This is a genomic window from Lutispora sp. QWL-02 (genome assembly GCF_058315355.1).
Genome location: NZ_CM177762.1, coordinates 4,036,554 through 4,094,224, shown reverse-complemented (window position 1 = coordinate 4,094,224; position 57,671 = coordinate 4,036,554). Strand labels below are relative to the sequence as shown.

The 57,671-nt window shown below is 41.2% G+C and carries 53 protein-coding genes, 3 tRNA genes and 1 riboswitch (2 of these 57 cut by a window edge); of the genes, 50 read left to right on the top strand and 6 right to left on the bottom strand.

All coding sequences use genetic code 11. The features are described from left to right. Positions 1–871, top strand: the 3' portion of a protein-coding gene (gene wecB, locus AC4HCY_RS19525) for a non-hydrolyzing UDP-N-acetylglucosamine 2-epimerase (RefSeq protein ID WP_491094952.1). 281 nt of this gene lie to the left of the window's left edge; only the last 871 of its 1,152 coding nucleotides appear in the window; its start codon lies off the left edge, out of view; the stop codon is at positions 869–871. A gap of 76 nt (positions 872–947) precedes the next feature. Here wecB and AC4HCY_RS19520 read toward each other — a convergent pair whose 3' ends face one another. Together AC4HCY_RS19520 and AC4HCY_RS19515 are read right to left on the bottom strand one after the other, a co-directional pair. Then, positions 948–1,109, bottom strand: a complete 162-nt coding sequence (locus AC4HCY_RS19520) for an aspartyl-phosphate phosphatase Spo0E family protein (protein ID WP_323432807.1) — start codon at positions 1,107–1,109, stop codon at positions 948–950. After that, complete coding sequence (locus AC4HCY_RS19515; protein ID WP_491094951.1) at positions 1,081–1,689, bottom strand: GGDEF domain-containing protein; 609 nt, start codon at positions 1,687–1,689, stop codon at positions 1,081–1,083. The genes AC4HCY_RS19520 and AC4HCY_RS19515 overlap by 29 nt, the downstream gene beginning before the upstream one ends. Positions 1,690–1,833: 144 nt before the next feature. Between AC4HCY_RS19515 and AC4HCY_RS19510 the strand changes: the two genes are divergently transcribed. Both AC4HCY_RS19510 and AC4HCY_RS19505 read left to right on the top strand, forming a co-directional pair. Then, a complete protein-coding gene (locus AC4HCY_RS19510) occupies positions 1,834–2,169 on the top strand; it encodes a helix-turn-helix domain-containing protein (RefSeq protein ID WP_323432809.1) in 336 nt (111 codons plus the stop codon). 326 nt (positions 2,170–2,495) lie between these two features. Then, complete coding sequence (locus tag AC4HCY_RS19505; protein ID WP_491094950.1) at positions 2,496–3,251, top strand: YwmB family TATA-box binding protein; 756 nt, start codon at positions 2,496–2,498, stop codon at positions 3,249–3,251. Between the two features lie 20 nt (positions 3,252–3,271). On the opposite strand, the gene AC4HCY_RS19500 is transcribed toward AC4HCY_RS19505, so the two are convergent. Next, the gene (locus AC4HCY_RS19500) at positions 3,272–3,427 is read right to left on the bottom strand and encodes an aspartyl-phosphate phosphatase Spo0E family protein (protein ID WP_255226044.1); all 156 of its coding nucleotides are present in this window, start codon (positions 3,425–3,427) and stop codon (positions 3,272–3,274) included. 203 nt (positions 3,428–3,630) lie between these two features. Here AC4HCY_RS19500 and spoIID point away from each other — a divergent pair, with 203 nt between their 5' ends. The 8 genes from spoIID (at position 3,631) to fabZ (ending at position 9,991) form a co-directional block, all read left to right on the top strand. Next, positions 3,631–4,599 (top strand): stage II sporulation protein D, encoded by a 969-nt coding sequence (gene spoIID, locus AC4HCY_RS19495; protein ID WP_255226045.1) that lies wholly within the window; start codon positions 3,631–3,633, stop codon positions 4,597–4,599. 218 nt (positions 4,600–4,817) lie between these two features. Next, positions 4,818–5,591, top strand: coding sequence for a M23 family metallopeptidase (locus AC4HCY_RS19490; RefSeq protein ID WP_255226046.1), 774 nt, complete (start codon positions 4,818–4,820; stop codon positions 5,589–5,591). Positions 5,592–5,673: 82 nt separating this feature from the next. Further along, complete coding sequence (gene spoIIID / locus AC4HCY_RS19485; protein WP_255226047.1) at positions 5,674–5,928, top strand: sporulation transcriptional regulator SpoIIID; 255 nt, start codon at positions 5,674–5,676, stop codon at positions 5,926–5,928. A gap of 178 nt (positions 5,929–6,106) precedes the next feature. Continuing rightward, positions 6,107–7,135, top strand: coding sequence for a rod shape-determining protein (locus tag AC4HCY_RS19480; RefSeq protein ID WP_323432811.1), 1,029 nt, complete (start codon positions 6,107–6,109; stop codon positions 7,133–7,135). 454 nt (positions 7,136–7,589) lie between these two features. Then, complete coding sequence (gene flgF / locus AC4HCY_RS19475) at positions 7,590–8,372, top strand: flagellar basal-body rod protein FlgF (RefSeq protein WP_323432812.1); 783 nt, start codon at positions 7,590–7,592, stop codon at positions 8,370–8,372. Between the two features lie 12 nt (positions 8,373–8,384). Continuing rightward, positions 8,385–9,179 (top strand): flagellar basal-body rod protein FlgG, encoded by a 795-nt coding sequence (flgG, locus tag AC4HCY_RS19470; RefSeq protein WP_323432813.1) that lies wholly within the window; start codon positions 8,385–8,387, stop codon positions 9,177–9,179. A 19-nt stretch (positions 9,180–9,198) separates the two neighbouring features. Next, positions 9,199–9,561: a rod-binding protein gene (locus AC4HCY_RS19465; protein WP_491094949.1), complete on the top strand. Its 363-nt coding sequence runs from the start codon at positions 9,199–9,201 to the stop codon at positions 9,559–9,561. Between the two features lies 1 nt (position 9,562). Beyond that, the gene (fabZ, locus tag AC4HCY_RS19460) at positions 9,563–9,991 is read left to right on the top strand and encodes a 3-hydroxyacyl-ACP dehydratase FabZ (RefSeq protein ID WP_323432815.1); all 429 of its coding nucleotides are present in this window, start codon (positions 9,563–9,565) and stop codon (positions 9,989–9,991) included. 101 nt (positions 9,992–10,092) lie between these two features. Here fabZ and yyaC read toward each other — a convergent pair whose 3' ends face one another. Next, positions 10,093–10,611 (bottom strand): spore protease YyaC, encoded by a 519-nt coding sequence (gene yyaC, locus AC4HCY_RS19455; protein ID WP_491094948.1) that lies wholly within the window; start codon positions 10,609–10,611, stop codon positions 10,093–10,095. A 276-nt stretch (positions 10,612–10,887) separates the two neighbouring features. Here yyaC and AC4HCY_RS19450 point away from each other — a divergent pair. The 21 genes from AC4HCY_RS19450 to AC4HCY_RS19350 all read left to right on the top strand — a co-directional run bounded on the left by AC4HCY_RS19450 (position 10,888) and on the right by AC4HCY_RS19350 (position 33,167). Further along, positions 10,888–10,963 (top strand) — tRNA-Pro (locus AC4HCY_RS19450). Positions 10,964–10,972: 9 nt separating this feature from the next. Continuing rightward, positions 10,973–11,048: transfer RNA gene (locus AC4HCY_RS19445), tRNA-Val, on the top strand. A gap of 136 nt (positions 11,049–11,184) precedes the next feature. Further along, a complete protein-coding gene (locus tag AC4HCY_RS19440) occupies positions 11,185–11,910 on the top strand; it encodes an ABC transporter ATP-binding protein (protein WP_323432817.1) in 726 nt (241 codons plus the stop codon). Continuing rightward, positions 11,903–13,543: a putative ABC transporter permease subunit gene (locus AC4HCY_RS19435; protein ID WP_491094947.1), complete on the top strand. Its 1,641-nt coding sequence runs from the start codon at positions 11,903–11,905 to the stop codon at positions 13,541–13,543. Before AC4HCY_RS19440 ends, AC4HCY_RS19435 begins: the two co-directional genes overlap by 8 nt. 65 nt (positions 13,544–13,608) lie before the next feature. After that, positions 13,609–13,693, top strand: a tRNA-Tyr gene (locus AC4HCY_RS19430). Between the two features lie 85 nt (positions 13,694–13,778). Continuing rightward, positions 13,779–13,877: riboswitch (SAM riboswitch) on the top strand. Between the two features lie 267 nt (positions 13,878–14,144). Continuing rightward, on the top strand, positions 14,145–15,335 hold the full coding sequence (metK, locus tag AC4HCY_RS19425; RefSeq protein ID WP_491094946.1) for a methionine adenosyltransferase: 1,191 nt from the start codon (positions 14,145–14,147) through the stop codon (positions 15,333–15,335). Positions 15,336–15,579: 244 nt separating this feature from the next. Beyond that, positions 15,580–15,795: a helix-turn-helix domain-containing protein gene (locus AC4HCY_RS19420; RefSeq protein ID WP_491094945.1), complete on the top strand. Its 216-nt coding sequence runs from the start codon at positions 15,580–15,582 to the stop codon at positions 15,793–15,795. Continuing rightward, complete coding sequence (locus tag AC4HCY_RS19415; protein WP_255226059.1) at positions 15,795–16,808, top strand: virulence RhuM family protein; 1,014 nt, start codon at positions 15,795–15,797, stop codon at positions 16,806–16,808. Before AC4HCY_RS19420 ends, AC4HCY_RS19415 begins: the two co-directional genes overlap by 1 nt. Before the next feature lie 42 nt (positions 16,809–16,850). Continuing rightward, positions 16,851–21,854 (top strand): DUF4011 domain-containing protein, encoded by a 5,004-nt coding sequence (locus AC4HCY_RS19410; RefSeq protein WP_491094944.1) that lies wholly within the window; start codon positions 16,851–16,853, stop codon positions 21,852–21,854. A gap of 247 nt (positions 21,855–22,101) precedes the next feature. Next, positions 22,102–22,560, top strand: a complete 459-nt coding sequence (locus tag AC4HCY_RS19405) for a hypothetical protein (RefSeq protein WP_491094943.1) — start codon at positions 22,102–22,104, stop codon at positions 22,558–22,560. A 107-nt stretch (positions 22,561–22,667) separates the two neighbouring features. Next, on the top strand, positions 22,668–23,381 hold the full coding sequence (locus AC4HCY_RS19400) for a DUF5058 family protein (protein WP_323432820.1): 714 nt from the start codon (positions 22,668–22,670) through the stop codon (positions 23,379–23,381). Positions 23,382–23,393: 12 nt separating this feature from the next. Next, positions 23,394–24,080, top strand: coding sequence for a hypothetical protein (locus AC4HCY_RS19395; protein ID WP_323432821.1), 687 nt, complete (start codon positions 23,394–23,396; stop codon positions 24,078–24,080). A 24-nt stretch (positions 24,081–24,104) separates the two neighbouring features. Further along, the gene (locus AC4HCY_RS19390; RefSeq protein WP_491094942.1) at positions 24,105–25,445 is read left to right on the top strand and encodes a CapA family protein; all 1,341 of its coding nucleotides are present in this window, start codon (positions 24,105–24,107) and stop codon (positions 25,443–25,445) included. 16 nt (positions 25,446–25,461) lie between these two features. Further along, positions 25,462–26,769, top strand: a complete 1,308-nt coding sequence (locus AC4HCY_RS19385; protein ID WP_491094941.1) for a M20/M25/M40 family metallo-hydrolase — start codon at positions 25,462–25,464, stop codon at positions 26,767–26,769. Positions 26,770–26,831: 62 nt separating this feature from the next. After that, positions 26,832–27,389, top strand: coding sequence for a TetR/AcrR family transcriptional regulator (locus tag AC4HCY_RS19380; RefSeq protein ID WP_323432824.1), 558 nt, complete (start codon positions 26,832–26,834; stop codon positions 27,387–27,389). 86 nt (positions 27,390–27,475) lie between these two features. Then, a complete protein-coding gene (locus AC4HCY_RS19375; RefSeq protein ID WP_491094940.1) occupies positions 27,476–29,380 on the top strand; it encodes a hypothetical protein in 1,905 nt (634 codons plus the stop codon). After that, complete coding sequence (locus tag AC4HCY_RS19370) at positions 29,377–29,673, top strand: EscU/YscU/HrcU family type III secretion system export apparatus switch protein (protein WP_323432826.1); 297 nt, start codon at positions 29,377–29,379, stop codon at positions 29,671–29,673. The genes AC4HCY_RS19375 and AC4HCY_RS19370 overlap by 4 nt, the downstream gene beginning before the upstream one ends. Before the next feature lie 182 nt (positions 29,674–29,855). Continuing rightward, positions 29,856–30,293 carry a flagellar export chaperone FliS gene (gene fliS, locus AC4HCY_RS19365; RefSeq protein WP_323432827.1) on the top strand — a complete coding sequence of 146 codons (438 nt, stop codon included), beginning with the start codon at positions 29,856–29,858 and terminating at the stop codon, positions 30,291–30,293. Between the two features lie 27 nt (positions 30,294–30,320). Then, positions 30,321–32,030 carry a flagellin N-terminal helical domain-containing protein gene (locus AC4HCY_RS19360; protein WP_491094939.1) on the top strand — a complete coding sequence of 570 codons (1,710 nt, stop codon included), beginning with the start codon at positions 30,321–30,323 and terminating at the stop codon, positions 32,028–32,030. Between the two features lie 53 nt (positions 32,031–32,083). Next, entirely contained in the window at positions 32,084–32,521 is a 438-nt protein-coding gene (locus AC4HCY_RS19355; RefSeq protein ID WP_323432829.1) for a YaaR family protein, read from the top strand. 124 nt (positions 32,522–32,645) lie between these two features. Next, positions 32,646–33,167, top strand: a complete 522-nt coding sequence (locus tag AC4HCY_RS19350) for a sigma-70 family RNA polymerase sigma factor (RefSeq protein ID WP_491094938.1) — start codon at positions 32,646–32,648, stop codon at positions 33,165–33,167. Between the two features lie 21 nt (positions 33,168–33,188). Here AC4HCY_RS19350 and AC4HCY_RS19345 read toward each other — a convergent pair whose 3' ends face one another. After that, entirely contained in the window at positions 33,189–33,521 is a 333-nt protein-coding gene (locus tag AC4HCY_RS19345; protein WP_491094937.1) for a hypothetical protein, read from the bottom strand. A gap of 78 nt (positions 33,522–33,599) precedes the next feature. After that, on the bottom strand, positions 33,600–33,788 hold the full coding sequence (locus tag AC4HCY_RS19340) for a Spo0E family sporulation regulatory protein-aspartic acid phosphatase (RefSeq protein ID WP_491094936.1): 189 nt from the start codon (positions 33,786–33,788) through the stop codon (positions 33,600–33,602). Between the two features lie 164 nt (positions 33,789–33,952). Here AC4HCY_RS19340 and AC4HCY_RS19335 point away from each other — a divergent pair, with 164 nt between their 5' ends. The 18 genes from AC4HCY_RS19335 to AC4HCY_RS19250 form a co-directional block, all read left to right on the top strand. Then, positions 33,953–34,315, top strand: coding sequence for a helix-turn-helix domain-containing protein (locus tag AC4HCY_RS19335; protein ID WP_491094935.1), 363 nt, complete (start codon positions 33,953–33,955; stop codon positions 34,313–34,315). Positions 34,316–34,393: 78 nt separating this feature from the next. Then, the gene (locus AC4HCY_RS19330; protein ID WP_491094934.1) at positions 34,394–37,102 is read left to right on the top strand and encodes a sigma-54-dependent transcriptional regulator; all 2,709 of its coding nucleotides are present in this window, start codon (positions 34,394–34,396) and stop codon (positions 37,100–37,102) included. 186 nt (positions 37,103–37,288) lie between these two features. Then, positions 37,289–37,600, top strand: coding sequence for a PTS sugar transporter subunit IIB (locus tag AC4HCY_RS19325; RefSeq protein ID WP_255226418.1), 312 nt, complete (start codon positions 37,289–37,291; stop codon positions 37,598–37,600). 32 nt (positions 37,601–37,632) lie between these two features. Next, a complete protein-coding gene (locus AC4HCY_RS19320; RefSeq protein WP_491094933.1) occupies positions 37,633–38,946 on the top strand; it encodes a PTS sugar transporter subunit IIC in 1,314 nt (437 codons plus the stop codon). 250 nt (positions 38,947–39,196) lie between these two features. Further along, on the top strand, positions 39,197–39,529 hold the full coding sequence (locus tag AC4HCY_RS19315) for a PTS sugar transporter subunit IIA (protein ID WP_333783337.1): 333 nt from the start codon (positions 39,197–39,199) through the stop codon (positions 39,527–39,529). Further along, positions 39,522–40,625, top strand: coding sequence for a DUF871 domain-containing protein (locus AC4HCY_RS19310; RefSeq protein WP_323432836.1), 1,104 nt, complete (start codon positions 39,522–39,524; stop codon positions 40,623–40,625). Before AC4HCY_RS19315 ends, AC4HCY_RS19310 begins: the two co-directional genes overlap by 8 nt. Then, positions 40,618–40,881 carry an HPr family phosphocarrier protein gene (locus AC4HCY_RS19305; protein WP_491094932.1) on the top strand — a complete coding sequence of 88 codons (264 nt, stop codon included), beginning with the start codon at positions 40,618–40,620 and terminating at the stop codon, positions 40,879–40,881. Before AC4HCY_RS19310 ends, AC4HCY_RS19305 begins: the two co-directional genes overlap by 8 nt. Positions 40,882–40,892: 11 nt before the next feature. Continuing rightward, a complete protein-coding gene (ptsP, locus tag AC4HCY_RS19300; RefSeq protein ID WP_491094931.1) occupies positions 40,893–42,596 on the top strand; it encodes a phosphoenolpyruvate--protein phosphotransferase in 1,704 nt (567 codons plus the stop codon). Between the two features lie 137 nt (positions 42,597–42,733). Continuing rightward, the gene (locus tag AC4HCY_RS19295; protein ID WP_323432839.1) at positions 42,734–42,874 is read left to right on the top strand and encodes a hypothetical protein; all 141 of its coding nucleotides are present in this window, start codon (positions 42,734–42,736) and stop codon (positions 42,872–42,874) included. A gap of 1 nt (position 42,875) precedes the next feature. Continuing rightward, the gene (locus tag AC4HCY_RS19290) at positions 42,876–43,814 is read left to right on the top strand and encodes a hypothetical protein (RefSeq protein ID WP_491094930.1); all 939 of its coding nucleotides are present in this window, start codon (positions 42,876–42,878) and stop codon (positions 43,812–43,814) included. Positions 43,815–44,101: 287 nt separating this feature from the next. Further along, the gene (locus AC4HCY_RS19285; protein WP_491094929.1) at positions 44,102–45,919 is read left to right on the top strand and encodes a hypothetical protein; all 1,818 of its coding nucleotides are present in this window, start codon (positions 44,102–44,104) and stop codon (positions 45,917–45,919) included. 83 nt (positions 45,920–46,002) lie between these two features. After that, complete coding sequence (locus AC4HCY_RS19280; RefSeq protein ID WP_491094928.1) at positions 46,003–47,991, top strand: VWA domain-containing protein; 1,989 nt, start codon at positions 46,003–46,005, stop codon at positions 47,989–47,991. Positions 47,992–48,047: 56 nt separating this feature from the next. Beyond that, positions 48,048–51,431: a tubulin-like doman-containing protein gene (locus AC4HCY_RS19275; protein ID WP_323432843.1), complete on the top strand. Its 3,384-nt coding sequence runs from the start codon at positions 48,048–48,050 to the stop codon at positions 51,429–51,431. A 377-nt stretch (positions 51,432–51,808) separates the two neighbouring features. Next, positions 51,809–54,157: a hypothetical protein gene (locus AC4HCY_RS19270; protein ID WP_491094927.1), complete on the top strand. Its 2,349-nt coding sequence runs from the start codon at positions 51,809–51,811 to the stop codon at positions 54,155–54,157. 160 nt (positions 54,158–54,317) lie between these two features. Beyond that, entirely contained in the window at positions 54,318–55,595 is a 1,278-nt protein-coding gene (locus AC4HCY_RS19265) for a vWA domain-containing protein (RefSeq protein ID WP_491094926.1), read from the top strand. Between the two features lie 13 nt (positions 55,596–55,608). Next, positions 55,609–56,247, top strand: coding sequence for a beta-mannanase (locus AC4HCY_RS19260; RefSeq protein ID WP_491094925.1), 639 nt, complete (start codon positions 55,609–55,611; stop codon positions 56,245–56,247). Positions 56,248–56,257: 10 nt separating this feature from the next. Beyond that, positions 56,258–57,526 carry a TRAFAC clade GTPase domain-containing protein gene (locus AC4HCY_RS19255; protein WP_323432847.1) on the top strand — a complete coding sequence of 423 codons (1,269 nt, stop codon included), beginning with the start codon at positions 56,258–56,260 and terminating at the stop codon, positions 57,524–57,526. Beyond that, positions 57,527–57,671: the start of a GAP1-N2 domain-containing protein gene (locus AC4HCY_RS19250; RefSeq protein WP_491094924.1), read on the top strand. It continues 2,588 nt past the right edge of the window; 145 of the gene's 2,733 nt are visible here — the first part of the coding sequence; its start codon is at positions 57,527–57,529; its stop codon lies beyond the right edge, outside the window. It abuts the gene before it with no gap.

Below are 57,671 nucleotides of genomic sequence, written 5' to 3'. Positions count from 1 at the left end.
GGTGCACGGAGATACTTCAACCACCTTTTGCGGAGCCCTAGGCGCTTATTATAATAGGGTTCAGCTGGGTCATGTGGAAGCAGGCCTCAGGACCTTCAATAAATATTATCCCTATCCGGAGGAAATGAATAGGAAGCTTACAGGAGCGTTGGCGGACATACATTTCTCTCCTACCGGCAATTCAAAAAACAATCTGCTGGCCGAAGGCGTCTCAGAAGGCAGCATATACATAACGGGCAATACGGTAATAGATGCCCTAAAGACTACAGTCAGGAAAGATTATGTTTTTAATAATCCGGTGCTTAAAGCTCTGGATTTCGGGAAAAGAATAATAATGGTCACGGCTCACAGGAGGGAGAACCTGGGCAGACCCCTGGAGAACATATGCCTTGCATTGAAGGACATCATTGGGAATTATAAGGATACTGAGATAGTTTATCCTGTTCATATGAATCCGGCGGTGAGAGACACAGCATTTTCAATCCTTGGGAATCAGGACAGAATTCACTTGATAGACCCTATAGATGTGCTGGAAATGCACAACCTGATGGATAGATGCCATCTTGTTCTCACGGACTCGGGAGGACTTCAGGAAGAAGCCCCGTCCCTGGGCAAGCCGGTTTTGGTCTTGCGCGGCGAGACGGAAAGGCCTGAAGCGATCGAGTTCGGTACGCTGAAGCTGGCAGGAACGGAACGAAAAAATATATATGATATGGCAGCTTTATTGCTGGAGGATGAAAAAGAATATCAGAGAATGGCCAATGCGGTAAATCCTTATGGAGATGGTTTTGCTTCGGAGAGGATAGGAGAGAGCATCTTATATCATTTGGGAGAGGAAAAGGAGAGACCGAAGGATTTTATGCCTAGATAGCGGCAACTAAGGCAGAACTGATGATTGCGGATAATTTTAAAAAGCAATGTATATATAGAAGCGGTGCAAGCCGCTTCTATTTTTCCTTTGTCATCTGCACGTATTGTACAATCAGCTTGTCCAGCTCCATGCTGGCCTTCAATATTCTTTCCTCATCCTTGCTTTCTATAGCTTCATGAAGAAGCTTCCTGAATCTTTCAATCTCCCGCTTATAATGCTCCGATGGTATCATGCTCATTTTCACCGCCTATAGTAGATATGGAATTTTTTATTTTTTTTGCATTATATAATGCCTTGTCCGCCATACCTAATAAAATATCCGGCTTGGTGTGCTTATCAATACTCGCTATGCCCATGGATACGGTGACATTGATATCATTGAACGATGATGCTTCAATGAGAGCTCTTATCCTCTCGCATAGAATATAAGCTTCATTTTCGTCTGTATCAGGAAGGATCAAAGTGAATTCCTCTCCGCCCCATCTTATTGCAATATCACGAGTGCGGATATTGCTTCTTATCATATCTGCAATGCTTTTTAAAACCTTGTCACCTGCTAAATGGCCCCAGGTATCATTAATATTTTTGAAATCATCGATATCGATAATGACCAGGGATAAATGAGAACTTCTGCTTTTCAGCCTATTGATTGCATTTATAATTTCTTTATTATACTGCTGCCTGTTATATAACCCGGTCAGGCAGTCCGTGGAGCTTATAACCTTCAGTCTGTAAATTTTGATGCTGAAATATAAAAGCGTGAGGATTTGAAGGATGATGAGCAGCAGATTGATGATTTTTAGATGCACCATTTTCATGAGTTCAGAGCCCCCCTATGCAAATGTGTTAGCAATATTTTACACCATATATATGCTGATTGCAAACAATTAATAGAAGCAATGGGCATATTTAGATGAAGCCGGGTTTTCGATAGAGTTATAGTAACAAAGGAGTGAGAATAATTGGAGCATGAAGTTGATAATAAGGGCATTGGGGAAAGAATACGAAAAGAAAGAGAGAAGCTGGCGCTCACTCGGGAGAAGCTTGCAGAAATTATTGATCTCTCTCCTCTCTATATCGGTCAATTAGAGCGTGGAGAGAGACAGATGAGCTTGAACACACTCATGAAGATTTCCAATTGCTTTCACGTTTCTACCGATTATTTGCTGAAAGGAAAAGACGCAGTCAATATCAATTACGGCGAGCAAAAAAGTTCATTGATCGATAGATGCTCCGAAGAAGAGATGTCAATAATCGAAGATATGATAAGAGTAATTCTGCCTCACATAAAAAAATAAAGCCAGGCACATGGGCAAATAGGCACATGGGGAACGGAAACCACAGAATGCACTAAAAAGCACTAAATTTCACTGAAGAAAATCTAAATCTTTATAATCATTACTATTAACATCGTGCAAAAATCCGTGTCAATCCGTGTTCTCCGTCTCCTTCTGACGCCAGCGGCATACTCAAAGCTAGAGGCCAGAGGCTAGCAGCTAGTAACTGACCCATAAGGAATACCATGGCTTTCGAAATCTGAGTTCTGAGCCCTAAATCCTGAATCCTATATTGTATATCTCCCCCCATAACTGGCAATAATCCTATTAGAGGGGGATGAAGTGAAGTGAAAACAAGAAAAAATTCCATCATCGCTTTAAACATTATTTTAATATTGGTATGCGGCTTCATATGTAAGGATGCAAGCTATGCATCAAAGAACGAAGAGCTTATACTCTCATGCTTTGAGCTGTCAAAGGCCGATATAGAAGAAGGTTCTCTGTCAGGCTGGACTGTTATGGATGAAACCTTTATGAATGAGCAGGGACTGAATTCTAAGCTTGATGCGCTGATACCCGGATTAGGCTTCGGTGAAAGCGATATAAAAAAAGAGATCCAGACTGCCGCAGATATGAGCAAGGCAGTCTTATACGCAAAGAAGGGTTCGGGTACATATCATATAGTTGTTGAATCCATGAGAAACGATGATGGAGAAGAAAAAAGCTATTGCAGCTTCAGAGCAATATATAACGGGACCTATGCTGATATCATACAGGATAAATATTTTGTCGAAAAAGTATTTCTTGAAGCAGGTATGCCTATAAAGCTTGATATGCTGATAACAGGAAGCTATGAAGAAAAGATAGCCAAAGAACAAGTAGAGGTCCTTGTTAAAAAACTGTTGAACCATATCAAAGCTTATGAGGTTGAAAGCATGAAGGACGAAGAAACAATAAGCGTCGCAGCTTACAGCAGCCAAGTGGGCGGCTATATATACTCGAGAGGCAGGAAGGTCAATGTTCAAGTAGCAATGCGATATAGCGAATATAGGGATAAAACCTATCTTTTGATTGGATCTCCTGTTATTCCTTTTGAATATTAACACAACTTATTTTTTCTGTGCTAATCCTTTTTGACGTTTTCCAGATCGCATAAAATTTTGTCTAATTCCTGACTGAATCTCAGAACAATGTCGCTGTCAATTCCATATTGTTCAATCAAATCATGAAGCTTTGCTCTCATGATTTCTATTTTTTTATAAAGATCGATTTTTGTCATTATGTTTCCTCCCGGAATTTCATAAACATTTCAATTCTAATACATAAGACGATAATATTCAATAAAAAGCGCCCGATATACTTCGGCAAATAATCATACAATCATACACATTTCGACTGTCAAAAGAAAACAGTCATAATTATTTATTCCCACAAATAGTATAGACATATAACAGTCAAAAGCTGGTTTGGAGTGGTGTATGTATGAAGAGGTATTCATTTAGCATTGTTTTATTGCTTTTTTTGATTTTCGCATTGCCTGTAATAATAATAAGCTGTTTCAAAAAAACCCCTAAAGAGCTAAAAACGGAAAGCCAGTTGTATGTGAATGTCTATGACAGCAAGTCAAGCCAGCTGGTGGAGATAGAATTTGAGGAATATATTGAAGGCGTTGTGGCAGCAGAAATGCCTGCAAGCTTTCATATTGAAGCCTTGAAAGCCCAAGCTTTAGCAGCCAGAACTTATACCTTGCTGAGGATGGTGAGCTATGGGGGAAATGGCTGCACTAAGCATCCGGGGGCTGATATATGTACAGAACCCGCCCATTGCCAGGCTTATAGAGATCCAAAGGCTCTGGGAAAGGCCTATAAGAAGATTCACGAGGCAGTTGCTTCCACTAAAGGAGAGGTTATTGTATATGAAAACGGGCTTATAGATGCGGTTTTTCACTCCACCAGCGGAGGCATTACGGAGAATTCCGAGGATGTATGGGTAAACAAGGTACCGTATCTGAGGAGCGTGCTGAGCCAATATGAAGACCATTCTCCAAAGCTCATAAGCACGAAAAATATCAGTATTGATGAATTTGTATCAGGCATGATGTCTTTGGACAATACAATGAAATTGGATAAGAAAAAATTGGCGGGCCAAATTCAAATAATTGAGAGGAGCAGCGGAGGAAGGATATTGAAGATGAAGGTGGGCAACAGGTATTTTAAGGGGAGGGATCTGAGGGATCAATTTGCATTGAATTCTTCAAACTTTACTATAGATGTCAATAAGAATGATATAAGCTTCGCAGTTGTCGGAAACGGCCATGGCATAGGAATGAGCCAATATGGGGCCGATGGCATGGCACAGCACGGCTCGACCTATAGAGAAATAGTAAAGCACTACTATACAGGCGTGGAAATCGCGCCGATGGAAAGCTTCCGTAAGGACTTTGAAGATTAATATATCTAAGCGAGAATATTGTGGAGCATCTTAGATTTTGTTAATGAAACACAGCGACCGCAGTTTCAATTGTTTGAGCGTTAGCGAGCTTTGAAGCTGCAGCGTAGTGAATTTACAAAATATTAGGTGCGTAACTTTAATTGGAGTGTGATATTTAATCGCATTTTATTGTATTTTTTTTCAAACCTCTGGCAATAATACTGGTGGAGGTGTAACAAATGAAATTTGATGAGTTTTTCTCGAAGCGCAAAATTTATATCCCTGTTGTAATCATAATAATAGCAATGTTGGCGACGGTGGGCGCATGGCAGTATAGGAATTACTTGGACAACAAATATTCAGGCATGGATTTTGAAAAAGGGCTGGATGAGTTTGAGGATTTGGATGAAGAACTGGATTATTCAGACAGAGGCATCAGTATTGTAGAAGAGGATACGGCAGAAAAAGCGGAAAATAAGGGACAAGATATTAAAGAAGTAAATGGGAGTCAACCCTCCAAGCCCAGCATTTCAGAGGGCAAAAAAGTTGATAAGGCTGTTACGGCGATAAAGATGCAGGAACCCAAGGTTGAAACAATGCTGGCTCCTGTATTCGGAACCATATGCCTGGATTTTTCGGACAGCGATCTTCTTTACTCAAAAACTCTGGATATGTGGACTACTCATGAAGGTCTGGACATAAAAGCTGAAGAAGGCAGCCAGGTGAGGGCTGTGATGGATGGAATAATATCAGAAGTAACGAACGACCCTCAATGGGGCATGACTATTGCAATAGATCATGGAGGCGGCATAACAACGATATACAGCAACTTATCAACTCTGGATATGGTCACTATAGGCCAGGAAGTCAAAAAAGGCGATGTGATCAGCGGCATAGGCAGGACTGCAATAATTGAGATAGCGGAGGAGCCCCATCTCCATTTCGAGATAATGAAGGGTGATAAGAATTTGGATCCCAAGCTTTATTTGCCTAAACAATCTTTGAAACGATAGGGGTGTGAGCTTAATAAATGTTCTATATTGATGAAATTCAGCATATGAATGTAAAAAAGACACAGATAAGGGGGTATATTAATTGAAGGATTACATCGAAGAGAGAGCGCTTGAAATAGCAAAGTATATAATAAGCAGCAGGACGACTGTCAGAGATGCAGCCAAAATATTTGGTGTAAGCAAGAGTACAGTACATAAGGATGTTACCGAAAGACTGCCAAAAATCAATCCTGTGGTAGCTCTTCAGGTTAAGGAAATAATGGATAAGAATAAGGCAGAAAGGCATATAAGAGGCGGAAAAGCAACAAAGATGAAATATCAAACCTTAAATGTATAGCCCCCGCTTTGACTGTAAAGCTCCGGTAGTAAAATTGAGACCGGAGCTTAAATTTTGTCCGATAAAGAGGATTTTTGTATTTTATATAGAAATATATACGCTGGACTATTTGAAATTAAGGAATAGACTCGATAATTAATCTTCATAAATATATATTTTTTTAATGGAGGTATTTTGGATGTTTGGTGGACAAGATTTGGGTATAGATTTAGGTACGGCCAGCGTTTTGGTGTACATAAAGGGGAAAGGGATTGTACTGAATGAACCTTCCGTGGTAGCCATTGACAGGAATAACAATAAGATTCTTGCCGTTGGAGAAGAGGCAAGGCTTATGTTGGGCAGGACACCGGGGCATATAGTGGCAGTAAGGCCTTTGAGAGACGGCGTAATATCTGATTACAATGTTACTGAAAAAATGCTCAGATATTTTATTGATAAAGCTATAGGAAAGAGGAAAATATTTAAACCCAGAATGGTTGTGTGCGTTCCCAGCGGAGTTACCGAAGTTGAAAAAAGAGCTGTAATAGACGCTGCTAATCAAGCCGGGGCCAAAACCACGAAGCTCATTGAGGAGCCTATAGCCGCAGCGATAGGAGCAGGGCTCGACATCTCAAAGGCAAGCGGAAACATGATCATTGATATCGGCGGAGGCACCTCGGATATTGCTATTATTTCACTTGGCGGTATTGTGGTTTCTTCCTCCATCAAGGTTGCGGGGGATAAGTTTGACGAAGCTATAGTAAGATATATGAGGAAGAAGCATAATGTCATGGTGGGAGAGCGCACAGCAGAAGATTTAAAGATAAAAGTGGGCACTGCATACCCCAGAGATGAAGAAGTAAAGATGGAAGTCAGAGGCAGAAACCTCATATCAGGGCTTCCCAAAACAATAGAGGCTACGGCTGAAGAAATGCTTGAGGCATTGGCTGAACCCGTATCTGCCATTGCAGACGCTGTACACTCCGTATTGGAGAGAACCCCGCCGGAGCTTGCAGCAGATATCAGCGACAGAGGTATCGTTATGACAGGAGGAGGCTCCTTGCTTTATGGATTAGATAAGCTTATTTCCAAGAGGACAGGCATACCGGTATATATCGCAGAGGACCCCGTATCCAGCGTTGCGCTGGGCACAGGAAAAGCATTGGAATCCATAGATTTGCTTCAAACCTCAGATCTGAACTCCAACAGAAGGATAAGCAGTTATTAAGCCGGAGGCTAGAACTCAGGATTCAGAGCTCAGAACTCAGATTTCGAAAGCTATGGTATTCCTTATGGGTCAGCTTCTGGCTTCTAGCCTCTAGCTTTGAGTATGCCGCTGGGGTCATGGGGGGACAGGGAACCACTGAAAGACACGTATTTTTTCACGGATTAACACGGAAGGATTAATTTATAATGCATAGGAAAGTGTAAATTTCTTTAATCTGCACTTTCCGTTAAATGCGTTTCAAGAAAGGCTTGTCATTGCTATGAAAGTTCGGCCCATTGTCATCCTGAAGGCTTTCGTTTACCGTTTGCGGGTATCGCATATTAATTCTGAACATAGCGTAGTTTCCGTTTCCTAGGCTTCAAAGCCTATTTTTTGAATATCCTCTAAACTATCTCCATAAAAATACCGATAAAATATAGTGATACTTTAAAATATAATGAGAACAGGTGATAAAGTGATTCGAGGATTGTACATATCAGCTTCAAGCGCTGTTTCTGAAGGAAAGAGAATAGACACGATAAGCAATAACATTGCAAATGCCAATACGTCAGGCTTCAAAAAGGACATGTATATTACCCAGAGCTTTCCGGAGATACTCACCATGAAAGTGGGAGGAGAGTCGCTCAGTATAGGCGGCGTGAGGATGCCGGCTCCTTTCAACTATATAGGGACCATGAGCGCAGGTGTCCATACAAGTGTAGTGGCTACCGACTTTACCCAAGGCCATCATGATCCTACGGGGAATCCTTTGGATGTTGCCATATCCGGCAAAGGCTTTCTGGCGGTAGAAGCAAACGGCGGGGAAAGGTATACCCGTGACGGCAGCTTTGTCATAGATGCAGAAGGCTATCTGGTCAATAAAGACGGCTATAAGGTTTTAGGGGAAAAGGGCTACATAAAAATCAGCGGTGAAGATATAAAAATAAATGAAAAAGGTGAAATAACATCGGACGGCGTACTTATTGACAGGCTGAAGCTTGTAGATTTTCAGGATTATAGTGCTTTGATGAAGGAAGGAGATAATCTCTACACTATAATTTCTCAAGAATGGGCCGATAATGATAAGGCTTTCGAAGGCACTGTCCGACAGGCCTTTATCGAAGGCTCCAATGTAAATTCGGTGAGGGAGATGGTAGATATGATAGCCATGCTCCGTACTTATGAAGCAAATCAAAGGCTTATAAAAGCCCATGACGAGTTATTGGGCAAGGCAGTAAATGAAGTAGGAAGATTATAGGAGGTATGAATCATGATGAGAGCGCTTTGGACTGCAAGCACAGGCATGACAGCTCAACAGCTTAACGTAGATAATATATCCAACAATCTGGCCAATGTGAACACAGTGGGCTACAAGAAATCAAGGGCAGAGTTCAAGGACCTTCTATACGAAACCCTGGAGAGAGAAACCGTGAGGGATGGAGAAGGCAAGCCTGTAAGTGTACAGGTAGGCCACGGAGTCAGGACTGCCGCTATAAATAAGTTCTTTACCACAGGAAATCTTGAGCAGACCTCGAATCCCTATGATTTGGCCATAGACGGCCAGGGCTTTTTCAAGGTTATAGGGCCCAATGGTGAAGAATTATATACCAAGGATGGAAGCTTCAAGGTGTCCATAGAGGACGATTCGGCAAGGCTGGTCACCTCTGACGGATATTATATTCAGGGTGACGGCGGAGAAATAGATTTGGGCACTGATATGAAGCAGGTCATAATCGATGAAGCGGGCAATATTGTAGTTAAAAGAACGGATGATACCTTGGAGGAGCTGGGAAGCTTGGTCATAACAACCTTTGCTAATCCTGCAGGCCTGGAAAGTGTCGGCAGCAATTTCTATAAAGCTACCGGCGCCAGCGGACAGCCTGTAGATACAGCCAATGACGGTTCAGGCGGATCTATACTTCAGGGATTTTTGGAATACTCAAATGTCCAAATAGTTGAGGAAATGGTAAAACTGATCCAGGCGCAAAGAGCCTATGAAATAAATTCTAAATCCATACAGACTGCAGATGAGATGCTTGGTCTGGCTAATAATCTGAGAAGATAGGATTTAAGAGGTGGAAATATTGATAAATCCCATTAATTCGGACAATAATATACAAATGAAGGCAGCTTTGGACAATGCTAAAGCCACGCAGGACCAATCCTTCGAAGAAATGCTGCAGAAGGCATCAGCCGGCAAGGATGAAGCAAAGCTTAGGGAAGCATGTGCAAATTTGGAGTCCGTATTTTTGAATATGATGTTTAAAAGCATGAGGAACACCGTAGAAAAATCAGACCTCATGGGTGAAAGCTTTGCTACCGGAGTTTATGAAGATATGCTCTATGAAAAATTTGCAGAGGAGGCCTCCAAGGGCAAGGGCCTGGGCTTGGGAGAACTGCTGTACAAGCAGCTGTCGGCAAATATCAAGATAGATGAAGAGGAATAACATGCTGGACATAAAAGAAATACAGAAAATAATACCTCATAGATATCCTTTCCTTTTGGTGGATAAGATTGTTGAAATCGAATACGGCAAAAGAGCTGTAGGCATTAAAAATGTTACTATGAACGAACCTTTCTTTCAAGGTCATTTCCCCGGCAATCCCATTATGCCGGGTGTTTTGATAGTGGAGGCCATGGCACAGGTAGGGGCGGTTTCCATACTGGCTATGGAGGAGCACAAGGGCAAATTGGCTGTATTCACGGGAATAGATGGACTTAGGTTTAAAAGACAGGTCATACCTGGTGATATTCTGCGAATGGAAGTCACCATGATAGCGATGAAGCGCGGAATAGGCAAGGCTAAGGCTGAAGCTTACGTGGGAGAGCAGCTTGCTGCCTCAGGGGAGCTTATGTTTGCGATAATCAACGGATAAGACAGGGAGACGGCAACCACTGAAAGGCACGGGAATCTCACGAAAAATCCCCAGAGCTCGTTACCTCAGTTTCTGAGCTCTGAGTTCTGAATCCTGAGTTCTTACTTCACAAGAGCCGCATAGATCCCTCGGGTGATGACCTCGGACATCTTCATGATCAGGCTGAGCCTTATGTTGTGCATGGAGAGGAATTCGCCTGATTCTGAAGAATCTACGATGCCTACTATTGATATATCACCTACAGGGGGAAGACTCTTGCCCACACCCTTTCCGGGATGGATAGGGCCATTTTTTATCTGAATGCTGCCGATGCTGTCTTCGTTGCCAAGGCACGCATCGACAGCTATTATTTTATGATCCGGATATTTTTTCTTGATATCATATACATTTTTAGACAAGTTTACCGCATGTACCGGATCATCCAGGGTTCCTATCACGGGAATTCCCAAATTTAATTTGCTGAGAAAGGTGCCTGTGAGCGGGCCTAAGCAATCTCCTATATATCTGTCGGTACCTATGCAAAATACAAGGCAGCTGCCTTTGATATGACGGTTCAGATAACTTGCCAAGATTATATGGGAATCTCTTTGAAAATAATAGGCTTTTGAACACTCCTCCAATATTACCCCTCCTGCCATTGCAAAACGCCGTGATAACGAGGCGTCAGACTCGTTATAAAATGTATATAGGCAGAAAGCTTGATTTATACATCTGATTTATTTAAATGATTTTGTTTCAGTTATTTAAATGAATTTGACCCAATAGGAAAAATGAATCTTTTGTATGATAAGAGAGCATAATATACTATGAATGAGCATTTATAAGATATTTTTAAATAAAACGCAAATTCCCTATTGAAATTTTACGAATTTTTATATATAATCTAATAGTGTCGTCGGGGTGTAGCGCAGATGGTAGCGTACGTGGTTTGGGACCATGGGGCCGCAGGTTCAAGTCCTGTCACCCCGACCATTTTTATTTGGGCGCATAGCTCAGCTGGGAGAGCATCTGCCTTACAAGCAGAGGGTCATAGGTTCGAGCCCTATTGTGCCCACCATATATGAATTTTAACCGTAGGATTCCCTGCGGTTTTTTATTTTATATTTTATCTATAATATTGATAAAATAATAAAATAAGTGTAGAATACTATTAGATATTTAAATAATCATCTAAATAACTGGAGGTTATGATCTTGATAGAAATAAGCAATGTATCGAAGACTTTCGGGGGCAAAAATAAGGCAGTGGATAATATAAGCCTTGTGATTCCTGATGGTGAAATTATCGGTTTCCTGGGACCTAACGGAGCGGGAAAGACCACTACAATAAAAATGATAACAGGAATTCTAAATAGTGACAGCGGCAGCATCAAGATCAACGGCATAGATATCTCGGAGGAGCCCATCAAGGCAAAGAAGCAGTTTGGCTTTGTGCCTGACAGCCCGGATATGTTCCTGAGGCTCAAGGGAATAGAATACCTCAACTTCATGGCTGATGTTTATGAAGTGCCGTCTCAGGATAGAAAGCCCGAGATCGATAATCTTGCAGAAAGATTCAGTATGGCAGAAGCGCTCTTTGACCAGATTCAAAGCTATTCTCACGGCATGAGGCAGAAGATCGTATTGATGGGCGTATTGCTGCATGAGCCCAGCGTATGGATATTGGATGAGCCTATGACGGGCTTGGACCCCAAGTCATCCTTCATTCTCAAAGAAATGATGAGAGAACATGCTGCCAAAAGCAAGACGGTATTTTTTTCTACCCATGTGCTGGAGGTAGCAGAAAAGATATGCGATAAAGTAGCAATAATCAATAAAGGGAAAATATTGTTTTATGGCTCTATTGAGGAAATGAGGCAGCATTTCAAGGGCGATGAATCCTTGGAAAATATGTTCCTGGAGTTGGTAGAAAATGAATAAGATGTTGAAGCTGGTCAAGATCCTCTTGAAAACAAACTTTAAATTTAATAAAAAATCTATAGCCCTGGGAGCCCTGATAGCTATATCTATGCTTCCCATGGCAGCGCTTATATGGACTGCGGCCTGGGAAGGCTACGGCGTTATGGCGTCGGTAGGGCAGCAGGGTATTATAATGTGGACGGCTATTTCCCTGGTGAGTCTGGTTACATTCATATTGGGCATATTTTTCATCATGGGCGTTTTTTATTACTCCAACGATATCGAGCTGCTGCTCCCTTTGCCATTGAAGCCCTGGCAGATACTTGGAGCCAAGTTTGCATCGGTGCTGGTTTATGAGTATATGACCCAGCTGGTATTTTTTCTCCCGGTGCTGGTTTCCTACGGTATAAAGGATAAAGCAAATTTACTTTATTATATTTATGGGGCCATCGCATATCTGCTTTTGCCTATAGTGCCGCTGGTTTTTTCCTCTTTCTTAAGCATCTTTGTTATGCGAAGCTTTAAATTTGTAAAAAATAAGGATCGGATGAAGACGATTTCGGGTATCGTTGCAATGGCAATGGCCATAGGCTTTAACATGATCATACAGAAATTTTCCGGAAGGCTTGGAAATCCTGAGGATATGATGAAACTGCTTCAGCAGGGGAATAATTCTTTGCTTTCCAAATCCCAGGATATTTTTATAATCAACAGATTTATGACCATGGCCCTGACCGATTACCGTGAGCTGCTGCGCTCCATTGGAAGCATGGCATTGGCTATTGCCGGTGCAGCAGCATTTATAGGACTGTTCTTTTATATTGGCGAAAAGTTTTATTTCAAAGGTGTCATAGGCCTGACAGAGGCAGCTCCGGCCAGAAGACCTAAAAGCGGCGCCGCCAAAATGAGCTTGTACAGGAAGCTCAGCGCTTTAAGGGCTTTCAGAGCAAAGGAGTTAAAGCTGCTTTACAGAAGTCCCGTGTACTTCATGAACTGTATTTTGATGAATTTCCTCTGGCCTGTATTCATACTGATACCTTTCTTTGCCGGAAACGAAGACCTGGGGGATATAAGGGAGCTGGCCAGGTATTTGGAAGATCCCGGCGTATTGCCTTATATTTTTGCAGGGGCAGCCGCTGCGGCTCTCTTCATAGGTGCTTCAAATATGATTTCATCAACGGCTATATCCAGAGAAGGGAAGAGCCTATATGTATCAAAATATCTGCCGGTAGATTATAAGACACAGATAAATGCAAAGGCTCAAACAGGTATACTCATGGGCCTTTTGGGAATGATAATGGCTTTCATAGTGCTCTGGCTTGTGTTCTCCTTTCCCATATATTTGATTTTTGCGGCGCTTTTGATGAGCTTGCCCTGCATCTTCTTTATAAACTATGCAGGAATCATGATAGACCTGAAATTCCCCAAATTAAATTGGGACAATGAGCAAAAAGCCGTAAAGCAGAATATGAACGGATTGCTGAATATGTTGATCAGTGTAGCTTTCGGAGCTTTGAATTTCGGCTTGGTTGTCTGGTTAAGGCTTGACTATATTTACGCTTTTATTATGATTTTCGGCTTTTATATCATAGCGGATATGCTGCTGTATAAATTTGTAACCTCATACGGATCAAGGCTGTATAAGGAGTTGTAATAAATTTCAACAAAAATAATGTTGACAAAAGCTATGCATCTGTTGTATTATAGACTTTGTCACGTGGGGAAATTCCCGAGCGGCCAAAGGGGGCAGACTGTAAATCTGTTGTCTCAGACTTCGGTGGTTCGAATCCACCTTTCCCCACCATTTTAAGACAAAAACCCGAAAGGGCTTTTTTGTTGACTTTTTTGGACAAATGTGCTAATATACTTTTGCAAACTGAATAAAGGTTACCTTATCAAGAGAGGTGGAGGGAAGGGCCCTATGAAACCCGGCAACCGGCATTGAGCGCGGTGCCAATTCCTGCAGGATTGTTCCTGAAAGATGAGGATATATTTTCGTTATGAAAATGAGCTTCTCATCAGGGAAGCTTTTTTTAATGCCGATTATGGGCAGATAGGGGGAAACGGAGAACACGGATTTTTACACTGAAAGAGGAACGACTGAAGGATCTTTTCGTGTTGGGAAAGATTCCGTGTTAATCCGTGTTTTCCGTTCTCTTAAACCCGTAAGGAATACCCTAATGCTAGAGGCTAGCAGCCAGAAGCTAGAGGCTGACCTTAAAGTAATACCCTAGAGAAAAAAAGGAGGAGATAAAATGGTAAGAAAGCTGTTTACTTCTGAATCTGTAACTGAAGGACATCCGGATAAAGTCTGTGATCAAATATCAGATGCAGTATTGGATGCTATAATGGAACACGACCCGATGGGAAGGGTTGCCTGCGAGGTCACCGCAACTACAGGTCTTGTACATGTAATGGGAGAAATAACCACTAATTGTTATGTGGATATCCAGAAAATCGTGAGGGAGACCGTGGAGGAGATAGGATATACGAGGGCAAAGTTCGGCTTTGACGCGGATACCTGCGGCGTGATCACTTCGATTCACGAACAGTCTACAGATATTGCAATGGGGGTTGACAAGGCGCTGGAAGCCAAAAAAGGAGAAATGAGCGAAGCTGATGTCGCTGCCATCGGAGCCGGAGATCAGGGAATGATGTTCGGTTATGCCTGTGATGAAACTCCCGAACTGATGCCTATGCCTATATCCTTGGCCCATAAACTGGCCAGAAAGCTGGCCCAAGTAAGAAGAGACGGTGTTTTGGATTATTTGAGGCCTGACGGAAAAACCCAGGTCACTGTTGAATATATTGATGATAAGCCTGTAAGGGTTGATACCATAGTGGTTTCCACCCAACACAGCCCTGATGTGGATCAGGCCACCATAGAGAAGGATATGATAGAGCATGTCATAAAGCCTATCATACCCAAGAATATGCTTGATGATAAAACCAAGTACTATATCAACCCCACCGGCAGGTTTGTAATAGGCGGACCTCATGGAGATTCGGGCTTGACAGGGAGAAAGATAATCGTAGATACTTATGGCGGATATGCAAGGCACGGAGGCGGAGCTTTCTCCGGCAAAGATCCCACCAAGGTTGACCGTTCGGCTTCCTATGCAGCAAGATATGTGGCAAAGAATGTGGTGGCTGCAGGCCTGGCTTCCAAATGTGAGGTGCAGCTTGCCTATGCAATAGGAGTTGCGAAGCCTGTATCAGTCCTTATCGAAACCTTCGGCACCGGAAAGATTGCCGATGATAAAATATCTGAGATAGTTTCCCGGGTATTTGATTTAAGGCCTGCTGCAATAATAAGGGATTTGGATTTGAGAAAACCCATATATAGAAAGCTGGCAGCCTACGGTCATATGGGCAGAACAGATTTAGGAGTGTCCTGGGAGAAAACCGATAAAGCCGATATATTGAAAAAAGAAGCAGGCATATAGAACAAAAACCTCTGAGAGAATACGAGTAGTCATAAGGACAACTTGTGAACCGAGGGTCAAGGTAAACTGAATACGAGAAAAAGCCATATCAATTCTATAACAGTTTTGATATGGCTTTTCTTTGTGTACAAAACAAGATTCGAAATTTGCGAATTTGCAAATTCAAATTTGAGTTGTGAAAAATTAAAATCAGTTATATAATATTACCTATAAGAAAACTGTTGGAAACAGAAAGGTGAATACCATGAAATTTTCGTATAAAAAGCTTTGGAAAATGCTTATAGATAGAGATATGATGAAAAAAGATTTGCTAAAAGAAGCAAAGATAAGCACTGTATCAATGGCAAAGATGGGTAAAAATCAGAATGTCACCACCGATGTGCTGCTCAAGGTTTGCACTGCATTGCATTGTGATATTTCTGATATTATGGAAATTGTGGAAGATGATGAGGTGCAGTAATGGATAAAAAAGATTTGGTAATCAGAAACAGCACCGCTGAATTTTTGATTTTTGAAAAGCAATCCCATGCAGAGGGCATTGAGGTACGCTATGAAGATGGCACACTTTGGTTGACACAGAAAATGATTGGCGAGCTTTTTGATGTGGAGTCCAATACCATAACATATCATCTAAAAGAGATATATTCTTCCGGGGAATTGGAACAAGAAGCAACTGCTCGAAAATTTCGAGTAGTTCAAACCGAAGGAAAAAGACAGGTCGCCCGAAGTATTGTCCACTATAATCTCGATGCAGTTATTTCTGTCGGATATCGGGTAAACTCTGTTCGTGCCACCCAGTTTAGGCGTTGGGCGACTGCTGTTTTATCAAAATTTGCACAGCAAGGCTATGTGCTTGATAGAAAGCGCATGGAGAACGGTGCTTTTCTTGATGAAGATTACTTCGAGCATTTGTTGGAAGAAATCAGAGAAATTCGCCTATCGGAAAGACGATTTTACCAGAAAATTACCGATATTTATGCAACCGCTATTGACTACGATAAAAATGCTCCTACCACCAAAAAATTCTTTGCAAAGGTGCAGAACAAAATGCACTATGCTATTACCAAACACACCGCCGCAGAAATCATTTACAACAGAGCCGATAGTGAAAAGGGACATATGGGGTTGACTACTTGGGAAAAGGCACCTGATGGTAAAATTGTAAAATCCGATGTTTCCATTGCAAAAAACTATTTATCTAAAGATGAAATTGAGGATTTAGGCAGAATTGTATCTGCCTTTTTAGAGCTTGCAGAGTCGGCGGCAAAGCGGCATATTCCTCTTACTATGGAGGATTGGGCAAACCGAATTGACAAGTTTTTGCTTTCTGATGATAGAGATGTCTTGCAAAATGCAGGTAAAATCTCCATGGAAATTGCAAAGGATAAAGCGGAAACAGAATTTGAAAAGTATAGGATTACACAGGATAGATTGTTCGAAAGTGATTTTGATAAGCTACTTGCAGATAAATAGTCTAAACGCTAAACAATAATATTGCTCTTTGGAGGAAACGATATGGTAGTCAATATTGAGAATAAAATTGAAATTTGGAAAAACAAATTACTCGATTTAGGAAAAAGAAACAAGCTAATCAATTACAAGGAAACTAAACGCTCCACATTGCGCATTACAACACCCGAGGTCTACGATTTTTGGGATAGTTTTGTTAAAGATGAAAAGCCTTTGGAATTCCCCTTTTATGATGATATCGAAGATGAGGAGGAAATATCTTTATTTGATGGTGTAGAAACCAATCAAAGTATCAAGGATATGCAAAAGACACTTCGAAATCTTAGAGATAAAGCAAAAACAGCAACAGAAGAACAGGGCATCAATGTTTTATACCTATCTTTTGGTTTCTTAGAGTGGAGCGAATCAAAAGATAGTGAACAATTCTTTAGGTCGCCGCTGATTTTAGTGCCGGTCACTCTTACTGTCGAATCCATTTCCTCACCATATATTCTTTCATTACACGAAGATGAAATACTTTTAAATCCTACTTTGAAATATAAACTTGAAAATGATTTCGGAATATCTTTACCCGAATTTAATGAAGAAGATGATTTAAGGGAATATTTTGCACAGATAAGCACATTGGTTGCTTATAACAAATGGAAGGTAATAGAAGAAACCAGTCTTAGTTTGTTATCTTTCTTAAAAATCAATATGTATAATGACCTGTCTAAACATAAGGACAGTATTATAAACAACCCCATTGTGAGAACAATTAGTGGAGATGTCTCTGCTTCTAATCGAATTCCTGAGGAAATCAACGACTATGATTTTGACACCAAGACAAAACCGATTGATATTTTTCAAGTTGTAGATGCCGATTCCAGTCAGCAAGATGCAATTCTATGTGCCAAAAAAGGCATAAGCTTTGTGCTGCAAGGTCCTCCTGGCACAGGCAAAAGCCAAACCATTACCAACATTATTTCCGAGTGTTTAGCTGAAGGCAAGAAAGTATTATTTGTATCAGAAAAAATGGCTGCATTGGATGTAGTTCATAGAAGATTAACTTTGGCAGGGCTTAATGATTTCTGCCTTGTTTTGCACAGCCATAAAGCAAACAAAAAAGCTGTTCTAGAACAGCTTGAAACGGTGCTAAATTTAGCAAAGAACAAAGCAGAACTCAGCGATGAGGCATATTTAAAATTGGACGCCTTGGAAAGAGATAGAAAAAAATTAAATCAATATGCAAATGAGCTTTTTGAAAAAGTGGAGCCGTTAGGCAAATCTATTTATGAAGTAAATGGTATTCTTGCCAACTTAAATGAATACGAAGATATTATTTTCTCTATTGAAAGTGTTGAAAATGCAGATTTGAGCCGATATAGCCGATACATATATGTGCTGACAGAATTCGTAAATAGCATCGGAAAAATGTCCGAGGGCTACGATGCAAACCCTTGGCGCGGTGCAAATGTTCAAAGTGTGACCAATGAATTGCGACATGATATTGGTGCAACACTACCTAAGCTGATTACAAAATTAGAGAAGCATCAAAACGAATTTCAAAAGCTGCAAAGAGATTTGTCGCTTACTTTGCCCCTCGCTTACTTTGCTATGAAAAAAGCAGTGGAAATATTAAAAATTTCAAAAGACTCCCCCATCATACCCGTTCAGTGGGTTTTTGGCGGAGAAATCTCACCGTTATTTGATGAAGTTTCAGAATGTGAAAACCTAAAAAACAAGTTCTACATAACAAGAAACACGCTATCTGCGCAGTACGATGTCTTATTTAGTTTAGACAAAAACATTCATCTGCCAGAGATGGACACCTTGCAATCGCACACTGCTATTAAAAAAGAGAAGGCACAGCTTGACTCTTACTTAAAAGAAAACAAGCTTTTATGTAGTATTGATAGCGTTGAAAGCTACGGTAAACTGATAAGCGAAAAGTCGCAGACCAAAGAAAAAGTTACTTTCATCAATACTATGAAAGACCAACTGTTAAGTGCGTTTGAAAAGGAAATTTTCGATATAGACTATAATGCTATTTTAGGAAGATATCGAACAGAGTACACATCCTTTTTGAAACGTTTCAAAAGTAGCTACAAGGCAGATAAAAAACAAATGCAATCACTTTATAAAAATATGTCTGCGAAAATCAGCGATGAGATTATTCTATCTGCTATTAATTCGTTAAAGGAAATTGCAGATGCCAAAGAGTGGTTGCAAGAAAACTGCACTTGCTTCAAAAGTACGTTTTGTGATGATTTTTGCTTTGAGAATACAGATTTTCAGCAGATTGAATACAGTTTACTGTTGCACACAACATTAAAAGAAGGCATTGCAACCTTAAATCATTTGCATGATATTGCTTTACAGTCTTACAATATGGAATCCGATTTAATTGCTCATTATTCATTTTTATATAATGGACTTGATACTTCATGGGATAATATTCGAAATGCCCTATCTTGGGGGGCAACATTCCGAATATTAGTAGAAGAAAACAATCTCAATCAAGAATTTGTAGAAAAAATATGTGGAGATAAAGAGATTGTAGACCTTTGCAAAAACCACGAGCAAAGCCTAACGCAGATGATTCAAGATATTGATATAGAGCTAAATTGGTTTGCAAAATTATTTGATGATGCCGACAGTTTGAAAGCAACGGAATTTTCTATTTTGGTTGACAGAATAAACCAATGCAACAATGGTTTATTCTTATTAGAGGAATGGATTGATTTCAGAAATGCAAAAAAGAATTGTCAAGCAGAAGGCTTGACCGAATATATCGAGAAAATAGAAGAAGAAAAGCTTTCTCCGAGCTATATCATACCTGTGTTTCAAAAGAGACTTTTCAGATTATGGTTAGATGCAATTCTACCGAATTACCCTGCTATTTTAAATTTTAGAAGAATTAACCAAGAAAATATAATCGGTGAATTTTCCTCCTTAGACAAGATGCAATTTGAAATTGCCAAAGCAAGAATTAAAAGTAAACTCATCAATGATTTACCTTCCTTTGGTCATTTTACAAATGGAGTAGATGAAATAAGCATCTTAAAGCGAGAACTCTCAAAACGCAGAAAAATTATACCTATCAGAAAACTGTTTCAGCAAATTCCCAATTTGTTACCTACCTTAAAGCCTTGCTTAATGATGTCACCGCTTTCCGTAAGCTTGTTTTTAGAGGCAGAAACCTATCAATTTGATACGGTTATTTTCGATGAAGCATCACAAGTATGCACCGAAAATGCCATCGGAGCTATTTCAAGAGGTAAGCAAGTCATTATTGCAGGTGACAGCAAACAGCTTCCACCTACAAACTTTTTTGGAGCTTCGTTATCAGATGTGGATTACGATACCGATGATGATGAAGAAGATGACGGATATGCATATGAATCTATTTTGGATGAGGCTAATCTTCTGCCGGAAAGAATATTGCTTTGGCATTATCGCAGTAGAAACGAGCATTTAATCGCATTTTCCAATGCGAAAATCTATAAAAACAACTTAATCACCTTCCCATCGAATGTGGACAGAATTTCAGATAATGGTGTCGAATATGTATATGTAAAAGAAGGTTTTTATGATAGAGGTGGTAAAAAAGGAAATATTATAGAGGCAAAAAAAGTGGCTGAGATTGTTTTTGAGCATTTCAAAAAGCATCCTAATCGCTCTATTGGTGTTATCGCTTTTGGCGAGGTACAGCAGCAAGCTATTGACACTGCTATTCGAAAAATGCGTATGGAAAACCAAATGTTTGAATCATTTTTTAATGAAGATAAGGAAGAACCGTTTTTCGTTAAAAATCTCGAAAATGTACAGGGTGACGAGCGAGATACCATCATCTTTAGCATCGGCTACGCAAAAGATGTAAGTGGTGTATTTCGAATGAACTTTGGTCCACTTAGCAAATTCGGTGGCGAACGCAGACTGAATGTGGCGATCACTCGTGCAAAGTATAATGTCAAGCTTATAGGTTCAATTTTACCAACCGATATTGATACAGATAAAATCACATCCGATGGACCCAAACTACTGAGGGCATATATTGATTTTGCCATCAATGGAGTTACTTCACTTTCTCGTGAAATCACAGAAAGTGATATTGTGGAACACGATTCTCCGTTTGAAAAAGCGGTTTATAATTTCCTTGATAGAAAGGGCTACAAGCTTGGTACACAGGTGGGTTGCTCTGGTTATCGAATTGATATGGCTGTAAAGCACCCAACCTTAAGTGGTCAATACGTTTTGGGCATTGAGTGTGATGGCGCGGCCTATCACTCTGCAAGAACAGCGCGAGAGCGTGACCGTCTGCGTCAAGATGTCCTTGAACAAATGGGCTGGAAGATTTATCGTATTTGGTCAACAGACTGGATAAAAGACCCTGTTACCGAAGGCGAAAAGTTAATTGAGGCAGTTGAAGATGCCTTAAAAAACTATGCCATTCCTTATGAGAATATAGGTATTACAAGTACACCCAAAGCAGAAGATTTTGTTTCGATAGAAAAGAAAACAATTTCCGCCGAGGAACAACGAAATCCCTATGGATTCGGAGAAGAAAATGCTGTTTCTTTTTCAAATTTACCTCGCAATTACAGCGGATACCTATCCATAGAGGATTGCATTACGGAAGTTGTCGATAAAAAGTTTCCTATTCACTATGATTTGCTCTGCAAAGAACTCGCTCCACTGCTTGGAAATGAAAAGGCAACCGTAAAGGTAAAGCGAGAAGTGGATTACGGGCTAAACAAACTTGGTCCCAAGATTGTTAGAAAGGGAGATTTTTTCTTCCCGGAAAACTATGATAAAGTTTCTCCTCGACAGGACAATACGAGAAAAATCGACTATGTATCAAAAGAGGAATTAGCCGAAGCAGTGCTACTTGTTCTTGAAAAATGTATCGGTGCAACGAAAGAAACACTTTGTGCCGAAACAGCCAGAGCCTACCACTATAATCGTATGACACAAAGTATTTCTTTGGCAATGGATAAGGCTTTTGAACTGCTATTGCAAGAAAAGCGTGTTGAGGTGGTTGAGGGAAAAGTTGTGAGGATCAGCTAAAAAATATAGAGTTTTTTTATATGAATATAGATTTCAATAAAGTGAAAGAAGATTTCTTGTAGATGTGAAGTAAGGTTTGACCATAGAGTTTATTAATCAATTGAAAAAACAGGTTCGCTACTTATTTTTCCATTGCCATAAACATCAAATCATTGATTATTAGTAAATCAGATTCTATAATTCTTTTTACTTTATTTCTAGATACGTTTGAGATTCTTGTGTTTTAATAATATGAACCAAATCTGCCATGGATGAAAGCAAAAACAACTTTGCCTGTTCCACCTACAAGAGGTTTGGCAAAGAAACCTGCTCCTCTCGCTACATCCAAAAAAGTCAGCTTGCAGCGGTTATTTTGGATGACTTAAAGCGTGTAACCCATTTTGCAAGGCAGTATGATGTGCTTAGCTGCATACCTGATGAGCACTACAGAACCCTGTCCAGTGAATACGCTACCGAGCAAAAATCCTTGCGAGAAAGCATCCCAAAGGCAGAAGCGAGAATGGAAAAGCTTAAAAACCCCCTTACCAATGTGGACAGATTTATTGAAAAGGCTAAGAAATATATAGAGCTTACGCCGAAACTGTCCGCCTTATATCCCGCATTATTAGGCGAGTGTTCACAAAGTATCCTTATGAACATTCGCCTAAATCTCAGGGGTTTTCAATTTGCAATCATAAAGCGGAAATATAGAGAAATAGGCTGTTGACAAAATTTTCTAACAATTATATAATTGTAATGAAACTGAAGAAACTAAAGTAGTTTCTATAAGTCAAAACAAGATTGTTTACCAGCTATATTGAGAGGAGGTCGCTTATGAAAGATTATTTGCAGATAGCGAATAATAAAATTTTTTTCTTTTGCGGCGCAATAATGATTACTTTTATCGTTTTACAGTCACTTTTATTTTTCAGACTTGCCTACAATGAAGGACTAAAGCTGGGGCTGACAAAAGCTAAGATGCTAAGGGCATTCAGAACCGGTGCTATTTCAACCATAGTGCCGACTGTTGCCGTAATAGTTGCATTAATAACCATGGTACCCGTTTTAGGGGTGCCTATTCCCTGGATCAGGCTTTCCGTAATAGGGTCCGCACCCTATGAGCTTATGGCTGCAGGAATAGGAGCTAAAGCCATGGGTGTTGACAGTCTTGGCGGAGCAGGATACAACAGTCAGGTATTCTCAGCGTCTGTATGGATCATGTGCATAGGATCTGTTTGGTCAGTTTCCCTGGTTGCTTTTTTACTGAAAAGGATAAAAAAAGGGTATGCAAAAAATATTACTGCCGACCCAAAATGGAGAACTGTTTTGATGAATGCGGCTTTCCTGGGAGTTTTCTGCATTTTTATTGCCGATCCCATTACAAAGGGCGGGCTTCCTCTGGTGACCTTATTATGCGGAGCATCGATAATGACGGTTTTGGCTTTGATAATCGTCAAGCTCAAACAAAACTGGCTTAAAGAATTCGCCCTTGCTCTCAGCATGATAGGTGCCATGGCGTGCACTGCTTTGTTCTCATATTTGTTTTAGGAGGTGCTTTTGATGATCAGATTGGATGATAAAGCTTTGAGGGAAACCGCATATGAAAGCAAAGTACATATGATCGGCAGGTGCACTCTCATCATCGGGCTTTTGCTTACGTTTCTGCCCCCGTTTATCCTGTGGCTTGCATATGGAATAATACCTCCGCTGAGTAATCTTATCAGCGGTATTATCAGTATTTCGTCGGTTATGATACCTGTATCCGTTGTCGAGATACTCACATTTTCTCCTATGCTGGGCTCGAGCGCAATGTATATGTCTTATTTGACGGGGAATATATCGAACATGAAGATCCCAAGCGCGGCCATAAGCATGGAAGCTGTGGAGGTAAAGCCTTCAACGGAGGAAGGGGACATAATATCAACGATAGCCATGGCAGGCTCCGTAATAGCCAGCGAGATAATAATTATTCTGGGAGTTATCCTTATAGCACCGATAACTGCAAAGCTCAACAATCCTATAATCCAGCCTGCCTTTGAGCAGGTCCTTCCTGCTTTGTTCGGTTCGATAGGAGCATATTATATCCTCAAGGAATGGAAGCTGGCTGTAGCCCCCCTTGCTGCAGCTGTGGCGCTCAGCCTGGTTCCCGGATTGCCCACTGCAATAACAATCCCTGTCTGCGTTTTGGCATCGGTTTTAGGGGCAAAGTTTTTATATAAAAGGGATCTCATCAAAGCAGATGAATAATAGAAGTTATGGGGGTAAGGCATTATGGAATTGAAGTTTGCGCTGCTTAAGGCTTTCTTAAAAGTATTAGGCTTTATAAAAGGTGATAAATATAAATATTCTCAGGAGCATGAAGATAATTTCAGATACATGGATATAAATGAAAAGCTTTGGTGGGGTTATAAGTCCGTAGTAAAGCAGATCGAGAGAGCAGAGAAGGGCAAAGGCATAGAGGAATATTTTGCGGGCCAGGATCTGGATTTCACGGAAGGTGAGCTTTTTAGTGCGGAAAGCAGGATTACCATATCTGCAGGAGGAGATTTAAGCGCGTCGGAGATGATATTTCCCGAAAATACTGAGCGCCTATGGGATGATGTGAGAGATTTTTATTTCGATGGGGATATAGTGTGCGCTAATCTTGAGGCGCCGATAGTTCCGGAGAGGCCTCCTGTGGGGGTACCGGCCATGTGTCTTACAGCTCCCAAGCTCAATATTTCTCCCCAAATGTTTGAAAGGTTTATAGATGAAGGCAGGGGTGTAAACTTCTTTTCTACTGCAAACAATCATAGCCTGGACCAGGGGGAGCACGGCGTTATATCAACCCTGGATTTCTTGGATTCTAAGGGATATCCCCATGTGGGAACGGCAAGGACAAAGGAAGAACAAAATGATATTCCCATAATAGAAAAGAATGGTATAAAAACAGCCTTTATATCCTATACATACTGCTTAAACGGAGAGGACTCTATACCGGGGAAGGAATACATGACCAATCTGATAAGGCTGAACAAGCCGGAGACTGATATATCACTGATAAAAGAACATGTGAGGCTGGCAAAAGAAAAGGGAGCGGACATTATCGCGGCAATGCTTCACTGGAGTATAGAGTTTGAGACTTATCCCATAAAGAATGTAATCGATATGGGACATAGTATCATGGAATGCGGGGTTGATATAATCTTGGGCGGACATGCCCATGTAGCCCAGCCCATGGAGAAATACAGATTCTTTGATCCTTATGATAAAAGGGAAAAGGACGGCTTCATCATCTATTCGCTGGGAGAGCTTGTTTCTTTAAACCTCTTCAGCAAAAACTCAAGGCTCGCTCTGCTATTAAAGCTTGAGATATCAAAGGGCATTGAGAAGGGTTTAAAGATTACCAAAATTACCGGCCTCAAGGCACTGCCCATATATATACTTTTCAAGCCTCTGGAAAACGGAAATACGGATTATAGGATACTGGATCTCAGAAAAACCTTGGCGGATATAAGGAAAGGCAAGAATCCATATGCTTTCTCCCAAGCGGATATACAGGAGTTGGAACGCCTTGAGGAACTGCTATATATGAGGCTTCTGCCCAAAAACAGTTCAAAAATATTGGATTAGCGCGGGGGTAAAAATAATGGAATGTATGAAAATTGAGGAGCTGCTGCAAAAGCTTATAAGATTTAATACCACTAACCCTCCGGGAAACGAAGCAGAGTGCATAATGTATATACATGGGCTGCTGAAAGAAGCCGGAATAGATTCTTTAATACTGGGAGACAAAGGAGACAGGCTTAATCTTATCGCCAGGCTGGAGGGCAACGGATCAAAGCCTCCTCTTCTAATGTACGGTCATGCGGATGTAGTTACTGCGGCTAACCAGATATGGCAGCATCCGCCTTTTGAAGGGATTATTGAGGACGGATACGTATGGGGCAGGGGTGCACTGGATATGAAAGGTGCAGTTGCAATGATGATATCTGCCGTTCTCAGGGCCAAATCCGAAGGCTTTATACCCTCCGGAGATATAGTCTTGTGCATCGTCTGTGATGAGGAAAACGACGGGATATACGGAGCCAAATATATAGTGGATAATTATCCTGAGCTGTTCAAAAATATCAAGTACGCCATAGGAGAGATCGGCGGGTTCACCATGCCTATAGGCGGCAAGAGATTCTATCCCATAATGGTGGCGGAGAAACAAAGATGTGCCATCAGGGCAACTGTAAAAGGGCAGGGAGGCCACGGCTCTATGCCTGTGAAGGATGGAGCCATGGCAAAGCTCGGGGAGCTTTTGGTCAGGCTCAATAAGAGCAGGCTTCCTGTTCACATAACTCTCCCTGCGAAGATGATGCTCCAAGCCTTATCATCAAATTTGGGTTTTCCGACAAACATCGTATTGAAGTCGCTTTTGAACCCTGTGCTGACGGATAAAGTCCTTGACTTGCTGGGGGATAAGGGCAGGATATTTGATCCGGTGCTTCATAATACTGCAAATGCTACGATAGTCAGAGGGGGAGAAAAGATAAACGTCATTCCCTGTGAGATAAGGCTGGATTTCGACGGCAGGATACTGCCGGGATTTGCACCGGAGGATATTATGGGTGAGCTGGGCAAGCTGGCTGGAAGAGATATAGAGCTGCAGATTTTATCCTATGATAAAGGACCGGACAGGATCGACATGGGCATGTTCGAGATTTTGGGGTCCATTTTAAAGGAAGGGGATAGAGAGGCCATACCCATTCCTTTTATAGTCAGCGGCGTTACGGATGCCAGGTTTTTCTCAAAGCTGGGCATACAAACCTATGGCTTTACGCCCATGATCCTCAAAAATGACATAGATTTTTCAAGGCTCATACACAGCGCTGATGAAAGGATACCCGTAGAAGCGTTGAGTTTCGGAGCAGAATCGATTTATAAGCTCATAGTTGGATATGACGGATGATTGAAATTCAGACAAAATATGTGATATCATTATTTTAGCATATTGACGGGATGTGATCGGGATTGAAGGATAGGATAATCGAATCTGTTTCAAAATATATAAACCTCTACGGAGTAAAAAGATTTACTGTTGATGATATAGCAAAGGACTTGGGAATAAGCAAGAGGACCATCTATAAGTATTTTGACAGCAAGGATCATATCGTAAGCGAGTTCATAAGGTTGAGTATAGAGGATAATAACAATAAAACCCTGGAAGCCGTTGAAAAGGAAGAGACACTGCTGGGCAAGATCAATGCGGCTCTCCTTTCCCATCACAAATATAAGATGCCCTTGGATATTTTGCAGGATATAGAAAAGTACTATCCTAAGGACTGGGAGCGGATAGAGGAGCAGATGAAGTTCAAGCTGGACCTGATGAAGGAGCTTGTGAATGATGGTATAAAATCAGGCAAGCTGCGGGAAGACATAAACGTGGAAGTGCTAAGCTTGATTTTGGAGAGATCCTTTAGGGCTATTTTTGAATATGACTTCCTTATAAAAAGCAATTTGAATATCAATAATGCAGTGAAGGAAATAGAAAAGATCATATTATTCGGCATATTGAAAAAAGAGGAGTGAAGGATTTCACTCCTTTATTAATTATGTATACACTTTTTGTCTCATATTGCCGATAAACTTAACAGACGGATAAAGAGGTGATGGAGATGAAAATATCTAACGATATTGCTAAGATATATGGCACGGTCCAGGAACAAAAAGGCAGCGAAGCAAAAATTGATGGAGCCAGGACGGCTCCAGGCATAAAAAGCAATGAAGGGCAATGCTCCATTGAAACTATAAGAATTCCCAAAAATCATGGCACCGCTTTGCCTCCGGAAATAAGACAGGCTCTGGAAGCCATATTCGGGAAGGAAGTGCTCCTTGATAAAGAGGCTGTACAAATATTGAAGACCTATATGGACAAATTCCCGGGCAGCCTTGACGATAAAATTCAGGTCATACAGAATCTTTTGAGCAAGGAACTGGATATAAATATGACCAATTTGAAGCTGGTGCATGAAGCTTTGTTCGGCCGTGAGGTCGGTGAGATCATAAAGGAGCTGGGAAAGGATTATGGCATCGGCTTTCAAAATACCGGTGAAAAGAGCATAGAAAGCTTGGCTGAAGAGGTTAAAAGCTTATTGGCCCAGGGAGTATCTTTGAACAGAATATGCGACTTATTGGAATCGGAAGCTTCGGATATGAGCCCAAGAGCAAAAATTATCCTAACAAAGGCGGTCAATGAAGGCCGCCAGGCTGCAGCCTACAGGATGGATGATCTGGGACAGAAAATAATAATTAAGGCATTAAAGGATGCTGCAGAAGAAGATATAGAGGAAGGTGCAGGCAAGACGGGGCATAAAAACCGAGAAAGCAGCATAGCTCCAACCTTTGAGATGAAGGAAGGGGCGGAACAGGAATATATAGCTTCAGTGCTGGGCACCGCCGGATTGGGCGGAAAGAATTATTTGGTCACGGAAGTGACCGCAAGGCTTAGGGCGGCGGGCCAAAGCTTCAAAGAGTTCAAAAGGGATATAGCAAATAATCTGGATATGGCTGTGAGGCATATAGAGGAGTCGGGAGCCTCCGGTATCAATAATGCAAGGATCGATTTGCAAAAGACCATAGATTCATTGGATAAAGCTATACTAAAAAGCGATATAGCATTATTTGCAGATATGAAGCTGGAAAAAGAACTGGTAAAGGCAGACAGTCAGCTCCAAAAAGCAAAAACGCTCCTGGATATGGGCGAATATGATAAGGCCTGCAAGCTGGTGGAAAAAGTAAAAACCACCATTGAATCATTGAACTGGAAGCCTTCCAATACGAGGGTCCTTCACTTTGCAAGCTTAAAGGAGGGCTTTGAAGAGGGCAAAAGTTCTGAAAACAAGCTTAAGACTGCTCTGAAGGGCTTGACACAAAACTTTTCTCAAGAGGACTATACACCGAGAAAGGTGTATGAAGCCTTAAGGCTTCTGGGAAGCGATCATGAAGGAGAGGCTGCCAGATTCCTTGCAGGGGAGAATGTCAGGGAAGAAGAACTGCACAATAATATCAAGTCTTTGCTTTTTAAGCTTTCTGAAAAGGGCAATCCTATGGCGGAGCTGGCACAAAAGGTCACAGGAAGCCAATTATTGAACAGGACGGATAACGGGACGCTGCAGACCATGTTTTTTGCACTGCCCTTGACTATCAACGGAAATGTCAGCGATATGAAAGTATATATCAATTCGAAAAAAGATGAGAAAAAGCTTGATTGGCAGAATTGCAGCATTTTTTTCCTCATAGATACAAAAAAATTGGGTGAGACAGGTGTTTTGCTGCAAGCCTCAGGGGGAAATCTCAGCATTACGGTGAAAAACGATAGAGAGGATTTGAAGGACAGAGTAAGCCCGCTGCTCATGGGATTTAAGGAGAATTTAAAGGAATTGGGCTATGAAGTGAGCAGCATCGGATTTGCAAGGCTCAGTGCCAAAGAGGGAGAGCAGCAGATGGCTTCAAGCCGTATGATCAATACAGCAGCAAATTCAATCAATCCTATGAAGAAAGGATTTGACATAAAAATATGATTTACAGGAATATCAACCAAGTAAAAAAAAGAGCCAGATCGGGACCTATGGCTGCAGCTTTGAATTATGACGGCAGCGGTGACGGTGCTCCGACGGTCACGGCCAGCGGTAAGGGACTGGTGGCGGCAAAGATCATCGAGATGGCCAAAGAGCGGAGCATACCCATAGAGGAGGATATGAGCCTGGTGGCAGAGCTCATAGATATGGACCTGGGAGAGAATGTGCCTCCTCAGCTCTATTCTGTAATAGCAGAGATATTGCTGCTGATCGAAAGAATGGAGAACGTTTTTTAGAACTCAGGGTTCAGAACTCAGGATTAGGGTCGGGCTGCACTGTCATTCTGAACGTATGCCTTTTTTAAACTACAAATGCATTTATTGTGTTATATATAATAAAGATTTTTGCGATGGAATCAATGTAAAGATTAAGAGGGTTTTTGTCGATACTTTATATGTATGATTTTGGAGGTGTGATTTTGAGAATATATGAAGAGCAGGAAATAATGGATATGAAGCCTCAGGAGCTTACAGCTCTTTTGTATCAGGCATTTTTAGAAAAATTGAGGGCATCGATAAAAGCTTTGGAAGAAGGAGATGCAGTAGGCTCAAATTACCTCTTGCAGGGCTGCAATGATATATTGGAAAGGCTCGGAGCAGGGATCAATTATAAGGCAGGGATCATCGCAGACCAGCTGGAGGCTTTGTACAGCTTCTGCGCTGAAACGTTGATAGAGGCCAATATTAAAAAGGATAAAGCGCTGATGGAGCAGGTGTTGACTATTATGGAGAACATATCCCAAGCCTGGTCTGCGGCGATGGAGATATCCGATATGGAAACAGGAAGCAATAATAAGCTGGGCTCTTATGAGGATCATTTGTATTATCAGCCGGCCAATGTTGATATCGCTGAATAAGCCGGATTAAGGAAGGGAGAATAGGATATGAGGATAAACACTAATATCCAGGCAATAAATGCCTACAGACAATTAACCGTCAGTCATGGGAAGGTTTCAAAAAATATTGAAAAGCTGTCTTCCGGCTTGAGGATCAACAGAGCTGGCGATGATGCGGCAGGCCTTGCCATATCGGAAAAGATGAGGTCTCAGATAAGAGGGCTCAAAATGGCAGAGAGAAACACCTTAGACGGAGTATCTTTGATACAGACGGCAGAAGGTGCATTGCAGGAAGTGCACAATGCATTGCAAAGGATGAGGGAACTGTCTATACAAGCAGCCAATGGAACCATGGAAGCCAATGACAGGCTGGCAATCCAAAATGAGATTGACCAGTTGACATATGATATAGACAGGATCGCAAAGACCACTCAGTTTAATGCCAATCCTCTTCTGAGGGGATCGCTGCTGTCAAGACCCGTTATAACCACCAACTCACCGGAAATAAAGTATGCAGGAAGCGGCACCTGGAAGGGTGATGTGGCAGCAGAGCCCAGCGAAAGAGGAGAAGTGGAGTTGCAACTGAGTGGTTTACCGGCGGACGGTGAATACCTAGTTATAAATGGGAAGTATTATGAATTTGAAGCTATACCAACACCACCAACACTGCCTAATGGGGTTACGGCAGGCAGTATAAGGGTGGATATAGGTGCTGATGCGAAAGCAACCCTAAATAATCTGTTGAATGCCATTGCAGAAAACGATAAAACCTTTGATGTTGACGCAAGCCGAGCTACACTTGGAACAGACAGCGTTAAGCTCGTAACTGCTAGAAATATGTCCCCTTTGGAAGCAAGAAAAATCAAAGTAGATTCTATTAATGCTGCATCAGCAACGTTTAATAAGATAATAAATCCGCCAGCAACTGATGTGAGCAATTTAGATGCCAAGAATATCTCAACCAACTGGAAGACTACCTATCTTAATTTCACCGAGCTTCCTAAAGTCGGAGATAAACTTATTGTTGATGGGTTTGAGATTGAATTTGAGGATGCATCCGTACCTTATAACCCTCCTACAACAACAAAAGCAGTAGTCGGAGTAAAGGACAGAACCGTATATGATGTGATGGCAGAGGTATACAATGCCATAACCTCAGCCAAAAACAAAGGCCAGGTGACAGCGTTGGCAGATTTTAAGGTAAACGGGAACTCTTTGATACTCACTACGAACAAAACCGATGACGGAGCTGGCAACGGCTTGGAGATAGAATACAGGGACAATGATTTTGAGACCTATGCAGGTAAGGATATGGATATAAACCTTCAGATAGGAGCCAATGACAGCGAGAGCATGAAGCTTCTCATAGGCGTAGTGGATGCGGCATTCCTGGGTATAGGCAGAAAAGCGGACCATAAGGGCGTAATATCCACCGCAGGGGTAGATGCGGAAGCAGGTATAAGCATCATGAGCGAAGAGGATGCCAATAATGCCATAGGATTCTTCGATAATGCCATAAGGATGGTATCCGAATCCCGCTCAAGGCTGGGAGCATATCAGAACAGGCTTGAGCATACCGTTTCCAATATTACTACAACGGCAGAAAACATGACGGCAGCAGAATCAAGAATAAGAGACGTAGATATGGCATTGGAAATGTCCGAATTTACCAAGAACAGCATAATAAATCAAGCGGCTACAGCTATGTTGGCCCAGGCCAACCAAATGCCCCAGGGCGTACTAAAGCTATTGCAATAGAATGAGCCACCATGACCCATAAGGAATACCCTAGAGGGATAGGATGTGATCAGATGAAAGTCAGAAACGTAGGAAAAGTAGATATTTCAGGTACACAAGCAAAAAAGGTGAAGGATGAAGCTTCAGTATCCTTTCGCGAAGTCATGTCCACCCGAAGAGACGAGATCGATGCAGATAGGCTGAACAGGCTCATGGAGGATATAGATGAGCAGGGTAAGATACTGGCTGATTCTATGACCGTTGAGGATCTGAGGGATTATAAGAAAAAGGTAAAGGAATTTTTATCCGAGGCTGTTAAATATGGCTTAAAGGTTCAGCAAAGCAGAGGATTTAACAGAGGTGGAAGGATGAGAATATACAAGACCGTCCAAAAAGTAGACGAAAAGCTCCTGGAATTGACAGACGCTGTAATAAATAAGCAAGAGAAAGGGATCAAGGTTTTAAGCCTTATAGGAGAGATAAGGGGACTTCTTCTTGACGTATATGCCTGATGAGCATACTTTATCTGAAACATCAGCCGACTCGTGGTGAGTCGGCTTTTTATTTTTTGCATCAGGGCTTATATAATGGCTTTATCCGCGGAAATAAAACAATGACCGGTCGGAAAGGTCAGGCTTGGATAAAGCTAAAATATTGGAGGAAGTCAGCCCGCTGATCATTTCATCTATCAATAAGTATGCAAAAAGCAAGGGGGAATTTGAGGACCTATATCAGGAAGGAGCATTGGCAGTACTTGAGTCTTTAGACAAATATGAGCAAAACAAAGGTGTTAATATGTTTTACTATTTAAAGCTTCAGCTTAAATTTTTCTACCTTAACTATAAAAGGTATGAAAAGAAAACAGTATCTCTCGATGAACCTATAGGAGAAGGAATAAGTTTGGCAGACGCTCTAGCAGATGAAAGCAGCGATGTGGAGGATATAGTTTTTGCCAATTACGAAAGCCAAGAGGCTTATAAGGCTCTGCAGGATTTAGCAAGCGAAGAAAGATATATGATTGAGCAAAGCATAATACACCGCAGAACCCTGGATGATCTGTCAAAGGAATTGGGTATGAGCAGAACAACACTATTCAGAAGAAAAAATAAAATTTTAGACAAGCTATCCAATAGGCTGATAGGCAAGTGGGGAACATAAACCACCGATATATAAAATAATCTATTCGCTTACACGTTTTAGCAAAAATGTTTCTTGTTCTTGTTTTAAAAGGCGGTTATCAATCTTTCTTATATCTTCCCAGACATAAGAAAGCTCGGTTTTGATTGACTTGACATCAAGCTTTATCAATTTAACATCAGATTTGATCGCCTTTACTTCTTTTTCCAGATTGATCTGCCTTGCTTCCAGTCTGCCATAGCCTGCTTCCAGTCTGCCATAACCTTCTTCAAGTCTGTCATAACCTGCCTCCAGTCTAGTCTGACCTTCTTTTAAGCCTCGGATGTCAGTTTGCATTTGCTCCAGAATATGTAGGATTTTCTCTTCATTATTCATGGTATCCACTCCTCATTATAAATTTATCAGTTCTGAGCAATAAAATCAATTCTATTTCTTCAACAATTTATAAGCCTGCTAAGCCTTAGATTTCAGCTCCGTCTCCAATTCCGTATACCTGTTGATCATGTCATCCAAAGCTTTGCTTAAGCTCAGCACCTCATTGCATAAAGGATCCGGATTCTTAGCGAGCATAGTATTCAATCTATCCCTCATTTCGCCTATAATATCTTTTAACATAGATAATTCTTCATATTTTTTATCCATCGCTTTAATATTGAGCACCTCCTGTAATATCGGGACACTTAGTCCAAAACATATATACATTATACTGGACTGCAAGTCCATAGTCAAGGAAAATTATCCATTTAGTCCAACATATTTATAATTGGACGATATGTGCTAAAATGAAAATTGAGAGGTGGTCATATATGTCATTTGGCGAAAAGCTTGCTATGCTTCGCGGAGAAAAGAACATGAGCCGCAATGAGCTGGCAAAGATTTTGAACATATCCTATTCTTCTATTTCAAAATATGAGACAGAAATAAGATTCCCTGATCAGGATATGTTAAGAAAAATTGCCGATTATTTTCAGGTGTCAACGGATTACCTGCTGGGAAGAACCGATGTACGATATTTTTATGATGAATATGAAGCGGGAGAAATCTCATCTGTCTCTGAAACAGCTTCTTATCATGATTTTAATAAAGATGAGCTGCCTGAAGAAGCCATTAAGCAGATAAACGATTACATAGAATTTATTAAGCAGAAATACAATTCTGACAGCAAGTAAAGTCTGAGTGCGTTATCCGGGAGCGAAACTAAGGTTAGCTGCCGGTTAAATGATTTTTATCCGGTGAGGGGAGATTGGATGAGCAAGATTGACGATATCTACAGGTCTGTCATGAAATTGCAGGAAGAAAAGCCTTCGGGAGTATCAGCCAAGGAGGTTGCCGAGCTTATTGGCTTGGATAGGTCAAATGTAAGCAGGTATCTGAATATCATGCACAAGGAAAGAAAGCTGATAAAGGCAGAAGGAAGGCCGGTCCTGTATAAAGCCATGACATCTGCTCCTCCTACTGCTTCCGAAAGAAAGGGTAAGGAAGCCTATTTCAACAGTCTGGATAAGCTGGCAGGATCGAAGCAGAGCTTGGGCCTTCCCATTGAAAAGGCCAAGGCTGCCATAATATACCCTCCCAAAGGGCTTCATACATTGCTTTTAGGAGAAACAGGAGTAGGCAAATCCTTGTTTGCTGAGCAAATGTATGAATACGCCAAGGAGACCGGGGTGCTGGGTTCCGATGCGCCTTTTATAAGGTTCAATTGCGCTGATTATGCGGATAATCCGAGTTTGCTGACGGCTCATATATTTGGAGTCAAAAAAGGCACGTACACAGGTGCGGATAAGGATAAAGACGGCTTATTGAAACAAGCCGATAAAGGAATATTATTTTTAGACGAGGTCCATAGATTGCCCCCTCAAGGCCAGGAAATGCTTTTCACCTATATTGACAAGGGCTGTTACAGTCCTTTGGGCGAGACGGATAAGCTTCACTATGCAGAGGTGCGGATAATAGCTGCAACTACAGAAAATCCGTCATCCTATTTGCTCCAGACCTTTTCCAGAAGGATACCCATGGTAATATTGCTGCCAAATCTGTCCGAAAGGTCCCTATCTGAAAGATATTCGCTCATAGATGCATTCATAAAAGAGGAATCCCGCAGAGTGGGAAAGAGCATATACATAAATAAAAACGTCATAATATCCTTGCTTCTATATGATTGTCCCAATAATATAGGTCAGCTTAAAAGCGATATACAGCTGTCCTGCGCCAAGGCATTTTTGAATTACAAGGCTGCCGGGAGCAGCTATCTGATAATCAATCAATGCGATCTGCCCAATCATGTGAGAATGGGAATGATGAACATCAAGGAGCATAGAAAAGAAATCGACGAGCTGCTGAGCTCAGCCCAGGATGTTCTGAAATTCAGCGAGGAGGATGAGCCGCCTTTGCAATTGACACATGAAAATGAAGGCATTGGAGAGGATTTCTACAGCATTATAGAGCAAAAGATCGATTCTCTCAAAACAATAGGAATGGAAGACACGGATATAAATGAAATATTAAATCTGGATATCAAATCTCATTTTCAAAAATACATAGGGGAGATCAGCCAAAGGTTCATAAAGGACGAGATAACAAATGTCGTAGACGGAAATGTTTTAAAGGCCGTTGAGGAAATACTGGCCCTTGCAAAAGCAAACTTAGACAGGGAGTATGATGAAAAGATATATTTTGGGCTGTCGTTTCATCTGGAAAGAAGCATTGAAAGGATCAGAAGAGGGGAGAAGATATACAATCCCAAATTGAACTTTATCAGGATCAACTACGAGGAAGAATTCCTCTTTGCCATGAAAATGGCAAAATTGATAGACCGCAGATTTAATATAGAGATTCCGGTTGATGAAATAGGTTATATCACCATGTTTTTTACCGCAGATCCGCTAAAGATTGCCAAGGAAGAGATGCCCAAGGTAAAGGTTGTTGTGGCCATGCATGGGAGAAGTACGGCAAGCTCAATGGCAGAAGTAGTAAATAATTTAATAGGTGCGGAATATGTAGTGTCTATAGACTCGCCGTTGACCATGAAGCCGGAGAGCATATATAAAATTGCCAGGGACAAGATATTGGAGCTCGACCAAGGTGAGGGGGTCATTCTCATGGTAGACATGGGTTCCCTCACAAATTTCGGATTTATGATCGCGGAGGAGACCGGAATCAATGTCCAGACAGTGGATATGGTGAGCACTCTTATGGTTCTGGATGTGGCCAGAAAGGCGATGATGGGATATGCAATAGACGAGATAATGGATTCATTGTCCGGCAGGAGCTGCGCTATCAGCACTAAAGAAGAAAGGCCGGATAAGAAGAATATCATCCTTGCCGTCTGCTTTACGGGAGATGGGTCCGCTAAAAGGATATCGGGCATGATCAATAAAAAGATTGGAAATAGGAATGTAAAAGCAGTGCCGGTAAGCATAATAGATAAAAAATCTCTCCGGGAACGGGTCGCAGAAATGGAGAAAGGCCATAATATCTGGGCCATAGTGGGCACCGTAGAAATAAAAATGCGGGGAATACCCTTTATATCAGCCGTAGATATATTAACACCCGAAGGTGATAAGAGGCTAAGGGATATAATCGATGAAGGAGAGCTGTATTATAAGATGGGAGATTCGCTGGACGAACATCTGATACATATCAGCGGCGAGAAGATAATAAAGGATGCTAAAAATTTCATCATGGAAGCGGAAGAGAGATTAGAAACAAAGCTTTCCAAAGATGTAAAGGTAGGGATGACCATGCATATATGCTTTCTTTTGGACAATATGCTGTCAGGTGCGGTTACTAAGCCTTTTGACGGATTATCCCATTTTAAAGACAGGCATTCCTCAGATATGGATATAATAAAGCGATCACTAAAAGATATTGAGAGGGATTATAGGGTAAGCATAGGTGACGATGAAATTGCTTATATAGTGAAACTATTTAAAGAAAACGGAAATACAGTGCAATAGTGTGCGAAAGAACGCACACTATTTTGTTTTAATGCACAGATAGACAGCACAGATACCTGCTTGAAATATAGCAGAATCGGTTTAGTTGCTATGCTTAGATGCATAAGGGAAAAATATATGATTGGCATGATAGTTGCTTTTATTATAAACAAAGGTTCTTACTATATAAGTGGGGGAGGGATTGTTATATACAATATTTTGCTGGTATGCTCAGCGGGCATGTCTACCAGCCTGCTGGTGACAAAAATGAAAAGAGCGGCTGAGGAGCAGGGGATAGAAGCTGAGATAAAGGCTGTTGCAGAAGCAGACCTGAAGAACAATTCAGAGGGCATTGACGTACTTTTGCTGGGACCTCAGGTAAGATATATGCTTCCGAAGATGAGAGCTATGATGGGGCCTATGGGAATACCTGTAGATGTGATCCCGAGTTCGGATTATGGGCTGATGAATGGAGAGAAGGTTCTCATGCAAGCAGTATCTGTCATCAAAGGCAAGTAATATCCATTGTTTATTTTGAAGGGGGTATAAAAATGAGCTTCAATAGTTGGATGGAGAAAAAGTTCGTGCCGGTAGCGGGAAAGATCGGCTCTCAAAGGCATTTAGCAGCTATAAGGGATGGTTTTATCGGTATCATGCCTATTGTTTTAGCAGGATCCTTTGCAGTTTTGCTGAACAACACCTTAGGCGCCTGGATCAAACCTCTTGGCAGCATTTTGGGACCCATAAACGGAAATGTATGGTGGGGAACCTTTGCGATGATAGCCTTGCTCGCGACTTTTTCCATCGGCTACAATTTAGCTAAAGGCTATGGCGAAGACGGTTTGGCAGCAGGGGTTATTTCCATAGCATCCTTCATAGTTACTCTTCCTCAGGCTCACGGAGAGGCCGGATGGGGTTATCTGTTCTGGGGGTACCTGGATGCCAGAGGATTGTTTACCGGTATCATAGTAGCATTGATTGCTACGGAGATTTTCGTAAAGCTTACGAAGAAAGGCTTGGTAATAAAAATGCCGGACAATGTGCCGCCTGCCGTAGGCAAAGCATTTGCTTCGGTAATTCCCGGATTTGTCGCCATCTTCATCTTTGGTGCCTTGACCTATATAATCAGTGCATTAGGTCTGGGAAGCTTATACGACATCATACTAAATGTTATTCAAAAGCCTCTCATGGGGCTTGGTCAAGGTATGACATCGGTAATTTTGATCCCGATACTGATAAATCTCCTTTGGTTCTTTGGGTTACATGGAGCCAATATTTTTGAGCCCATCATGCAGAGCATTTATTTGCCTGCTCTGACTGAGAATTATGAGGCGGTGATGAATGGATTGCCGGCTCCGCATCTTATCACAAAAGCTTTTTATGACTCATATATACATCTGGGCGGATCAGGTGCGACTTTAGCACTTTTGCTGGCCATATTTATTGTAGCTAAGAAGAAGCAAGACTATAAAGCGGTTGCAAAGCTATCCTTGGCACCGGGAATATTCCAGATAAATGAATCTGTCATGTATGGCCTTCCTATAGTGTTGAATCCTGTGCTTTTTATCCCATTCCTGATAGTTCCGGGCGTGCTTTCATTTATTGCCTACCTGGCTACGGCATTGGGGATTGTTCCTCCCACTTATGTAGCGGCACCATGGATTTCTCCCGTGGGCATAGGAGCATTCTTGGCAACAGGAGCTAAGGGAATAGGCAGCGTAATGGCGGCGCTGTTGGCATTGGTCAACTTTGCAGTGGCCACTTTGATATACCTGCCCTTTGTAAGGATAGCAGAGAAGCAGGCATCAGCAGGGGAGAAAGACAAAATAGTGACGGCTGCAAAGGGTGAAAAATTTAATGCCTGATATATAGAAGGCCTTTGGTTGTCATCCTGAAGGCTTTGCCTGAAGGATCTTGTTCAAGATTCTTCAGGCGCTTTGCTCCTTGAGAATGACAGAAAATGCTTTAATTTATCACTGAACTAACCCGCTCTAATTCCAGTATAGACTCGACTAATATTCAGCGGGGGTTGAATCCCTCACTGAATGAAGTCTCGTTCAAGAATAAACTATGCCCTTACCACTAAAGTATAAATCAATACAAGGAGAGATAGATATGGAGCTGGAATTAATAATAATGAACATAATCAACTTCAGCGGCGAATCAAGAAGCCTTTGCATGGAAGCTATCGGTTATGCCAAGAATGGGTATTTTGAAAAGGCCGGAAAAGCTCTCGAAGAGGCAGGTGATAAGCTATCTGAGGCTCATCAAAGCCAAACCCGGCTGATACAGGAAGAGGCAAGAGGAAAAGGAGAACCCATATCCCTCCTGTTGGCTCACGCTCAGGATCATCTGATGAACGCCATCACCATGCGCGATATGGCAAATGAATTTATAGAATTATATCGGGCAGTAAGAGAAATAAAAGGAGCAGAAAGCCATGAATAAGCTTGGAGTCTCTATTTACCCGGATAAATCTTCCCCGGAGGCAAATAAAAGTTATTTAAGCCTGGCTTCAAAATATGGCTTCAGGAGAGTGTTTATAAATTTCCTGACTGTGGAAGGCAAAGATTCGCTGGGGAGATTCAAGGATATAGTCCGATATGCGGGAGCATTGGGCATGGAGGTTATAGCGGATGTATCGCCTTCGGTTTTCAGAGATTTAAAAGCAGATTACAGGGATCTTACTATATTTCATGAAATAGGCCTGGCGGGAATAAGGCTTGACATTGGATTCAGCGGCATTGAGGAGAGCATCATGTCTTTTAATACTTATGGAATAAAAGTAGAACTGAACATCAGCAGCGGCACCAGGTATTTAGACAATGTGATGAGCTTTTTGCCAAATAAGGATAATATCATAGCATGCCATAACTTTTATCCTCATAGATATACCGGCATATCCCGGGAGCATTTCGTGAAGACTACGGAAGGCTTCAAAAAATACGGGATCAGGACTGCAGCCTTTGTATCCTCTGATCATGCAAGCTTCGGGCCATGGGACGTCAATGAAGGGCTTCCTACCTTAGAAGAGCATAGGGGACTGCCCATAGAGGTGCAAGCCAAGGATTTGCTGAATACGGGATTGATAGATGACATAATAATATCCAACTGCTACGCATCGGAAGATGAGCTAAGTGCATTGGGAGAAATAAATAAGGATGTCCTGGAGCTTGATGTTGAAACATATGTGGATCTTCCTAAGGTTGAGAGATATATTTTGTTTGAGGAGCTTCATATCAACAGGGGCGATGTTTCCGAATACATGATAAGATCAACTCAAAGCAGAGTGAAATACAAGAACTATGAATTCAAGCTGATGAATCCCATAGATATGGGAAAAGGCCATATTGTTATAGAATCCAGTCTATATGCCCATTACGCCGGGGAATTGCATCTGGTACTGAAGCCCATGAAGAACAGCGGCAGATCGTCGGTGGTAGGAAAGATCGTTGATGAGGAAATATTCTTGCTGGAGCACATCAAGCCTTGGCAGAAGTTTAGGTTAAATATATCGCCATGCAGGAGAGGATGTCATGTTTAGAAAAGAAGCAACATTATCAAATGAAACAGGCTTACACGCCCGCCCAGCATCCATGCTTGTAAGGGAAGCCGCCAAATATGGCTGTGATATAAAGATAATTAAGGGTGAAAAACAATATAATGCAAAGAGCATAATGAGCATAATGAGCATGGGTGCTATAAAAGGAGATGCCCTCATAATTCAAACAGAAGGCCCGGATGCTGAAAGGGCTGCCCTGGAGCTGGCAGATTTTATTGAAAACAAGATAAGGGATTAGGAGGTGACCTTGTGAGGGGCTTGGGGATTTCAGCCGGCATTGGAATCGGCAAGGCATTTGTTTATAAAGAGCCTGAATTAAATATATCAAAGGAGCATATATCAGACCCTGAGGCGGAGCTTCAAAGGCTTCAAGAAGCTATCAGCAAGGCTGCGGGGCAGATCGATGACCTCTATGAGATGACCTTAAAAAAGACAGGGAAAAAGGAAGCAGATGTATTTGCCGCTCACAGAATGTTTCTGGAGGATCCGGAATACTTATCGTATATTAAAGAAAAGATCCTTGGGGATAGGGTAAACAGCGAATGGGCCCTTCGTGAGGCAGCCGATTTTTATACATCTCTGTTTGAGGCGATGGAAGATGAGTATATGAGAGCCAGGGCCGCCGACATAGAAGATGTCTCAAACAGATTGCTCAGGATTCTATCGAAGGCTGAGCAAAAAGAATTGCTGCTGATAAATGAAAAAGCCGTCATTGTGGCTGAGGATTTGGCTCCATCTGATACTGCACAGATAAATAAAGATATGGTAGCGGGAATAGTGATAGAAGCAGGAGGCCGAACCTCCCATACGGCAATAATGGCCAGGACCATGAATATCCCTTTGGTATGCGGATTGAAAAATATTACTGATATTGCGAAGCAAAATGATTTTATTATTATTAACGGCAATACAGGTGAAGTCATAATAAATCCTACTAAGGATCAAATCACATTTCATGAAAAGGAAGCGGAGAACATAAAAAGGCTGCAAGAGGAACTAAACAAGATGAAGGGGCAGGAGAGCATAAGCAAGGACGGATATAAGGTGGAGGTGCTGGGAAATATAGGTACCTGTCAAGACGTGGACATGGTGATGAAAAACGACGGCGAAGGAGTGGGACTCTACAGGACGGAGTTTCTATATATGCATAATGACAGGCTTCCCACAGAAGAAGAGCAGCTTGCGGCATATAAAATTGCTGCGGAAAAGCTGGGCAAGAAGCCCCTCATCATAAGGACCCTGGATGTGGGAGGGGATAAGGGTATCCCTTATCTAAGCATCCCCGAGGAGATGAATCCCTTTTTAGGATATAGGGCCATAAGATTCTGTCTTGATATGAAGGAAATTTTTGCGGCCCAGCTAAGAGCTATTCTCAGAGCAAGCGCTTATGGAAATGTCAAAATAATGTTCCCCATGATTTCCGGCATTGAGGAAGTCCGAAGAGCTAAGGCAATGGTAGAGGAAGTCAAAGCTGAGCTAAGGAAAGAAAACCTTGATTTTAATGAGGATATTGAAATAGGAATCATGGTGGAGATCCCATCTGTCGCGATACATTCAAGAGCCTTTGCGAAAGAAGTCGATTTTTTCAGCATAGGCACCAATGATTTGATCCAATATACTCTGGCGGTAGACAGGGGAAATCAGAAGGTGGGTCATCTGTACAATCAATTTCACCCTGCTGTACTATCCTTGATAAAAATGACCATAGATAATGGACATGCAGAAGGCATCAGGGTAGGCATGTGCGGTGAAGCCGCAGGAGATGAGAGGATGATACCGCTGCTTTTAGCCATGGGATTGGATGAATTCAGCATGAACGCTTCACAGATCCTGAAAGCACGGCATGTGATCAAAAACACCTCAAAAGAAGCTGCAGAAGGCATCCTGAACGCTGTACTGGAACTGCCCACAGCCCCGGAAATAGAAAGCTGCATAGATGAAAATATTCCATAGAGCGCATGACGCTCTATTTTTTATTAAATTGTAAAACTTTATGCAATATCCTTCTTGTATTTACGTCAATATTGTATAATGAATATTGGAGATATAAACTTGAATTGTATATTTTCTCAAGAATAAAGGTGATTCATGTGGCTTTTTATATTATTATGGCAGTAATTGGGGCTCTGGCAATTTACAGGATTATTTTCTATATCAGGATAAGCAAAGGTGTAGAAAATTCCAAGGATATTGATGAAGAGCTTTTAAGGCTGCTCAATGAGGAGGAATAGCGTGATAGAAAGGAAGCTGGTCAAGCTTAAGGAATTTTCCCATACCCCCTATTCCTATGAGAAATTGAGCTATTGCTTGAATTGCAATACCTATACCACATTGTCCCATAAGCCCTGCATCAGCTGCGGCAAATCAAAGTTTATCAGCCTTGTTAAGCAAATAGAGCTTATAACCAAGACGCATTATGCTATACATAATATTTTAATAATCATGGCTTTCTTTACGGCGATAGCTTTTTCAGCAAATTTTAATCAAATATTGCTGAGCGTTTTTGCTGCCTTTGCTGCATTGGCATTGCAGATATTTGTGCAAAGGCTTTACTATAAAAAGCATGTTCAATATACTTTAGCTAGGATAGTCAGAGAAGACATCGGCAAGATGAAAGAAGATATGGAGCAGGATTTACAAAGCGCCATGAAGGACTTTGAATCTGAAAGCTTTAAGGACGCCTATGAAAGCTTGAGGGAGATCGGTGTCATCATACAAAGCGACTTTATAAGAGAATTAAAAATACAATGTCTTAAGAGATTTGAACTAAGAAAAGATATGGATCTGGAGTTGGATACTCTTATCGTAGAGGATTATAATGAAGATTTAATCGCATATATTTATGAGATCATCAAGCTTAACAATGATCTCATAACAAAAAAGGTCATGGATTATATTGTGAGATATGAAGAGCAGGTTTTGGACCAAAGGAACGGGCAGGCGATCATCATCAATACCTGTGAAGCTATGCTGAAGAGCAAAGGCTATATAGACATTTATAAGGATTTTATGGTCAAATACATCGTATATATGAGAAAAAATAGACTGATAAGATTATGCAGCCTGCTGGCGAGCAATAATAAGCCTGACTGGCAGGAGCTATATGAGGAGACATTCAGGGTTATCAAGGAGAAATACAGAGGAGATGCGGACTTTGGAGCCTATCTTTAATTTTGCTGCAAAACTCATTTTTAGCAGCCTGTTATGTTGAATGATAACGATTGTCAAAGTTCTGAAGCTAAGAGTTTGTAAGCTTGCATAGGGTTGCGTCAAAACTCGCATGCAGCGTTTATCATTGCTGTTAAGACTCAAGTAAGGTATACATTGTTCCCCGTAACTCCGGCCCCAGCGGCATACTCAAAGCTAGAGGCTAGAAGCCAGAAGCTAGCAGCTGACCTATAAGGAATACCATAGCTTTCGAACTCTGAGCTCTGAGACCTACTAAGGAGGCATTTATCATGACAATGCTGAGCTATAACTATAAAAAATTAAAAAAGCAGAGATTTTTAATACTTGTTATTGCGGTACTGCTCTTCGCATTGGCAGTTTTAAAGCTTGGCACCATATATTATAAAATAAGATATATGAATCAAGGGGAAAAGCTTTATAAGGAAAACAGCCTGGTTTTGTCGGAAGAGTACTTTCAAAAGTCCAATAATATAAAGCATTTCGATTATAAAAATGAGCTGATAAATAACAGGCTGACCGAATTGGCTCATGTCACCGAAACGAAGGCAAAGCTTAAAGCCTTGAGCAGGAGGGCTTTGCCTGCGGGGACGAAAAATAATATCAGCGAGCTGCTGGATATATATAATACCTATAATGCTGACAAAGCAAAGATTGAGAAACAAGGCAATGAAGCTGAACACAAAATATTTGTTGAAGCAGCAGATTTTTATGGAATGGAAGATAATATTGAAACGGCTTTTTTTGACTATAAAAACCGTTTGCTCAAGGATATGAGAGGGAAAATAGGCAAAAATGATTTTAAGGACAAGAATTTTAAAAGCGACTTACTGAGCATACCGGCAGAATATTATGGAGATGAAGAAAAGAAGCATGGCGAGATAGAGGGTTATTATAAAGAATACGATCATGCCATGCTCAGCCATATGTTTAAAAACAGCCCCTATAGCGGTATTCTTGATGAGGCGGTCAAAATAATCCAGGCAAATAAGCAGCATAAAATGGACAGCTCCTGGGTTGAAGAGGAGATGCTAAGCTACCTTAAGGGTGTTTTTGGCAAAGACAAGGCTTCCGGCAGCTATCGGGACTTTGCCGATCATGCGGCTTACTACGAAAGCTGCTTTCAGGCTGAATTCAACAAATCAAAGAGAGCGGAGATCAAGGGCTTGCTTAAGCAATACACCGATGGTTTTCTGGAGGATGGCCGGGCTTATATCAACGGCAAAGAGTATGCTAAGGCTATAGATTTATATGAGGCCTTAGCTGGGTATAAGGATACCGGTGATTTGATAAAGGAAGCACAGATAAAATGGATAGAAGAAGAACCCCAGAAGATGCTCGTTGATAAATATGGAAACAAGATGTTCGATAATATGAACGTCATAAAAGATAAATGGGATTCAGGAGTCTCTGTTATAGCGAGCGATGTATCCGGCGGAATGAGCACCTTGATATTATGCATGCAAAAAAGAGATGCGAGCATAATCGATATGTCGGCAGAGGTATTCAATGATGGAACATCAATAAAAGGAATCACTGTAAAGAGTGAATACAATGAAAGCTATCCTTTTATTTTGGCGGAAGGGACCAGCGACCTTCGCAATTCCAAATATGTGCTGTATCAAATATCGGAAGACGGCTTCAAAGAAATATTCAGAGCGGAAGCCGATAATTTAGCCTTGCTGGCTGACAGCACCATAGAGGTCAGCAATCCTATAGGCCAATTTGAAGGTCTGTTGAGCTATTATCAACCAGCGGACGGATATTATAGATTATCCTTTGTTGAGATAAAAGGCTATAAGGATTTGATGGATCATATACAAAGCAAGCCTGAATATGGTTTTATAATGAACCTCAATATTGTAGATGTGATTGAAGGCACTGATAAGGCGTTATCAATAATAAATGAGAGCCTTGACGATCCATATGGAGACAGATATATCATACTGGAGCACTCCGGCGGCTTTAAGACAGGAAATACAGTTGTTGCCGGCTATTATACCGGCGATGAGCAACTTTATATAGATAGTGAATATCTTAAGATAATACCGAAGATAAAGGTCACGAAGATAGGAGACGGAAACCACTGAAAAAATAGGAATGAGGAGTATTCTTTTCATTCCTCATTCCTAATTTCTAATTCCTCATTAAAAAAAGGAGGTAAATGAGATATATGCTTAAAATAAATAAAAGAACCAAATCCATAATTGTTGCTATCATAATACTCTTTCAAATTGCATCAATAACCAATGCCTATGCTCCGTCTGCGGGACCATCCAAAATAGATGCGGTGCTTGTGCTGGATTCGAGCGGCTCCATGAAATTCAGCGATCCTAAGGGGATCAGCATAGAAGCTGTCAAAATGTTTATAGATATGTGCTCCATAGAAGGAGATAAGATCGGCATAATCGCCTATAATGACAGCATTATTGCAGAAAAGCAGCTGATGGAGATAAAGAGCTCCAAGGATAAGCAGAGCTTAAAGGATATGGCAGCAAGTATTCCCAGAAAATCAGATACGGATATAGGTTTAGCCCTGAGAAGGGCAGCGGAAATGCTTGATAAAAACAGGGACGATGCACACAAGCCCATGATCATCTTGCTTTCAGACGGCAGAACAGATCTGGGAAAGTCCAAAAGGACCTTGAGCCAGTCGGAGGCGGACAAAAAAGAAGCATTGAGGATAGCCCAATATAAAGGCTACCCGATATATACAATCGGACTGAATGTGGATGGCAGTGTAGACAAAGACGAGCTTAAATCATTATCCCAAAGCACGAAGGCAAAAGACTTTATAACGGATCGGGCTGAGGATCTTCCCCAGATATTGAGTGAAATATTTGCGGATCATTTAAAATTGAAGATAGTATCACCGGGCTATTTTACCGGCACAGGAAGCTTTGAGGATATCAAGATACCCATACCTGATTCCAATGTAGTAGAAGCAAATATATCCATGCTTTCCCAAAACCCTATAGAGCTTAAGCTTTATGATAATAATGGCAAGGAAAGGGATATAAACTCTGACAGCATATATTATGCTACCTCCAGCAAATATTCCATGCTAAAGATACTGAATCCGGAAAAGGGAGAATGGCTGTTGAAGGTCAAGGGAATTTCCGGGGATAAGATAAAAATAAACCTGATCTTTAATTATGATATAGATATAATCATGGAGCTCGAACCCGGCAAGGATATACATGCAGGAGACAGTGTAAATGTTTCCTGCCATATGTCGAGCAGCGGACAGCCTGTCAGCGATCCGGAGATATATAAGGCCTCTAAGGCCAAGCTGATAGTGATCAATGCAGACAAGGCTTCAGAGCAGGAGCTGGATTTAAAGAATGAAGGATTGAATTTCTCGGGAGCATATACCTTCTCTGAAGAGGGAAAGTATGAATTAAAGACCAGAATAGAAACAGAAAGCTTTTTTAAGGAAAGCGAAGCAGTCACTATAGATATTCAAAACAGGGCTCCAATAATATTAAAGCACCCGGGTAATCAAAAAGTATTTTTAAACAGGACAAAAAAAATAGACCTAAGTAAAATATTCAGCGACCCGGATAATGATGCAATGACCTATACTGTTGTAAGCGAAAAACCTGATATTGCTCAAGGGTCCATAACGGTCGATTCTTTGAGCATAACAGGAAAAGAAAAGGGCAAGGCTCAATTTAGTATTACGGCAGATGACGGCAGGGGCGGGAATATGAGCCTGAGCTTTACACTGGAATCCGCAGCGCTGCTGCCCTATATATTATTGGGTATAGGAGGGCTTCTGGCCGTCGCTTTTGCCATAATCGGCATTCCCATCATAAAAAGGGCAAATAAAATCCTGCCTGGTCAGGTGATGCTGGAGATCAAGGATGACAATACGGGAAAATCCGCTCCCCCTCAATACAGGAGACTTGATACCTACAAGGGAAGAGTAAGCCTGCACCAGTTACTGCAGCTGCTTCCGGAATATAAGGAGACGGAGAAGATCATATTTGAAGCAGGCAAAAATGATTCGTTGATTTTGAAAAACAGATCAACCTGCACGATACAAAAATCAGGCAGGATCATAGATGCGGGCAAGGGATATCAAATCAGGATAAACGACAGGATAATAATAAATTTGGAAAATACCTCAAAAAGCATCGCTTTGGAATATTATTTGTAAAGAATACATTCACCCTGAGCTCTGAGTTCTGAGCTCTATTCTAAGGAGGAGAATTTATGAAGGCTATAGTAAAGGAACATATAGAACAGCTTGATGTAAAGCTGGGCGGCGGAATTATAAGCGATAAAATAAGAGTGGACACCATCGACAACCCTATGCTGGTCATAGGAATAGGCGGAACCGGCATTGATGCATTGCTCAGATTAAAATACCAGATAAACAGAAGATTTAATCTGCCTGAGGATAGGCTGACCAAGAGGAAGAAAGAAAAACCCGATAACATGGAATTCCTGGCCTTGGAAACAAATCAGCATGACAGAAACAAAAAGTACAAGGGAATAGGCTTAGACCCTATAAATGAGCTGATCCTGCTTTCCAATCCGGAGATAGGCAGCATACTTCAAAACAGAAGCATATTGGACCCCTGCATCGCAGAATGGCTGTCGCCGGAGTTGAATGTGGAGGACGGTATAACGGGAGCCAACGGAATAAGGCAGGCGGGCAGATTGCTGCTCTTTACCAAGGCTATTCAAGTGGTGAAAGGGATTGAAAAGAAGATAAATGTGCTTTTGGAGGGCACAAGCCAAAAGCTTATGGTATTTATCCTCACAGGGCTCTCCGGCGGTACGGGAAGCGGATGCTATCTGGATATTGCCTATATGGTCAGGGGGCTTATGGAAAGAAGATTCGGAAGCGCGGGTGTAGACCGGGTCAATATATTGGGCTATCTCTTTACACCTGATGTAAACCTGTCCAGCCCAAGCCTCAGCAGCCATACCCAGGATTATATCAAAAAGAACGGCTATGCCGCACTGAAGGAACTGGACTACTGGATGAATGTAGCTGAAAGAGGAGAGCGTTTCAAGCAAAAGTACAGGGACGTGCTGACGGTTGATTCTCCGCTGCCGCCCTTTAATCTATGCCATCTGATATCCGCCACCAATACGGACGGCAAGCTGTTGGAGAATGCCTATGATTACTGTATGAATGTGACTGCGGAGAACATCACCAATTTCATGGCCAATGAAGAAAAGCATTCCGGTGAAGAATTTGCGATACATGATTATATAAGCAATATAAATACTAATATAGCACAGATGACCCATCCCTACAGCGCAAACTATAAATACAATATCATCGGCGCATCATCTGCAGTGCTTCCTATAGAAGAGATAACCACCTATCTCGCCTACAGGCTGTTTAAAAAGATTGAAAAGATGTTTGCTGCAGGTCCCAAGGAAAATGATGTGGATGATTTTATGGGACAAAACAGGATGAACAAGGATTCCATAGAAAGAAGATTTGAGCAGAATGTGCCGGATATGCTCCCGGGCTATCGGCATAGTGAAAGATTTAGCTTTAACAATGTGATCAAGACCCAGTCCGTCAATATAGATAATGAGCTGGAAAATTGCCTGGCCAGGATCAGGGAAGAATATATCAAGGTGAGGAGACAGCTTCCCGGAGAAATATTGGAGGAATTTAATGCTCAGATCAGCAGGATGTTTTTAAATGCCGATCAGGGACCCTTCTATGTGTCAAGGCTTATTAACAATAGCACGGGCTTTTGCGTTCTAAAAACCATACAATCTTATATCGAGTCTTTGAAGGAAAGCTTAAAAAGACTTCCCCAATATAAGGATGAACTGAAATACAGTGCTGATGATAAGCTTCTGGAAGCAAGGAAGGCCATCATTAACAAGGAAAAGAAAAAGAACGATTATATAGAAGCTAAGATCAATGAGTATATGACCAAGGCCGAGGAAGAAAGAACGAAATACATCATAGAGTTTTACGAAGATTTATTCAACCTCATAAATGAAGCAAATAATAAGATATATAATGTGTTTACCGAAATACTGAATGCTCTCAATCAAATATTTGAGAAAAACGGCAGCATACTGGTAAGCAGTGAAGAAGTAGAGCATAAGGGAAGCAAGACCTATTATTGGAATGTGGTAAATATTCCCGATGTGCTGAAGACCATTGACAAGACCTTTGCCAATGAGGATGAGGACGATCTGATCAGGAACTTTACCAGGGAGCTTTTAGACAGCTCAGATAAGTGGATCAAAGAGCAGGATATAGATATCGTGGGCAGTATAAGCGATTTTATGTCGGATAAATTTGGGGATTTGATAACAAAATCCATGGAGGACTTTTTAATAATAAAGTATGGTGAAGGCGAACTGATAGAGAAATTAGTGGAAAGGAATATCGCCAAAAGATTGGATGATGATGCTATCCCGGTTTTCAATCTGAGCAACAGCGACGGTAATCTTGACTTCCCGTCCTGGGGCTTTGTATCAGTGCCCATAAAGGCTCCCGGAATATTGAAGGGTATAAAGAACTATCAGACCAATGCCCTGGGGAAATCCACCTTTACCATAAAGGAAAGCGAAGTAAAGAATAGAATATTCTGGCTTAATACGAAAAACGGCATACCCCTTTATGCATATACGCCGCTGAAAATATATGAAGAGGCCTATGAACGCACTATCCTGGAAAGAGAGGGCATCGGCAGGCATCTGTCCCAGACTAAAGATAATAACTGGGCCAATCTGCCGTCGCCTATTCCCGTTCAGTCCTGGGGAGACAGCTACAGCTCAAGAAGAATAAAGGAGTATAATGATGAGATAAAGTTAATGTTTGATAAGGCATGCAAGCTTGGCTGCATCAGAGAAAAGGAGACAAACAGCGGCACTAACAACCGCTTTGAATGCATAATCACCAAAGCCTTTGATCTGGAGAAATACCTCACAGCCTATAATTTAGTGCTGCCAAACGAGCAGCCTAATTTCTCCGAAATGAAAAGATGCCTGACGGACCTGAAGAATATTATGGCAGCGGGCATTGAAGAGGAAGGCAGGAGGGATATATTCAGCAGCTTTGACAAGGAAAGGGCTTTTGTAAACCTTACCCGCTCTCCGGAGCTCATAAAGCTATTGAGGATAGAAATAAAAAAATATGAGGGGATACAAAATAAGATAGAGAGCCTGGAGTCTGTTTTCCAAGCAATGGAGAATAAGGATAAGGTATTGGAGCAGTTTATCGAGGTGATGTATACGGACACCATCTATAAGAAGGGAGCCCAATATGTATTTGATAATGAAAGGGAAGAAGAAGGCTGCGAATCACTGATAAACTTGCTGAGGGTCAAGAAGTATTTCGAGTACGAAATCTTTAATAGATTTACCGGGCTTGATGAAAAGAAAAAAGCTCTGATAATGAGAAGAGCCGAAAAAAAGAGCGATGAATTAAGCTCTTCTGAAGATATCTCCGGGCTTTTGGGCAGGGTAAATTCGCTGATAGAAATATGCTCAGCCTGCAAAGAAGAACTGGAATTTACAAAGGACGAGCTGATAAACGGAACAGAGATTTATGATTTTTATAAGAATATGCTGACAAAACTAAGTGAGCTGAGGAAAAATATAGAATGAACGGGACAGAACTCAGGGTTCAGAACTCAGAGCTCAGGAGATTAGGGTTGGACGCTGGAGTCAGGGAGACGGAGAACACGGAAAGTCACGGATTTTAACACGGATTAGCACGGAGGGCAACGGAAACAAGGTCAAGTTACTGTCATCCTGAGGGCTCTGCCCGAAGGATCCAATTTAAGATTCTTCAGTCGTTTTGCTCCTTCAGAATGACATATATGGCAAATAAAAAACCTTTCAGTGTTAATCTGTGGAAGGAATCCGTGAAAATCCGTGTTCTCCGTAACCCAGACCTTACAGGAATACCCGTAGACCATAGGCTAGAGACTAGAGACATGAAAATTGCTTCACAATTTTCATAGTATTTTCAGGAGGATATTATGGAAGACTTGATCATCAAATATGCAGAGGAATATGCCCTTTCTGCCGATAAAAGCATGAATATAGAGGATGAGCAAAGGACTGCTTTTAATCCTGCAATATTTGTATTTGTAGGGGATAAGGTTTATGATGCCATAAGCTGTATAAGACAGGATATAGAAGGCAAATGGGATAATAGCAGCGGAGTATTATACTTCCATATATATTCTGAAGATAAATGCCGTGATGAAAATACGCCCGGCTTCAAAATCCAATGCTCAGGGGTTGATCATAAGGAACTGAGGGCCCATATCAGCCATAGCTTTTATAGAGATGAAAAGGGCTTGATAGAACTAAACAACGTTATAAGAAGGCTGAAGAATGATCTATTGCAGTATGGCCGCATGTATTCCAATTTTGAGAAGGTCAATATATCACTGATTACCAGGGCAGATGATCCCTTGAATATATTGATCCCTGAAATAGCTTTGCTCTTGAAAGCAAAGCTTTATGAGGATTTCAAGATCGTATCGGCGGACCTATATACATTGATCCTGGAGAGAAACCATGAGGATAACTTCGGTTATTATTCAGCTGCAGCCATGAGCTTTTTTAGAGAAATAGAATATTTTCAATCAAAGGATTATGATTTCAATGCTCCTCTGGAAGTGCTTGAAGAAGGAATAGAAATAAATGTTTCAAATAATAATACTCCCATATTTGATCTGGTCTATCTGCTGAGCGATAAGAATGAAGCAGGACTGATACTGGAGAACGCACTGAGGAAAAACTATGAGACCATATCCTATATAAGCCTGTTAAAAAACAGGAGCGTTGATGAAAGTTCCTACGATGCCGAAAATGGGATATATAATAACAACCAATTCAAGAACAATATCGGCATAAATTCCCCGAGGGTTTCTTATGCCACGGCTGGACTGTCCAAAGTAAAAAGGCCCAATAGCGCCATCGCCATTGCCGTATTATATAACTTTTACAGAGGGCTGATGGAAAGACTGAAGGATAACGGAAGCTGTGATGATCCGGTAATAATGAAAGCCCTGGGCCTGGATGCAGACAGGATTGAGGCCCTGGTAGGAGATATAGCCGAAAACAGCTTTGATGTTGAGGATATGATGTGCCTTATGACCAATAAGGTTTCCTTTGCGGATTTGCAGGGCATGAGCTTGGGCATGGCGGAAAAGAAACTTTATAATGATGTATGCAGCAAATTTTTTCAAGATAATTATGAAAAGCAGATGGAAAGAAATATTGAAGCTCTGGACCTGGGAAATGAAGTGATAAGGGATATAAGGGAAAACATAATAAACAAACCGGAACTGGGCATATACTGCGCTTATCTGTGGACAAAGGGAAATGTGATATCCAATGAGATAATCGAATTAAATAAAAGCATTCAGAGGGATATCAACAGGCTCAATAAGGAATTGGATGCCATATATGAGGAGCCGGTGTATTTTGGCCCGATGCAAAAAATATTTTTCAATCAAAAAAGTGCTATGAGAAATTTCAAAAGAAGCATGCTGGAGAGGATATACGGGCATAAGCTTCAGATATTGAAGCTCAGAGGACAGCAATGCATTGTGAATAAATATGAAGAGATCTTGCTGAAGCTCAATTCGGACCTGGAAAAATATATCAACAGATTGCTTTATATTAAAAGCAGGATAGAAAAATGCCTATTGAACAATGTTAAGCAGGAGGATGAATATCTGGGGCAAAATATAGAGGAATATTATGAAACAGTGGTTAAAAAAATAATAGAAGATTTTAAAGCCAAATATGAAGATAATTTTTATTTCGAAGAAAGATTTATTGGAAATATATATGAGCTGCTTAAAAGAGATGATGAGATATTAATGGAGAAGCTGATAGATAGCTGCAATAAATACATCCTTCCCACAGAATATTTTAATAGGAATTTCGAAGATGAACTCCATGACAGGGCGAATATCAATATAAAGTTTAACGATGAAAGAGACATATTGACCAAAAAAGAATTATTTAAAAAACTATATGATATACTTGAAGATAATGGAAAGGTAAATATTTATATATTGAATTTTACCACAAGGCATAGATATGAGGAAAAGTACTTATTCGGCAACTACAACAGCGATTTTATACGTTATGCTTTTGAGCTTGATCATGGCAGCAGGACCTATAAACTGGGCTGTATACATGAGAGAAGGACCAGCGGGATTGAAAAGCTGAACCTTATGGGAGGATTCACAATAGAGGATGTCATATATGGGAAAAATGCCATGAAGTATTATGAAATATTTATGAAAAAGGGCTATAGATTGCATGCAATAGATGAGGATAAGCTTCCTCATATAGAATATTAGGATTCAGAGCTCAGAGTTCTGAAGCTATGGTATTCCTTGCGGGTCAGCTGCTAGCTTCTGGCTTCTAGCCTCTAGCTTTGAGTATGCCGCTGGAGTCAGATGGGGACGGGGAACACGGATTGGCACGGGACTTAGAGTTCTATTTAAGGGGGAAAGGTAAATGGGAAAAAGAAGGGTCAGCATCTTAATGCTGTGCTTTAGTATGATCGGAGGGCTATTAGGATTTTTCCTGGGAGAATGGCTCATTGATAAATTTTTGCTGGTATGGCCCAGCCCTATCCTGATGGGGATGTATTTTGGAATTTTAGCCCTGTTTATCGGTATAATGTGCATATTGGCTGAAAAAGTAAGGCCTGTTTTGATCAGTGCAAGCTGGACGAGCAAGTATTATAAAAGCTCCCTGAAATATCTTGTTCCCTGTACCCTTGTTCTATTGTTCTTATGCGCAGGCCTTTTCCAATATATTTACGGGCTGAATTTTCAAAAGGCAAGGAATATAGATGATATAGTGATACTGGTAGACAATTCGGGCAGCTTGAAAGACACTGACCCGCAAAATAAAAGATTTGAAGCGGTGGAGAGCCTGATCGCTGAAATGAATGTGCAAAGCAGAATATCTGTTTCTGTTTTCAGCGACAATATAAATAAAGTTCAAAACATGGAGACTGTGACCCCGGAGGTCAAAAGCAATATTTTAAGCAAGCTTGATGATTACAAGATACCGGATGGAAGGACGAATATCAAAGGCGCTATTTTAAATGCCTTTTCAGATATAAATAATGCAGCTCAAGATGACAGGGCTGCAATGGTTATACTCCTATCGGACGGCGGAGACAATTTTAATCTGGCCGATACTTTTCAAGAAACGCTGGAACCCTATATAGAATCCAATATCCCTATATTTTCTATAGGAATGGCGGGCAGCGATGTAAAAATGCTGAAGAAGATATCCCAGGCCACAGGAGGCAATTACTATAATGTATCCAGCGTGGAAAATGTTAAAAATATATTCAACAAGATATACAGGGAGAAAGATTTAAGGCTATTGGTAGGGGAGAGGCATGGCAGCGCTTCCTGCAGCCTGCTTTATTCCATAATGCGTATAGCTTTTATAGCCGTTATCGGCGCTATAATAGGAATCTCCGTAGGAGTGCTGTTTGATGATAAATATATTGCAAGAAGCTTTGCTCTGGGAGGACTGCTGGCAGGCATAACAGGCGGAGCAATAATAGAAATAGGATTCCGGTGGGCGCCCTGGGCGGGCTTTTTCCACAGGCTCCTGGCGGACATTTCCCTCTCTGCAATATTTGCTCTCTTCCCCTTTGTCATAGGGATCAACGAAGCTCAAAATACAGGGAAGAAAAATGGGAATATCCGGAAGGAATCAAGCTCAAGAGGATCAAGGGATATAGGCAAAACCCAAAGTAGAAGCTTTTAGGGGGGAATGTTTTGTGGAATATAAAGAACCCACATCAATGGGAGAGCAAATAAAGGACATTCAGGGTTTTGTGGATGGAGACAAGCTTGTTTTGAAATGGCTTTGGCCCAATGGGATAGATTCTGTATATATATACAAGTCTTGTGAAGATGAAGCAGTGACCATAGATATGATCAATAATAATAACGCCAGATTATACACAAAAGAAGAATATAAAGAGTTCTACGGATATTATGAAAGAATAAATGAAATAGAGAAGATCACATATTGGATTTTTCCATGTGTGAAAGAAAACGGGAAGCTGTTGCTTATCAATCAAAACGGAATAGATAACAGGATAACATTGAGCCTGGGCAAGGCTAATATATTTTATTCCATCAAGGAAAAAAGAAGATTATTTAAGAATACAAAAATCGTTAAAATAATTGTCAGATGCGATAAGGCCATAGGAAAAGAAGTGCTTTGCTACGTAATAAAATCAGGGGCCAGTCCAATAAATAAGGATGACGGCAAGCGCTATTCCTTTAATCAGGATTTTAATGTAGGAAGAAATCCGCTGCCGGAGATAGAGATCAAAACAGATGACAGCATAAGAATATTCTTTCAGGATGGCAAAAAATACGGTGAGATCTATGAATTGATACGGGAATAGGAGGATGAAAATGGGCATATTTGATAATATTAAAAAAAGCTTAGGCCAAAGGAACAAGAAAGAGCATATACCACCCTATTATGATATAGTTTGTCCTTTTTGCTTTAAGAAATATTCTCCAAAGGAAGTGGTTTTCAGGGCTGCACATGCAGAGGAAGACGATGAGGAATTCTTTCTGAAGGAGGACAGCCTTCTGAATGAATATAGAAGCAAATTCAATCTGGCACCTTTGCCCGATATGGAGGCGATCATCGAGGATATGGACCGGATACCCGAGGAGAGCAAGAAATATGCAGACGGGGTTTTGGTCCAGATAATAGACAAGCACGGCATAGCAACAAATAAAAGATTATGTCCCAAATGCCATAATGAATTGCCTATAACCGCCGGGAAGTTTCCCAGCAATATTATTTCAATAGTGGGAGCATCTCAGGTAGGAAAATCTGTATATATGACTTCGCTGATACATACCCTTCAGAACTTCACCGCCTATAATTTTGATGCTGCCTGCCTCCCCGTGAGTGTTGATGTGAGCAAGAAATTCAGAGAATCCTATGAGGAGCCGCTGTATGACAGGGGGGTATTATTTGATCCGACACAAAAAGAAGTCAGGCAGGAGCCGCTGATGTTTCAGTTTAAGTTTAAAAATGAAAACAAACCCCCTGTTACTCTAGTCTTTTTTGATGTGGCGGGCGAAGGCATGATAGACCAGGATTATATGGACATATTTGCAACCCATATAAAAAACTCCGCAGGTATTTTATTTTTGGTGGATCCACTTCAGATAAGGACCATAAGAAATAAAATTGATATAAAGAAGGGTGCGGATTCGGGAGAATTTGCCTCCAAGTATGATGAGCCCAGGGAGGTTATAATAAGTCTTTTCGAAAACTTTATCGGACATCAGGAAAAGGGCAAGACCGATATACCGACAGCCGTGGTCCTTACAAAAAGCGATATGCTGAGAATATTGTCAGAGGATGAGTATATAAAAGAGAATAGCAATATATTCTACAATGTAAACCACAAGAGCACTTTTAATTTGACGGAATTTGAGAACATAAACGGTGAAGTAAAAAGATTTTTAGAAAAGGTTGACAGAGCCTTTACGGATGCTTTGGAAGTGCATTTTAAAGACAGAGCATTTTTTGCGGTATCAGCGCTGGGAAGCAATCCGGTAGATAGAAGAGTTCAAGGGATAGTCAGTCCTGTCAGAGTAGACGAACCTTTTTTGTGGCTTTTATATAAGCTTGGTTATATAGAAGGGAGCAGGGTCTAAGTGATAGAACAGCAGTATTATACAAGAGAGAGAAGGGGCATATTCCGCTCTGCCGAGGGTTATGACAGCATAGCAAAATCCAAGGGCTTGAATGATAATTTCATAAAGAAATACCTTCATCCCTTTTGCTTCTATAGCCCGCCCA

Bases quoted from the DNA above. Each gene is read 5' to 3' on its own strand.
- AC4HCY_RS19410 (WP_491094944.1), top strand. From the start codon at position 16,851: ATGGTAGTCAATATTGAGAATAAAATTGAAATTTGGAAAAACAAATTA.
- AC4HCY_RS19315 (WP_333783337.1), top strand. From the start codon at position 39,197: ATGGAGCTGGAATTAATAATAATGAACATAATCAACTTCAGCGGCGAA.
- AC4HCY_RS19310 (WP_323432836.1), top strand. From the start codon at position 39,522: ATGAATAAGCTTGGAGTCTCTATTTACCCGGATAAATCTTCCCCGGAG.
- AC4HCY_RS19270 (WP_491094927.1), top strand. From the start codon at position 51,809: ATGGAAGACTTGATCATCAAATATGCAGAGGAATATGCCCTTTCTGCC.
- AC4HCY_RS19305 (WP_491094932.1), top strand. From the start codon at position 40,618: ATGTTTAGAAAAGAAGCAACATTATCAAATGAAACAGGCTTACACGCC.
- AC4HCY_RS19500 (WP_255226044.1), bottom strand. From the start codon at position 3,427: ATGACAAAAATCGATCTTTATAAAAAAATAGAAATCATGAGAGCAAAG.
- AC4HCY_RS19255 (WP_323432847.1), top strand. From the start codon at position 56,258: ATGGGCATATTTGATAATATTAAAAAAAGCTTAGGCCAAAGGAACAAG.
- AC4HCY_RS19395 (WP_323432821.1), top strand. From the start codon at position 23,394: ATGATCAGATTGGATGATAAAGCTTTGAGGGAAACCGCATATGAAAGC.
- AC4HCY_RS19370 (WP_323432826.1), top strand. From the start codon at position 29,377: ATGATTTACAGGAATATCAACCAAGTAAAAAAAAGAGCCAGATCGGGA.
- AC4HCY_RS19435 (WP_491094947.1), top strand. From the start codon at position 11,903: ATGAATAAGATGTTGAAGCTGGTCAAGATCCTCTTGAAAACAAACTTT.
- AC4HCY_RS19340 (WP_491094936.1), bottom strand. From the start codon at position 33,788: ATGGATAAAAAATATGAAGAATTATCTATGTTAAAAGATATTATAGGC.
- AC4HCY_RS19420 (WP_491094945.1), top strand. From the start codon at position 15,580: ATGAAATTTTCGTATAAAAAGCTTTGGAAAATGCTTATAGATAGAGAT.
- AC4HCY_RS19335 (WP_491094935.1), top strand. From the start codon at position 33,953: ATGTCATTTGGCGAAAAGCTTGCTATGCTTCGCGGAGAAAAGAACATG.
- AC4HCY_RS19490 (WP_255226046.1), top strand. From the start codon at position 4,818: ATGAAATTTGATGAGTTTTTCTCGAAGCGCAAAATTTATATCCCTGTT.
- AC4HCY_RS19480 (WP_323432811.1), top strand. From the start codon at position 6,107: ATGTTTGGTGGACAAGATTTGGGTATAGATTTAGGTACGGCCAGCGTT.
- AC4HCY_RS19360 (WP_491094939.1), top strand. From the start codon at position 30,321: ATGAGGATAAACACTAATATCCAGGCAATAAATGCCTACAGACAATTA.
- flgG (WP_323432813.1), top strand. From the start codon at position 8,385: ATGATGAGAGCGCTTTGGACTGCAAGCACAGGCATGACAGCTCAACAG.
- AC4HCY_RS19515 (WP_491094951.1), bottom strand. From the start codon at position 1,689: ATGAAAATGGTGCATCTAAAAATCATCAATCTGCTGCTCATCATCCTT.
- AC4HCY_RS19355 (WP_323432829.1), top strand. From the start codon at position 32,084: ATGAAAGTCAGAAACGTAGGAAAAGTAGATATTTCAGGTACACAAGCA.
- metK (WP_491094946.1), top strand. From the start codon at position 14,145: ATGGTAAGAAAGCTGTTTACTTCTGAATCTGTAACTGAAGGACATCCG.
- spoIID (WP_255226045.1), top strand. From the start codon at position 3,631: ATGAAGAGGTATTCATTTAGCATTGTTTTATTGCTTTTTTTGATTTTC.
- AC4HCY_RS19285 (WP_491094929.1), top strand. From the start codon at position 44,102: ATGACAATGCTGAGCTATAACTATAAAAAATTAAAAAAGCAGAGATTT.
- AC4HCY_RS19345 (WP_491094937.1), bottom strand. From the start codon at position 33,521: ATGAATAATGAAGAGAAAATCCTACATATTCTGGAGCAAATGCAAACT.
- AC4HCY_RS19265 (WP_491094926.1), top strand. From the start codon at position 54,318: ATGGGAAAAAGAAGGGTCAGCATCTTAATGCTGTGCTTTAGTATGATC.
- AC4HCY_RS19320 (WP_491094933.1), top strand. From the start codon at position 37,633: ATGAGCTTCAATAGTTGGATGGAGAAAAAGTTCGTGCCGGTAGCGGGA.
- AC4HCY_RS19400 (WP_323432820.1), top strand. From the start codon at position 22,668: ATGAAAGATTATTTGCAGATAGCGAATAATAAAATTTTTTTCTTTTGC.
- AC4HCY_RS19390 (WP_491094942.1), top strand. From the start codon at position 24,105: ATGGAATTGAAGTTTGCGCTGCTTAAGGCTTTCTTAAAAGTATTAGGC.
- AC4HCY_RS19275 (WP_323432843.1), top strand. From the start codon at position 48,048: ATGAAGGCTATAGTAAAGGAACATATAGAACAGCTTGATGTAAAGCTG.
- AC4HCY_RS19330 (WP_491094934.1), top strand. From the start codon at position 34,394: ATGAGCAAGATTGACGATATCTACAGGTCTGTCATGAAATTGCAGGAA.
- AC4HCY_RS19375 (WP_491094940.1), top strand. From the start codon at position 27,476: ATGAAAATATCTAACGATATTGCTAAGATATATGGCACGGTCCAGGAA.
- AC4HCY_RS19405 (WP_491094943.1), top strand. From the start codon at position 22,102: ATGGATGAAAGCAAAAACAACTTTGCCTGTTCCACCTACAAGAGGTTT.
- AC4HCY_RS19520 (WP_323432807.1), bottom strand. From the start codon at position 1,109: ATGAGCATGATACCATCGGAGCATTATAAGCGGGAGATTGAAAGATTC.
- AC4HCY_RS19415 (WP_255226059.1), top strand. From the start codon at position 15,795: ATGGATAAAAAAGATTTGGTAATCAGAAACAGCACCGCTGAATTTTTG.
- AC4HCY_RS19280 (WP_491094928.1), top strand. From the start codon at position 46,003: ATGCTTAAAATAAATAAAAGAACCAAATCCATAATTGTTGCTATCATA.
- fabZ (WP_323432815.1), top strand. From the start codon at position 9,563: ATGCTGGACATAAAAGAAATACAGAAAATAATACCTCATAGATATCCT.
- AC4HCY_RS19385 (WP_491094941.1), top strand. From the start codon at position 25,462: ATGGAATGTATGAAAATTGAGGAGCTGCTGCAAAAGCTTATAAGATTT.